Annotated in this window: 50 protein-coding genes and 3 pseudogenes; 18 read left to right on the forward strand and 35 right to left on the reverse strand. The window is 58.7% G+C overall.

Features of this window, described 5'->3' with window-relative positions:
- Positions 1-53: 53 nt before the first annotated feature.
- On the reverse strand, positions 54-257 hold the full coding sequence (locus BF12_RS0114765; RefSeq protein WP_024952939.1) for a bacterioferritin-associated ferredoxin: 204 nt from the start codon (positions 255-257) through the stop codon (positions 54-56).
- Between the two features lie 728 nt (positions 258-985).
- On the opposite strand from BF12_RS0114765, the gene BF12_RS0114775 reads away from it, so the two are divergent.
- Together BF12_RS0114775 and BF12_RS0114780 are read left to right on the forward strand one after the other, a co-directional pair.
- Complete coding sequence (locus BF12_RS0114775; protein ID WP_024952940.1) at positions 986-1177, forward strand: hypothetical protein; 192 nt, start codon at positions 986-988, stop codon at positions 1175-1177.
- On the forward strand, positions 1177-1809 hold the full coding sequence (locus tag BF12_RS0114780) for a hypothetical protein (RefSeq protein WP_024952941.1): 633 nt from the start codon (positions 1177-1179) through the stop codon (positions 1807-1809). Before BF12_RS0114775 ends, BF12_RS0114780 begins: the two co-directional genes overlap by 1 nt.
- A gap of 119 nt (positions 1810-1928) precedes the next feature.
- Here BF12_RS0114780 and BF12_RS0114785 read toward each other — a convergent pair whose 3' ends face one another.
- From BF12_RS0114785 to lptF, 3 genes are read right to left on the reverse strand one after another with little or no spacing between them, the layout of a single operon-like run.
- A complete protein-coding gene (locus tag BF12_RS0114785) occupies positions 1929-2396 on the reverse strand; it encodes an RDD family protein (RefSeq protein WP_024952942.1) in 468 nt (155 codons plus the stop codon).
- Positions 2389-3471 (reverse strand): LPS export ABC transporter permease LptG, encoded by a 1083-nt coding sequence (gene lptG, locus BF12_RS0114790; RefSeq protein WP_024952943.1) that lies wholly within the window; start codon positions 3469-3471, stop codon positions 2389-2391. The genes BF12_RS0114785 and lptG overlap by 8 nt, the downstream gene beginning before the upstream one ends.
- Positions 3471-4565, reverse strand: a complete 1095-nt coding sequence (gene lptF, locus BF12_RS0114795; protein ID WP_024952944.1) for an LPS export ABC transporter permease LptF — start codon at positions 4563-4565, stop codon at positions 3471-3473. Before lptF ends, lptG begins: the two co-directional genes overlap by 1 nt.
- A gap of 388 nt (positions 4566-4953) precedes the next feature.
- Between lptF and BF12_RS0114800 the strand changes: the two genes are divergently transcribed.
- The 3 genes from BF12_RS0114800 to BF12_RS0114810 all read left to right on the forward strand — a co-directional run bounded on the left by BF12_RS0114800 (position 4954) and on the right by BF12_RS0114810 (position 8378).
- Entirely contained in the window at positions 4954-6477 is a 1524-nt protein-coding gene (locus BF12_RS0114800; protein ID WP_024952945.1) for a leucyl aminopeptidase, read from the forward strand.
- 144 nt (positions 6478-6621) lie between these two features.
- Positions 6622-7716, forward strand: a complete 1095-nt coding sequence (locus BF12_RS0114805; protein ID WP_024952946.1) for a branched-chain amino acid aminotransferase — start codon at positions 6622-6624, stop codon at positions 7714-7716.
- Positions 7717-7907: 191 nt separating this feature from the next.
- Positions 7908-8378, forward strand: coding sequence for a DNA polymerase III subunit chi (locus BF12_RS0114810; RefSeq protein WP_024952947.1), 471 nt, complete (start codon positions 7908-7910; stop codon positions 8376-8378).
- A gap of 5 nt (positions 8379-8383) precedes the next feature.
- On the opposite strand, the gene BF12_RS0114815 is transcribed toward BF12_RS0114810, so the two are convergent.
- Positions 8384-11326 (reverse strand): sensor histidine kinase, encoded by a 2943-nt coding sequence (locus BF12_RS0114815; protein ID WP_024952948.1) that lies wholly within the window; start codon positions 11324-11326, stop codon positions 8384-8386.
- A gap of 280 nt (positions 11327-11606) precedes the next feature.
- Between BF12_RS0114815 and BF12_RS0114820 the strand changes: the two genes are divergently transcribed.
- Positions 11607-14450 carry a valine--tRNA ligase gene (locus tag BF12_RS0114820; RefSeq protein WP_024952949.1) on the forward strand — a complete coding sequence of 948 codons (2844 nt, stop codon included), beginning with the start codon at positions 11607-11609 and terminating at the stop codon, positions 14448-14450.
- Positions 14451-14570: 120 nt separating this feature from the next.
- On the opposite strand, the gene BF12_RS0114825 is transcribed toward BF12_RS0114820, so the two are convergent.
- Positions 14571-15095 (reverse strand): META domain-containing protein, encoded by a 525-nt coding sequence (locus tag BF12_RS0114825; RefSeq protein ID WP_024952950.1) that lies wholly within the window; start codon positions 15093-15095, stop codon positions 14571-14573.
- Positions 15096-15429: 334 nt separating this feature from the next.
- Between BF12_RS0114825 and BF12_RS0114830 the strand changes: the two genes are divergently transcribed.
- Positions 15430-16140, forward strand: coding sequence for a phosphatase PAP2 family protein (locus BF12_RS0114830; protein WP_024952951.1), 711 nt, complete (start codon positions 15430-15432; stop codon positions 16138-16140).
- A 60-nt stretch (positions 16141-16200) separates the two neighbouring features.
- Here BF12_RS0114830 and BF12_RS21290 read toward each other — a convergent pair whose 3' ends face one another.
- The 5 genes from BF12_RS21290 to BF12_RS0114855 all read right to left on the reverse strand — a co-directional run bounded on the left by BF12_RS21290 (position 16201) and on the right by BF12_RS0114855 (position 21823).
- Complete coding sequence (locus BF12_RS21290; protein ID WP_024952952.1) at positions 16201-17391, reverse strand: GGDEF domain-containing protein; 1191 nt, start codon at positions 17389-17391, stop codon at positions 16201-16203.
- Positions 17392-17622: 231 nt separating this feature from the next.
- Positions 17623-18063 (reverse strand): VOC family protein, encoded by a 441-nt coding sequence (locus tag BF12_RS0114840; RefSeq protein WP_024952953.1) that lies wholly within the window; start codon positions 18061-18063, stop codon positions 17623-17625.
- A 173-nt stretch (positions 18064-18236) separates the two neighbouring features.
- Positions 18237-20630 carry an FdhF/YdeP family oxidoreductase gene (locus BF12_RS0114845; protein ID WP_084488148.1) on the reverse strand — a complete coding sequence of 798 codons (2394 nt, stop codon included), beginning with the start codon at positions 20628-20630 and terminating at the stop codon, positions 18237-18239.
- A 53-nt stretch (positions 20631-20683) separates the two neighbouring features.
- Complete coding sequence (locus tag BF12_RS0114850; protein ID WP_024952955.1) at positions 20684-21523, reverse strand: formate dehydrogenase accessory sulfurtransferase FdhD; 840 nt, start codon at positions 21521-21523, stop codon at positions 20684-20686.
- Positions 21524-21562: 39 nt separating this feature from the next.
- Positions 21563-21823, reverse strand: coding sequence for a hypothetical protein (locus BF12_RS0114855; protein WP_141103643.1), 261 nt, complete (start codon positions 21821-21823; stop codon positions 21563-21565).
- Between the two features lie 45 nt (positions 21824-21868).
- On the opposite strand from BF12_RS0114855, the gene trhO reads away from it, so the two are divergent.
- Positions 21869-22930, forward strand: a complete 1062-nt coding sequence (gene trhO, locus BF12_RS0114860) for an oxygen-dependent tRNA uridine(34) hydroxylase TrhO (protein ID WP_084488143.1) — start codon at positions 21869-21871, stop codon at positions 22928-22930.
- Positions 22931-23056: 126 nt separating this feature from the next.
- Here trhO and BF12_RS0114865 read toward each other — a convergent pair whose 3' ends face one another.
- The 8 genes and pseudogenes from BF12_RS0114865 to BF12_RS0114900 form a co-directional block, all read right to left on the reverse strand.
- Positions 23057-23914 (reverse strand): LysR family transcriptional regulator, encoded by an 858-nt coding sequence (locus BF12_RS0114865; RefSeq protein ID WP_024952958.1) that lies wholly within the window; start codon positions 23912-23914, stop codon positions 23057-23059.
- A gap of 146 nt (positions 23915-24060) precedes the next feature.
- Positions 24061-24192: an entericidin A/B family lipoprotein gene (locus tag BF12_RS0114870; RefSeq protein WP_024952959.1), complete on the reverse strand. Its 132-nt coding sequence runs from the start codon at positions 24190-24192 to the stop codon at positions 24061-24063.
- A 232-nt stretch (positions 24193-24424) separates the two neighbouring features.
- A complete protein-coding gene (locus BF12_RS21795) occupies positions 24425-24556 on the reverse strand; it encodes an entericidin A/B family lipoprotein (protein WP_084488144.1) in 132 nt (43 codons plus the stop codon).
- 45 nt (positions 24557-24601) lie between these two features.
- Complete coding sequence (locus BF12_RS21800; protein ID WP_084488145.1) at positions 24602-24736, reverse strand: entericidin A/B family lipoprotein; 135 nt, start codon at positions 24734-24736, stop codon at positions 24602-24604.
- 62 nt (positions 24737-24798) lie between these two features.
- Positions 24799-25794 (reverse strand): zinc-dependent alcohol dehydrogenase family protein, encoded by a 996-nt coding sequence (locus tag BF12_RS0114885; RefSeq protein ID WP_024952960.1) that lies wholly within the window; start codon positions 25792-25794, stop codon positions 24799-24801.
- A 164-nt stretch (positions 25795-25958) separates the two neighbouring features.
- Positions 25959-26738, reverse strand: coding sequence for a sulfite exporter TauE/SafE family protein (locus tag BF12_RS0114890; protein WP_051511051.1), 780 nt, complete (start codon positions 26736-26738; stop codon positions 25959-25961).
- 141 nt (positions 26739-26879) lie between these two features.
- Positions 26880-28951 (reverse strand): annotated as a pseudogene (locus BF12_RS20415) (TRAP transporter permease).
- 420 nt (positions 28952-29371) lie between these two features.
- Positions 29372-30379, reverse strand: coding sequence for a TAXI family TRAP transporter solute-binding subunit (locus tag BF12_RS0114900; RefSeq protein ID WP_024952962.1), 1008 nt, complete (start codon positions 30377-30379; stop codon positions 29372-29374).
- 414 nt (positions 30380-30793) lie between these two features.
- On the opposite strand from BF12_RS0114900, the gene BF12_RS0114905 reads away from it, so the two are divergent.
- Positions 30794-31222 carry an HIT domain-containing protein gene (locus BF12_RS0114905; RefSeq protein WP_024952963.1) on the forward strand — a complete coding sequence of 143 codons (429 nt, stop codon included), beginning with the start codon at positions 30794-30796 and terminating at the stop codon, positions 31220-31222.
- Positions 31223-31321: 99 nt separating this feature from the next.
- On the opposite strand, the gene BF12_RS20420 is transcribed toward BF12_RS0114905, so the two are convergent.
- The 6 genes from BF12_RS20420 to BF12_RS0114935 all read right to left on the reverse strand — a co-directional run bounded on the left by BF12_RS20420 (position 31322) and on the right by BF12_RS0114935 (position 37849).
- Complete coding sequence (locus BF12_RS20420) at positions 31322-32593, reverse strand: nickel/cobalt transporter (RefSeq protein ID WP_024952964.1); 1272 nt, start codon at positions 32591-32593, stop codon at positions 31322-31324.
- Positions 32590-33294: a DUF1007 family protein gene (locus BF12_RS0114915; protein WP_024952965.1), complete on the reverse strand. Its 705-nt coding sequence runs from the start codon at positions 33292-33294 to the stop codon at positions 32590-32592. The genes BF12_RS20420 and BF12_RS0114915 overlap by 4 nt, the downstream gene beginning before the upstream one ends.
- 134 nt (positions 33295-33428) lie before the next feature.
- Positions 33429-34883, reverse strand: coding sequence for a sigma-54-dependent transcriptional regulator (locus BF12_RS0114920; RefSeq protein ID WP_024952966.1), 1455 nt, complete (start codon positions 34881-34883; stop codon positions 33429-33431).
- A complete protein-coding gene (locus BF12_RS0114925; protein WP_024952967.1) occupies positions 34880-36844 on the reverse strand; it encodes a sensor histidine kinase in 1965 nt (654 codons plus the stop codon). Before BF12_RS0114925 ends, BF12_RS0114920 begins: the two co-directional genes overlap by 4 nt.
- Positions 36845-36884: 40 nt before the next feature.
- Positions 36885-37301: a hypothetical protein gene (locus BF12_RS0114930; RefSeq protein WP_024952968.1), complete on the reverse strand. Its 417-nt coding sequence runs from the start codon at positions 37299-37301 to the stop codon at positions 36885-36887.
- A complete protein-coding gene (locus BF12_RS0114935) occupies positions 37301-37849 on the reverse strand; it encodes a hypothetical protein (RefSeq protein ID WP_024952969.1) in 549 nt (182 codons plus the stop codon). The genes BF12_RS0114930 and BF12_RS0114935 overlap by 1 nt, the downstream gene beginning before the upstream one ends.
- Positions 37850-38266: 417 nt before the next feature.
- On the opposite strand from BF12_RS0114935, the gene betT reads away from it, so the two are divergent.
- The 3 genes from betT (at position 38267) to BF12_RS0114950 (ending at position 42478) form a co-directional block, all read left to right on the forward strand.
- Positions 38267-40264 carry a choline BCCT transporter BetT gene (betT, locus tag BF12_RS0114940; RefSeq protein ID WP_024952970.1) on the forward strand — a complete coding sequence of 666 codons (1998 nt, stop codon included), beginning with the start codon at positions 38267-38269 and terminating at the stop codon, positions 40262-40264.
- A 386-nt stretch (positions 40265-40650) separates the two neighbouring features.
- A complete protein-coding gene (locus BF12_RS0114945; protein ID WP_024952971.1) occupies positions 40651-41127 on the forward strand; it encodes a Dps family protein in 477 nt (158 codons plus the stop codon).
- 238 nt (positions 41128-41365) lie between these two features.
- Complete coding sequence (locus tag BF12_RS0114950) at positions 41366-42478, forward strand: App1 family protein phosphatidate phosphatase (RefSeq protein ID WP_024952972.1); 1113 nt, start codon at positions 41366-41368, stop codon at positions 42476-42478.
- Positions 42479-42578: 100 nt separating this feature from the next.
- Here BF12_RS0114950 and BF12_RS22985 read toward each other — a convergent pair whose 3' ends face one another.
- The 6 genes from BF12_RS22985 to BF12_RS0114975 all read right to left on the reverse strand — a co-directional run bounded on the left by BF12_RS22985 (position 42579) and on the right by BF12_RS0114975 (position 47465).
- On the reverse strand, positions 42579-42818 hold the full coding sequence (locus BF12_RS22985) for a DoxX family protein (RefSeq protein WP_248623732.1): 240 nt from the start codon (positions 42816-42818) through the stop codon (positions 42579-42581).
- Complete coding sequence (locus BF12_RS22990) at positions 42758-43060, reverse strand: hypothetical protein (protein ID WP_248623733.1); 303 nt, start codon at positions 43058-43060, stop codon at positions 42758-42760. The genes BF12_RS22985 and BF12_RS22990 overlap by 61 nt, the downstream gene beginning before the upstream one ends.
- A gap of 133 nt (positions 43061-43193) precedes the next feature.
- Positions 43194-43994, reverse strand: coding sequence for an HvfC/BufC N-terminal domain-containing protein (locus BF12_RS0114960; RefSeq protein WP_024952973.1), 801 nt, complete (start codon positions 43992-43994; stop codon positions 43194-43196).
- Positions 43991-44917, reverse strand: coding sequence for an MNIO family bufferin maturase (gene bufB, locus BF12_RS0114965; RefSeq protein WP_024952974.1), 927 nt, complete (start codon positions 44915-44917; stop codon positions 43991-43993). Before bufB ends, BF12_RS0114960 begins: the two co-directional genes overlap by 4 nt.
- Before the next feature lie 94 nt (positions 44918-45011).
- Positions 45012-45311 carry a BufA1 family periplasmic bufferin-type metallophore gene (locus BF12_RS0114970; protein ID WP_024952975.1) on the reverse strand — a complete coding sequence of 100 codons (300 nt, stop codon included), beginning with the start codon at positions 45309-45311 and terminating at the stop codon, positions 45012-45014.
- Between the two features lie 423 nt (positions 45312-45734).
- Positions 45735-47465: a DNA recombination protein RmuC gene (locus BF12_RS0114975; RefSeq protein ID WP_024952976.1), complete on the reverse strand. Its 1731-nt coding sequence runs from the start codon at positions 47463-47465 to the stop codon at positions 45735-45737.
- Between the two features lie 186 nt (positions 47466-47651).
- Here BF12_RS0114975 and BF12_RS0114980 point away from each other — a divergent pair, with 186 nt between their 5' ends.
- A complete protein-coding gene (locus BF12_RS0114980) occupies positions 47652-48215 on the forward strand; it encodes a type 1 glutamine amidotransferase domain-containing protein (RefSeq protein ID WP_024952977.1) in 564 nt (187 codons plus the stop codon).
- A gap of 329 nt (positions 48216-48544) precedes the next feature.
- Positions 48545-48892: a hypothetical protein gene (locus BF12_RS0114985; protein ID WP_024952978.1), complete on the forward strand. Its 348-nt coding sequence runs from the start codon at positions 48545-48547 to the stop codon at positions 48890-48892.
- Between the two features lie 173 nt (positions 48893-49065).
- Here the strand turns inward: BF12_RS0114985 and BF12_RS0114990 are convergent, their stop codons facing one another.
- The 4 genes and pseudogenes from BF12_RS0114990 to BF12_RS20430 all read right to left on the reverse strand — a co-directional run.
- The gene (locus BF12_RS0114990) at positions 49066-50529 is read right to left on the reverse strand and encodes an aminoacyl-histidine dipeptidase (protein WP_024952979.1); all 1464 of its coding nucleotides are present in this window, start codon (positions 50527-50529) and stop codon (positions 49066-49068) included.
- A 356-nt stretch (positions 50530-50885) separates the two neighbouring features.
- Positions 50886-51413 (reverse strand): tRNA(Met) cytidine acetyltransferase TmcA, encoded by a 528-nt coding sequence (locus BF12_RS22250; RefSeq protein ID WP_051511053.1) that lies wholly within the window; start codon positions 51411-51413, stop codon positions 50886-50888.
- A gap of 30 nt (positions 51414-51443) precedes the next feature.
- A pseudogene (locus tag BF12_RS23590) lies at positions 51444-51545 on the reverse strand (GNAT family N-acetyltransferase); the annotation flags it as partial.
- A gap of 530 nt (positions 51546-52075) precedes the next feature.
- Positions 52076-53275, reverse strand: a pseudogene (locus tag BF12_RS20430) (tRNA(Met) cytidine acetyltransferase TmcA domain-containing protein); the annotation flags it as partial.
- Positions 53276-53466: 191 nt separating this feature from the next.
- Here BF12_RS20430 and BF12_RS0115005 point away from each other — a divergent pair.
- The 4 genes from BF12_RS0115005 to BF12_RS20435 form a co-directional block, all read left to right on the forward strand.
- On the forward strand, positions 53467-54027 hold the full coding sequence (locus tag BF12_RS0115005) for an iron transporter (protein ID WP_035160284.1): 561 nt from the start codon (positions 53467-53469) through the stop codon (positions 54025-54027).
- Positions 54028-54150: 123 nt separating this feature from the next.
- Entirely contained in the window at positions 54151-54513 is a 363-nt protein-coding gene (locus BF12_RS0115010) for a cupredoxin domain-containing protein (protein WP_051511057.1), read from the forward strand.
- 174 nt (positions 54514-54687) lie between these two features.
- Complete coding sequence (locus BF12_RS0115015; RefSeq protein ID WP_024952982.1) at positions 54688-55548, forward strand: FTR1 family iron permease; 861 nt, start codon at positions 54688-54690, stop codon at positions 55546-55548.
- A gap of 71 nt (positions 55549-55619) precedes the next feature.
- Positions 55620-56360: 4Fe-4S binding protein (locus tag BF12_RS20435; protein WP_156941191.1), on the forward strand; the 741-nt coding region annotated here is incomplete at its 3' end.

Below are 56360 nucleotides of genomic sequence, written 5' to 3' on the forward strand. Positions count from 1 at the left end.
ACTTGGCCGCGGGCGTTTTAATAAAGACTTCGATGATAAGGACGAACGATGAATCAGACAGCGTAGGCGAGATCTTCCAACGGCATCATTTCGCGAGTCACTGCCTCGCGCGTGATGGTCTTGGCCATGCAGGCACACTTGCCACACTGGGTCGCGCATCCGGTCTGCTCACGGACTTCACGGAAGCTACGTGCTCCCTGCTGCACGACTTCGCGTATTTTATGGTCTGACACACCCTTGCACAGACAGACGTACATGGCTCACCTCATCGCTCCGAGTGAGACAAATGTAAATGATTCGCAGAAAGATGCGCAATACCTAGCTGCAAAAAATTCTCATTTACATGAAAAGTCAGTCACTTACACGACCACCATTTACCATGAATCCTTCTTTCCTCTCCTGCGGCGCTTGATACACCTCCCAAGAAAGCGTACTCAACGAAGTTTCCTGACAACCAAAACGCGCAAAATGCCGCAGCACACGTCAAAACTCGTTGCATCACGGAAATAGGTCGCCGTATAAATGAGCATGGCATCAAGCGCTGAGCCACACGGATGACAGGCCATGCGCTCAGCCAAAAAGCGGTGGTGATATGCCGCAACACCGTGTAAATCCATGAATCAGGGTTGCGATTTTGGGCAGTATCGCTAATATGTATAACGCTCGATTATACATTGAGCCGCAACAAGGCAACAAAACATAATAAATTGCCACCTACTGGCAATTCCGGTTGGCCATCCGACAATCGCATCAATATGCGTCACACGTCGTTGAGGCAAATGACTGCCACGGCCAGCCAGGCAATCAGGAAAAGCATATGAACAGGACACAACAAGAGATTCCGTCGACGCACACCAGTACGGCCATCCTCACCATCGGCATGCCGATGATGGGCGCCATGCTGACGCCGTGACCGGCCTGAATCTGTCTACTGTTTCTGTTTTGCCAATCCTCGCTTTGCCAATCTGTAAGGAGCTTTAATCTGATGTCTTCACTACTCGCTACTGCCGATCATCATGCTACCTCTCATCTACCCTTGAACCTGGATGCTGTCCGGGATGCAGGTATCTGCTTCGGCGATCATCACCGTCTGCCGCTCAACCCGCTATTGCGCAACCTGTACCGTGAAGCGCGCCGCGAAGGCTGGTGGATGAGAGCTGCAATGCTCGTGAGTTGATGAACCATATCGCTCTGCCGCAGGATCATGTCGTCACTCAGGAAATTTCCGATCGCGTGTGGCGCTATAACGTCGGCTACTCCAATACCGGTGCCAGTGCTGACCAAGGTGACCTGAACGGCGCACTGGACTCTCTCAGTGATCGCACACTGGATGAGCCACTGCCGGGCGCCCTGCAACGTTTGACCGAAGCATGGCTGTACCTGCCCGGCGAGCTGGAAAGCCCGCGCCAGGCGAGTGCCGACGTACTGTGGCTCGATAAGCAGGGCCGCGCCCGCTATCGCCTTGATCAAGCGCGTCACTGGTTCGCCACCCTGCGTGATGAAGCACTGGTCGTGGACGACTGGCTGGCATGGCGCTTGACCCACCTGCCGCTGACCAGCGCTCCTGTCTTCGATACCGTCAGTGCATTCACTCGCTTGGCACGTCTCGACCACGACGGCCAGCGCCCGATCGGTCAGCTGTCCTTCGTACGTTATCGTGATGGCGTGCGATTCGAAGGCATGGGTACCGCAGTGATCGACCTGCCGCGCGAACTGCCGGAAACCGCAATACAGGAAGATAGCCTGGTGGTATCACGGGCGAGCGTCGAACGCATCATCACTCGCCTCGACGGTCTCTTGGGTGTCTAAGTGATACTCATTTCGGGTCTCTGATCAGCTTGAGATATACATGCAGCACACAAAAAACGCCCCGCCAGTCATCGACTGGCGGGCGTTTTTTGTGTGCTGCATGACAAGACTCGTACCAATCAGCCGCGCTTACCGCGCGCTGGTATCACAACAACCCGAGTTCCGGAGACAATGTCCTGCCAGCTGCGCTGCTCGTGATCCAATAGTTGCCAGACATACCCCAAGCCGCAACAGGCCAGTGAAAGCCCAGCGATCAGAAAACGAATCAGGCACTGCGTCAGTGTAGGAGCACAGCCCTCTGGAGTCTGTATCCGGATCCGCCAAGCCTGCATGCCCAACGTCATACCACTGCGGCTCCAGAAGTAGGCAAAGAAGGCATACATGGCAACCAGCAGCAACGAACGGAACAGCGGGGACTGATTAGCCTCACCATCGTTGGCCGCCACGCCGACAAAGCTGAGCACGATCAGCAGCGCCAGCACGAGGAAGGTATCGTAGATCACCCCTCCCAGCCGGCGCGCCAAGCCTGCAGGCGCTACGCTCTCCTGCGCAAAACACCGCCGTCCTGCGCGGTTTGAATCAGCCACTGCGACGTATCAGCAGCAGACCGATCACATAACAGGCAAGCGTAGGCGCCAGCACTGCCCAGATAGGTGCAAAACCAAACACTACCGAGGCGGGCGCCAGCAGGTCCTGCAGATACTTGAAAAGCAGGCCCACGATGATGCCGTAGAACACCCGCGTACCTGCTGCCACCGTGCGCAAAGGGCCAAACACGAAGGAGGCGGCGACCAGCACCAACGCTGCCAGTGTCAGGGGTTGTAGAATCTTCTGCCAGAAATAGAGCAATGGCTGATTGGCAGAGAGTCCTTGCTCCTTCAGGTAACTGGCGTAGCGCCACAGGTCAGAGGCTGATTGCTGCTTTGGCTCAGTGATCACCAGCTTGAGCAGGTCCGGCGTGAGACTCGTGTCCCACTGACGTGAATCCTGCTGCGCCACCTTGGTGGCTACCGCTTCGCCATCGCGGCTCTCGAAGGTAGTGGTCTCCACACCTTCCAGCGTCCATTCGTCCCCTTCCCACACACCACGCTTGGCATATAGCGCTTGATTCAGGTGCTGCTCATCGTCAAAGCGATAACGGGTGACATTGAGTACCACATCATCGCTTCTGATCGAACCGAAGCGATAATAGTCATTGCCTTCACGCTGCCAGCCCCCTCCCTCGGCATACACTGCGCCAGCGCCCTGTTGCTTCTCGGCACGCCAGGCATCTGCATGTAACTCAGTGACCGGCGCGACATACTCGCCGATTGCCATGGTGATCGCGATGACCAGCCCCAGCGGCTTCATCACCCCCCAGAGAATGCGCGTCAACGAACGCCCCGCAGCACGCATGATGGTCAACTCATTACTGGAAGCCATGCTGCCCAGACCAATCAATGCTCCTAGCAACACACCCACAGGCACGAATTCGTAAAAGCGCGATGGTAGCCGCATCAGCAAATAGATAAGTACCTGCAGGGCACCATAACCGCCCTCCACGTCGCCCAGGTCATTGATATAGGTAATCATCAGGTCAAGCCCGAGAATCAATACCTGCACCACCAGCATGGCCACCAGCACATTACGCGCGATGTAACGGTCGAGACGATCAAGCAGCATCAGCGGCCACCTCCGCGGTTGTCGCGCCAGCTCAGCCAGATGCCGAGCGCCAGATAGACGCCGTGAATGGGCCATAGGCCAATAGAGGCCGGGTATTTGCCGGAAGCCACGGCGTTCTGTGCCGCGATCAGCAAACTCAAATAGGTAATGTGAACAAAGATGGCCGGCAATAAGCGTGCAAAGCGCCCCTGACGCGGGTTAACGCGCGCAAGCGGCAAGCCGATCAGCATCAAGATAGGCACCATCAGTGGCAGCGAAATACGCCACTGCAGCTGGGCCTTGGCCTCCGGCGTGTCAGTGGCGATCAGCTCAGCAGTCGTCGCAAGCTCGATATCGTCCTTCAAACTCGCCGCGTCCTGCCCCTCGGTAACGCGTACACCGTAACGATCAAAACCCAATCGCTGAGCAACCGCCTTGCCCGGCTCCACGGCATAGCGGGTACCGTTACCGAGCACCAGATAGCGACTGCCCGTCTCGGGACTAACCTCCTGGAAGGCACGCTGGGCACGAATGACCGACTGACGCGGCTCGCTATCAGCAGTGTTGGCAGCTTTCTTGTCGTCACGTTCGGCAATGAAGACGTTCTTCAGCTCACTGTTGTCACCACTCATGCTCTCGGCATACACGGTACGCGTGCCGATATCCTGAAAACGCCCTGCACCTAATACCGAGAAATCAGTTTTCTGCTTCTGCAGCTCCAATATCAACTCGTTCTTGAGCGCACCGGCCGGCGTCAGATAGAGACTACACGCCGCCACCATCGCCGTGACCAGCAGAGCCGGCAGCAGAGCGACGCGCAGCAGGCGCTCCGGCCCGACACCACACGCCACCAGCACGGTAATTTCACTGTTCATGTACAACTGCCCGAACGCCAGCAACACTGCGAGGAAGAACGACAGCGGCAGTAGTAGCTCGAAGAAACCGGGCAGGTGATAGAGCATCAGGCTACCGAGAATCGACGCCGGAAAGTCCCCCTCCGCTGCATCACTGAAATAGCGGATGAATCGGCTGCCCATGATGACAAGCATCAGCACCCCAGCCACAGCAGCCATGGTGGTGAGAATCTCGCGAGTCAGGTAGCGGAAGATGATCAAGTAGAACTCCTGTTTCCCGCCCGTAACCGAGCGTGTTGACCTGAACGATGATAGCCGGTGAATGAACGGTGCGGATCACATAAAGGCATCATCGCCCTCATGCATGGCGAGCGGCCTTTGCGTACACTGGCACAACGGTACTGAATGGAGCCAGACACCCAGCAATGCATGTGAATGCATTATCCAGAAAGCATACCGGCTTGTCGCGGCTACTCCATTGCAATGATCTTTCTTGTTCAGCGTAATGGGACAGCTGACACAAGCGCTTGTCATTGCACGTTTGCGCCCCCATCCAGACAATGACCCTCGGATACCGCAGCCTGCCTGATCCGATCGGCCTGCCGGTGTCTCTCACTTTTGTATCCCTATCCGCGCGCGTGGAGTTGCCATGGAATTTCCTGTAGTCATTGCCAATCCGGCCCAGCTTGAAACCGCCTGCGTGGTGGTACCTGTTCTAGAGGGCGACCTCTCCGGTGCCGCTGCACGTCTGGACGATGCCAGCGAGAAGCTGATTTCCCAGCTGATCGAGCGCGGCGACTTCAAGCCCGAGCTGGGCAACACCCTGCTAGTGCCTTTCGCACCGGGCCTTGGCGCTCAGCGCTTGCTGCTGGTCGGCTTCGGCAACGAAGACAAGCTCGACGAGAGCCGCTTCAAGCGGGGCCTCGATGCCGCCATGATCGCACTGCTCAAGCTGCCGATTGAAGACGCCGCCTTTGCCGGCGTCAACGAGCTGAGCATCGAGCTGCGCGACGCCGACTGGAAGGCGCGCATGCTCGCTGAGAGCGCATTGCGTAACGCCTACCGTTTCACCGAAATGAAGAGCAAGCCAGGCGAGCCTGTCAGTCTGACTCGCCTGAGCGTGGTTAGTGCCGATAAAGGCCAGCGAGCCGAGCTGGAAGCTGGTCTGCATATCGGTGCTGCCATTGGTGAAGGTGTCAGCGAAGCACGTACGCTGGGCAACCTGCCGGGCAACGTCTGCACGCCGCGCTATCTGGGTGAACGCGCTGAGCAGCTGGGCCAAGCCTCCGCAGGCGCTCTCAAGGTCACCGTACTGGGGGAAGAAGAGCTGGAAGCGCTAGGCGCACTGTCGCTGCTTTCGGTCGGACGCGGCAGTGAAGAGCCGAGCCGCCTGATCGTGATGGAATATCGTGGTGCAGAAGACGAAAACGAAGCCCCGCACGTGCTTGTCGGCAAAGGGATCACCTTCGATACCGGCGGTATCTCTCTGAAGCCGGGTGCTGGCATGGACGAGATGAAGTACGACATGGGCGGCGCAGCAAGCGTCTTCGGCACCATGCGCACCGTGCTGGCACTCAAGCCCAAGCTCAACATCATCGGTATCGTGGCCAGCGCCGAGAACATGCCGGACGGTCGTGCCACCAAGCCGGGCGACATCATCAAGACGCTCAAGGGCCTGACGGTCGAAGTCCTCAACACCGATGCCGAAGGCCGTCTGGTGTTGTGTGATGCCCTGACCTACGCCGAGCGCTTCGAGCCAGCCAGTGTCGTCGACATCGCCACGCTGACAGGTGCCTGCGTCATCGCGCTGGGCAATCACGCCACTGGCCTGATCTCCAACGATGATGATCTGGCACTCGACCTGCTGGACGCCGGTGAAGAGGCCTGGGACCGCGCATGGCACATGCCGCTGTGGGATGAGTATCAGAGCCAGCTGGATTCCAACTTTGCGGACATCGCCAACATCGGCGGTCGCGAAGCGGGCATGATCACTGCGGGCTGCTTCCTGTCCCGTTTCGCGGATACCTTCCCGTGGGCGCATCTGGATATCGCCGGAACGGCCTGGATGTCCGGCAAGCAGAAAGGCGCCAGCGGTCGTCCCGTCGGCCTGCTGACCCAATATCTGCTGGATCGCGAGGCGGAACTCAATACCCCGCAGGAAGAGACTGTCTGAGGCTTCGCATGCTCTCTAGAGCGTGCTAGCGTTGAGGCATGCGGATCAGAGACTCCCTCGGGCGCCTCTGATCCGACTAGCCTATAAAAATGATCGACCCCCAGCGTCTTGCGCTGGGGGTCTCGCTGCTACGGAGACACTCACGTGACCAAAGGCTTCGACGTCCGCGCGTCCACACAACCGGCGGATGCTGCCGTTCGTGACACCATTCTTGCCAATCCCGGTTTCGGCCGTCACTTCAGCGACCACATGGCTCATGTACGCTGGACCGTCGATGGTGGCTGGCATGGCCATGAAGTACGCCCTTATGGCCCGCTGATGCTTGATCCTGCTGCCTCTGTGCTGCACTACGCACAGGAAATCTTCGAGGGCATCAAGGCGTATCGTCACGCAGACGGCTCGGTATGGACCTTCCGTCCCGAGAAGAATGCTGCGCGCTTCCGTAACTCCGCGCGTCGTCTGGCGCTGCCGGAGCTCAGCGACGAAGACTTCATCGGTTCGCTCAAGGTCCTGCTCGCTCAAGACAGTGCTTGGGTGCCGACACCAGCCAGCGCCAGCGATGAATGCAGCCTCTATCTGCGTCCATTCATGATCGCCAGCGAAGCTTTCCTTGGCGTGCGCCCATCGCGTGAAGTCGATTACTACGTGATCGCCTCACCGGTCGCGGCCTACTTCAAGGGCGGCATCAAGCCAGTCTCCATCTGGCTATCCTCGCACTACAACCGCGCTGCCGCTGGCGGAACGGGATTTGCCAAGTGTGGCGGTAACTACGCCGGTTCCTTGGCCGCACAGAGCGAAGCTACAGCCAACGGCTGTGATCAGGTCGTCTTCCTCGATGCAGCAGAGAACAAGTGGGTGGAAGAGCTCGGCGGCATGAACCTGTTCTTCGTCTACAAGGATGACCGTCTGGTCACGCCGCGCCTGACCGGCACCATTCTGGAAGGCGTCACGCGTGACTCCATCCTGACCATGGCGACCGATCTCGGCCTGACGCCGGAAGAGCGCCCGATCAGCATCGACGAATGGCGCGAAGGCATTGCCTCCGGTGAGATCACCGAAGTCTTTGCTTGTGGCACTGCGGCCGTCATCACGCCCGTCGGTGAATTGGCCAGCGAAGATGGCCGTCTCGACCTGACCGCCAATGCCGGCGATGTTGCCATGCGTCTGCGCAGCCAGCTGCTCGATTTGCAGTATGGTCGCGCAGAAGACACTCGTGGCTGGATGACTCGCCTGGCGTGATCATGGTGTTCGCCAGATAACGTCTGCGTGCAAGCTCCCTGTGCAGCCATCCATACGAAGCCGCCTCTCTCGAGGCGGGCCTTCGTGTTTCATACCAGCGTGCTTTTTATCAGTATGTTTAGCGTCGAAGGCATGCCACGAGTGCGGTATCCTGCGTGTCTGATCGTGACCTTTCTGCTCAGCGGTGCCCCATGACCCAGATCGACTTTTATATTCTGCCCGACACCACGCTTGAAGCACGGCTGGAATTCGCCTGCCGACTGGCGGAGACCATCCATGCCAAGGGCTTTCGCCTGCACGTGCATGTCGAGGATGAGGCCATGGCGCGCCAGTTCGATGAACATCTGTGGCAATTCCGCCCTGAAAGCTTCGTGCCGCATGCACTGGATATCGATCTCGACACTGCCGCACGTGAGGCCGAGCACGCCGATGACGTACCGCGCCCGCCTGTCACTATTGGCTGGCAGGAAGCGCCTGCACCAGGCATCGAAGCACTGCTCAACCTGCATCCTGAGATTCCCGAATGGTTCTCACGCTTCGATCGCGTCGCAGAAATCATCAATCAGCATCAGGATGTGCTGGTGACCAAGCGTGAATGCTGGCGCACCTACAAGTCGCGCGGTTACGCAGTGCGCTCGCACCAGCTCAAGGGCGTTAGCTGAGCCGCTTATCTCTGCGCCTGAAAATTCCTCACCAGCCAGTCAAGCCAGCGCTCTATATCAGGAATGGTCGGCGGACTCTCTCCTGTATCGAAGAAAGCCTTCGGCAATCCAAGCTGCTCCTCTCCAATGTCACGTGGCCCCAAGCGCACCGCCCATAGCGGCTGATCGCGCGGCATACGCTGAATTTCTGCAAAGAGCGCTAACACGCTCATGTCGGGGACATGGCCAAATAGCACCAGACATGGACTGATGTCACGCACCAATCGTAATGCCTGAGCCGCGCTACCGGCCGCAATGATCTCCAGATTATCGATATGACTGCCGATGACTTCGAGACGCAGCCTATCTTCCGATCGGGTACTGATCACTAGCCAACGGCACGGCACTGGCAGCACACGATCAGCCGACCATGCTGCCTGCACGATATGCTCATGTGCGCTGACATCCGCCAGCGGCAGCCACACGCGGAAGCAAGCACCGTCACCCAAGACACTCTCTGCCGTGATATCGCCGTCCATGCGACGTGCCAGCTCGCGTGACAGGGCCAACCCCAGCCCAGTGCCTTCAATACCGGAATCTTCCCGTCCAAGTCGCGAGAATGGTTGGAATAGCTGATCAGATTGCATCGGATCAAAACCGAAACCACCGTCAGCCACCTCAACCCACCCCATCTCGCGGCCATCTGCATTGGGCCCTTGGCCAATGGCAATACGGATCCAGCCACCCGTGCGGTTATACTTGATGGCATTTCCCATCAGGTTACCCATGATTTGATCGAGCCTACGCCTGTCAGCATTCAGCCATGTCGTCGACTCCTCCAGTGCAAGCGTCAGCACCAGTCCTGCCTGCATGAGGCGCGATTGATATTGTCCGATGACACGGGGTAGGTGCTGGCCTACCGACATCGGCTGGCAGTCGAGAGGCAGTTCACCTGCTTCCAGGCTCGACATCTGCAGCACATCCTCGATCAAGGCTGATAGCTGCTCGGCAGCATGGCTCGCCTCTTCCACATAACGGCGTTGTTCACGCGTCAATGCGGATTCTTCAGATAGCAGGTCGGTAAAGCCCATGATGGCGTTGAGCGGCGTACGGATTTCGTGACTGAAGCTCGAGAAAAAACGCGACTTGGACTGACTGGCCTCGGTAGCACTGTCACGTGCGGCCTCGAGTAACTGCAGCGATTGCTTGTGACGCTGAATATCCAGCGCAAGCCCGGTACCGCGCAAGGGGCGTCCATCCGAATCACGCCGTGTCACCTGTCCACGCACCTGTACCCACACCCAGTGACCTTGCGCGTGTCGATAGCGCACGTCTCGCGCCTCAGCCCAGCTATCGCCGTGCATGACTCGCCAGCGGGCTTCCAGCAGGCCCGCCAGATCTTCCGGATGCGTCATGGCATCCAGATCCGCCAGATGCATGCTGCCGCGCATCGGCAGCCCCAGCATCAGGAAGAAGTTTTCGTGAAAGTAGAGGTCATCGCGCTCGAAGTCATAGCGCCAGGTGGCATCGCCCGAGGCTGCCATGACCATTTCGACATGACGAGCGCCTTCTGCGCGCTCCAATTCAATCTGATCACGCCGCAGTGCCGCCTCACGCAATGACTCCCCCGCCTGATCCAGCTCCTCGAGCAGAAAGCGCTCTCGAACCACCGGCTGGCCTCGTCCAATACGCAGTGCCATTTCACTGAGGCGTGCCAGTGACTCCGACAGCGTGGCGGCCATCGCTTCGGCCCGCCAGCGCATCATCACCAGCAATGCGAGAAAGAAGACAATCAAGCCTACCAGCATCACGTAGCCCAACTGGTTAAAGCGTACGTTCCAGACATCAGTACCACTGTCTATCTGTTGCGCATCGACGACGGCCAGTAGCTGCCAGTCGGTCCCTGCTACCGAGTGCCATCCCACCAGACGCTCGCCTGATAGTAATGGCATGCGCTGAACGCCCTGAGGCTGATCAGAGATACTGCGCAACAGGTGCGCCATCTGAGGAGAGCGCCCCTGATCATGAGCCGTATCGAGAAAGCGATCACGTGGCAACGGCAATGGCTCTATTCGAGGTGCGGGATAAGCGCCGAAATCCTGTTCACCACTCCGCGGCATGGCTAGCACGCCGTCGCCGCTAACCAGCACGAGATAAGCCCCCCAGGGGAGATCAGCGCTTTCTAGACGCTCTACCAGCGCATCTAGCGTGACATCAAGACCGACAACACCTTCCAGAAAATCGCCGCGATGCACTGGCATCAGCGTCGAGACCAGCCAACCGCTGCCGACAGGGTCTTGGTAAGCCGGCGTCACCACAGCGCCCCGCCTGGGATTGTTGCGATCATCGGCCAGGTAATAGAAGCCATAGCTGGTGAGATCGACACCTGGCGTAAAGTTAGTGTGCGTATCATTCCACGGCTCTACCCGAAAGTAGCCGTCATAGCTGGAAAACCAGATCTGGCGTAGCTCAGGGCGCGTCTCGAGCATGTCGTCCATCAGAAAATCCATCGTTGCCAGCCGCACGACCTTGTCATGGTCTTGCAGATAACTGGGTACCAACGATGAATAATAGGAGCCTGCACCGCCATCATTGTCCGGCGCATAAAGCGTGCCATCCTTGCTGCGTTTATGCCGTTTGAGTTCTCGCTCACGCTGAGCCGCATCAACGGAAGAATCCAGATACCGCAAGGTGCCCCGTGCCAGTTGATGTGCTTCTGTGCGCCAGTCATTGACGACCAGATTGACGTGCTCTGCCTCGTACTGAACCAACTGCTCCATCTGGGTGTTGATCAGCTCATTGCGTGCCGCTTCCTGTTGCCCGGACACTAGCCAGTGCAGTACCAGATAGCACCCCAGCAGTGCCACTTCCAATACCAGCAGCGGCACCAGTGCATGACGCAGCAATTCATGCCACACCCAGCGACGGGTCGGACGAGGTGACGCATCCGATGAGGATGGCTTGAGCATTACGACTCCACGACGAAAAAACGAACGAAATTGACAAGTAACAGTACATCACCGGCACCTTAGTCCCCGGAAGACGACAGGATACGGCATCGCTGCGTGGATATTGCCTACTTTAATATGCAGTGAGTCACGTCAGACAGACAGCAAGTTGCCGATGCCTCTGCATCACGAATGACGCCTGACATCAGCGGCGCTATAATCGAGCCCATTTTCTGCCTGCGCTGCCCCGCTCACTGAGCCGGCGCGGGACGTCCCGCCCAACCGGATCATTTGCAGACCCATGGACAAGACCTACCAACCGAACGCCATCGAGACGCGCTGGTACGAGCGCTGGGAATCCGAGAATCGCTTTGCGCCGTCAGGCCAGGGCGAGAGCTTCTCACTGGTCATCCCGCCGCCCAATGTCACCGGCTCCCTGCACATGGGCCACGCCTTCCAGGACTCCATCATGGACACCTTGGTACGTTGGCGTCGCATGCAGGGGCGCAACACCCTGTGGCAGGTAGGCACCGACCACGCCGGCATCGCTACCCAGATGCTAGTCGAGCGCAAGCTCGCCGCCGAGGAAGGCAAGACACGTCACGATCTCGGACGTGAAGCCTTTACCGACAAGATCTGGGAATGGAAGGAAGAGTCCGGCGGCAACATCACCCGTCAGCTGCGTCGCATGGGCACCAGCATCGATTGGAAGCGTGAACGCTTCACCATGGATGACGGCTTCTACAAGGCCGTTCAGGAAGTCTTCGTGCGTCTGCACAAAGAAGACCTGATCTATCGTGGCAAGCGTCTGGTCAACTGGGACCCGACACTGCACACCGCCATCTCCGATCTTGAGGTCGAGAATCGCGAGCAACAGGGTAGTTTCTGGCACTTCCGCTATCCGCTGGCCGATGGCGTCAAGACTGACGACGGCAAGGATTACCTCGTTGTCGCCACCACCCGGCCAGAAACCCTGCTGGGAGACACCGGCGTCGCCGTCAATCCGAAGGATGAACGCTACGCAAGTCTGATAGGCAAGTTCATCGAACTGCCGCTGGTCGGCCGTCGCATTCCCATCGTTGCCGACGAACATGCCGAGATCGAGAAGGGCTCGGGGTGCGTCAAGATCACTCCGGCACACGACTTCAATGACTATGAAGTCGGCAAGCGTCAGGGCCACCTGTTGATCAGCGTGATGAGCCAGGATGCCACCATCTTGGAACGCGCCGAGATCTTCGATTTACAGGGCCGTCCGCAACCGGATGAAGACGCCAGTCTGCCGGCCGCCTACGCCGGACTGGACCGTTTCGTCGCGCGCGAAAAGCTGGTCGCTGACATGGATGCTCTGGGTCTGCTGGTGCAAGTCGAAGCCGTCAACAATACCCTGCCTCATGGCGATCGCTCCGGCGATGTCATCGAGCCACTACTGACCGACCAATGGTTCGTCGCCGTCGAAGAGCTGGCACGTCCGGCCATCGAGGCCGTCGAGAATGGCGATATCGAGTTCGTGCCGAAAAACTACGAGAACATGTACTTCTCCTGGATGCGTGGCCTCCAGGATTGGTGTATCTCGCGTCAGCTGTGGTGGGGACACCGTATTCCAGCGTGGTATGACAACGACGGCAATATCTATGTTGGCCGTAACGAGGAAGAAGTCCGCGCTGAGAATAACCTCGGTGCTGATATCGCCCTGCGTCAGGACGAAGATGTTCTCGATACCTGGTTCAGTTCGGCCCTGTGGACCTTCGGCACCCTCGGTTGGCCAGAAGATACCGAGGAACTGAAGACCTTCCACTCCACCGATGTGCTGGTCACCGGCTTCGACATCATCTTCTTCTGGGTGGCTCGGATGATCATGTTCACCTTGAAGTTCAAAGGTGAAGTGCCGTTCCGCAAGGTCTACGTGCATGGTCTGGTGCGCGATAGCCTCGGACAGAAGATGTCCAAGTCCAAGGGCAACGTGCTCGACCCCATCGACCTGATCGACGGTATCGAGCTCGACGCGCTGGTCGAGAAGCGCACCGGTAACATGATGCAGCCGAAGAAGGCCAAGGCAATCGCCAAGGCCACGCGCAACGAGTTCCCGGAAGGCATCGAGCCACACGGCACCGATGCGCTGCGCTACACCCTGCTGTCGCTGGCCTCCACTGGGCGTGACGTGAAGTTCGACATGGGTCGCCTCGACGGCTATCGCAACTTCTGCAACAAGCTGTGGAATGCGGCGCGCTACGTGCTGATGAATGCCGAAGACCAGGATTGCGGCGTCAACGGCGAAGCCGTCGAGCTGTCACTGGCCGATCGCTGGATCATCGCGCGCCTGCAGCAGACCGAGCAGCAGGTCACCCGCGCGCTGGAAGAGTTCCGCTTCGACCACGCCTCCCAAGCACTGTATGAGTTCATCTGGAACGAGTACTGCGACTGGTATCTGGAGCTGTCCAAGCCGGTACTGTGGGACGAGAATGCCAGCGCGGAAGCCAAGCGCGGCACACGTCGCACTCTGGTGCGCGCACTGGAGACCATCCTGCGCCTGATTCACCCGATGATGCCGTTCATCTCCGAAGAGATCTGGCAGCGCATCGCGCCTTACGCCGGCAAGTCGGTCGAAGGTGAGAGCATCATGAGCCAGCCATGGCCACAGGCCGAGGCAGACCGCATCGATGAGCAGGCCATTCTTGATATCGAGTGGCTCAAGGGCGTCATCATCGCTGTGCGTAACATCCGCAACGAGCTGAACCTGTCTCCAGGCAAGCCGCTGGATGTCTTCCTGAAAAACGGTGCGGCCGGTGACGATGAGCGCCTTGAAGCCAATCGTCGTTTCCTCTCCAAGCTGGCACGCCTGGAGAGCATCACCTTCCTCGCCGCGGGCGATGAAGCGCCGATGTCCGCCATTCAGCGCGTCGGTGAGCTGGAAGTGCTGGTGCCGATGGCAGGTCTGATCGACAAGGAAGCCGAGCTCAAGCGCATCGACAAGGAACACGAGAAGCAGCAGAAGATCATCACCGGCCTCGAGAACAAGCTCGGCAACGAGAAGTTCGTCGGCCGCGCGCCAGCTGATGTCGTCGAGAAGGAACGCGCCAAGCTAGCCGATGCGCAAGCAGAATTGGCTCTGCTGGAAAGTCAGCGCACCAAGATCGAAACGCTCTAGCACTGGCAACAGGTGCTGGGTAGTCACAGCACTGAGCAATAACAAAAGCCCCCGCACCTTCCGGTGCGGGGGCTTTTCTGTCAGTGGCAGTCAACCACCCATCTCACATAGCACAGTGGCCTACTCGGCTATCGCCTCAACCGCCAGGAAGGTCGCCAGTAACTGACCGGAGGTATCCATGATCTGCAAGCGGGCACTATCACCGCTGCCATTCACCTGATAGCTGGCCGCCTCTTCCAGCATGCGATTGAAAGCACTGGACTGCTCAGCATTGCGACACATCTTCATGGTCGAGGCCAGCGGGCCAATGTCCAGAGTCTGACGTGACTCGTCCAACGTGACAGGCCCCATCAGACGATTACAGCCATTGCTGCCCACCAGTCGCAGGCGATCATCCTCTTCATCCGCCCGCTGCTCCTGAGTCGGGGGTTGCAACAGGAAATTCGGTGCCTCTTCATCCGAAGAGGTAGCAGAGAAACTCCAATGCGTACCGACCACTGTAGGCACCTGACTCGGCGCAAGCCCGCTGCGACTATCACTTCCCGTGGACATGGCAGCGCAACCTCCCAGCAAAGATATGCTGAGCAGCAGAGATGTGCCGATCACTCGAGACATGGGCAATAAACGACGGGCGGGGATAGTCATGAACAAATTCCTCGTGGGGCTTGGCAAACAGATACCGAGGCAGGCAAGGAGGCCTTGGTAGAGGGCAGTCGTGCGCAGCGGACCTCATGATAGAAACATTACCATCGGCCACCCTTGCTGGCCTCTTCCGCTGGTATTCGAAAATAACGTAGCGCACCCACAGGTCGCGGAAGGCGCGTTGAGTGCAACATTATGTCACACCGCAAGAGATGCAAAACAGTGTTTCTTAAGAGAGTCTTAACCTAGAATTCACCTCTAATCAGAGAGGCTATTCGCGCCATTGCCTGTGCCTCCTCATCTTGTCGCGCAAAATCACTATCAAGGAGATGATGGCATGCACTTTCGACGCCTGCTTGTCTTGAACGCCGTCGGCCTCGTGTTACTGACCTGCTGGTGGGTACCGACGCTAGACTTCTGGGCCATACTGGACAGCGATATCTTCTGGGGATTCAACCTGTTGATCTCTCCCCTCAATCCGCACTGGGATACGTTGCTGGGACTGCTCAATACGCGTGCCTTCGATGCCTGTTCCTTTCTGATGATGGGCGCACTCTTCACTTGGGCAATGTTGTCCGATGAGCGTCCGTATCGTTATCGTCACTGGCTGAGCATTGGCATCACCATGCTACTGACCGCTGGACTGATTTCATTGTTCGTCTTGCGTGTCATCAGCTATGAACACGCAAGTCCGACGCGGATGTTCGCCCATGCGCAGCACCTCTCCGAACTGGTGTCATTCAAGACCAAAGATTCGGCGTCCAACAGTTTCCCCGGAGACCATGGCCTGATGCTGATGGTATTTGCGAGCTTCATGCTCGTCTTCGCTCCACGTCGCATAGCGCTATGGAGTCTGGCATTTGTCGTGCTGCTGAGTGCTCCGCGCATCATGGTGGGCGCGCATTGGTTCAGTGATGTTTATCTGGGCTCGCTCAGCATTGCACTGATCGCCCTACCTTGGGTGCTCTGCACACCACTTGCGCGTACAGCCGCCTCTCGTATGGAGCGGTGTCTTGCAAGAGTCAACCAGTACCGTCCGCAAGCCTGAGCTTTACGTTGCACTGAAGCTGAGCATAAGTCTGAACCGCTGTATGCCGCGCCCGACATGTCAGCCCGCGACTGAGCCGCCCGAGAAGCCGTCCAGTGCGTGATGACGACTGGACGGTGCGGCGAGATTGGCTTGGGGTGTTTCGCCGGGATGCTCCTTGCTACCAGGCTCTGCAAGATTATCTTGCGAGGCGCCTTCTTCACGCTCTCCACCTGCGACGACACGATCACGTCCGGTACGCTTGGCGTGATAAAGGCGTCGGTCAGCCAGCAACAGCAGGTCATCAAGACTGTCGCTTTCATGACTGACGGCAACACCAATCGAGACTGTAATCGGGATGGGCCGCTCTGCAAACATCGGAGGTGAACTGGCCAGCAATGAACGCATGCGGCCCGCAATAGACACGGCCTCGGCACGCCCACTTCGCGGCAGCAGTATCAGAAACTCTTCCCCACCAACGCGCCCAACGCAATCGCCCTGGCGTGACGTGGCGTTCAGCAGCCGTCCCAAGTGCCGCAGCACCTCATCACCGACGGCATGGCCGTGGCGATCATTGACCAACTTGAAGTGATCGGCATCCAGCATCAATGCCGAACACGGTACTGCATCCCGCCACCAGCGCTCGGCCTGCCGCAGTACCTGACGTCGATTCAATAGCCCCGTCAGCTCATCGCGACTGGCATCTTGACGATACTGACGCTCGAAATGCTCCGTCAGGGCCAGCATCCGCCACAAGAAGGTCACCATCAGCAAGAAGACCACAAACAGATTGGTCGATTGCATCAGCCAGACGGCGATATAGCCATCACTGGCATGCAATGGAGAAACCCACAGTGCTGATACCGCCGCAATGAACAACACCAGTGTCGCCAGCACACGCACCTTGCCGGGCAACGGTGCGAGGTGAATGCCGGCCATCACGATGAAGAAGTAGTATTCATAGCCTGCTGAGTGGCCAAAGCAATAGACCGATAGCCATGTCATCAACGTCAGGGCGCTTAGCATCAATGACAGTGCGAGGGTCAATTGATGGTAGCGATGCAGCAGTATGCCGAGTACCGCCAGTAGCACCATGATGCCACTGACAAACGCAAGGCGAGGCTCCTGGAGCATGCTGAAAAAGGGCAGCCAGAGGGCAAAGAGCCCAAACAGCATCAGGTAGATCCATAGATAGCCGTGATAGAAACGACGGTGCTCCACAGCGAGCAAACGTGGTTCATGGCGTAACCAGGCACGAATGACACTCAGCATCAGGCAATCCTTGCCAGCAGAACACTATCCGCGCAGAAATCCATCTACGCAACACAGCGAAAATATGGGGAATTTCGACAGCCGATACATGAAATGTCAGGTTTTTATGCATCGGGACTTATTATTCTCACTACATCATAAGCGCTCATTGGGGATGCGCCAGCAGCCCTTATTCAAACGCGTCCTTTTTATGCGACGCTTACCAACACGTCAACATTCGTCATAAGTGAATTACCAGCTACCAGTATTGGTCATGGAGGCCCATGGCTCCTGCGGCTCCAGTGCATCGCCTTTCTGCAGCAACTCAAGCGAGATGCCGTCGGGGCTTTTGACAAAGGCCATGTGGCCGTCACGCGGCGGACGATGAATGGTCACGCCATTGTCCATCAGGTGCTGGCAGGTCACGTAGATATCATCGACCCGATACGCCAGGTGACCGAAGTTGCGCCCGCCGCTGTATGCCTCAGGATCCCAGTTATGCGTGAGCTCCAAGAGCGGTGCCTGTGTTTCACGTGCTTGCTTGGCATCACTCGCGGCAGCAAGGAAAATCAGCGTGAAACGCCCTTTCTCGGAATCCTTGCGCGAAATTTCCTCAAAGCCCAGCAGCTCGCAGAAAAAATGCAGTGAAGCATCGACATCGGTGATACGTAGCATGGTGTGCAGATATTGCATGGATAACTCTCTTGAGCAGTAGTGTCAGGTAGCGGTGATCAGTGACGGCTGGCGCCCCGCAATGATCAATCGGCGCTGGCAACATTCTAGGCACACGAACGCCGTGCCGCGAGTCATCTCACGGCACGGCAGTGTTGCATCATCGAAAACTTATATTGGTAGCTTGCGGACTATCAAGCAATACGCGCGCTGCGTTCCAGTCGGACGGGGACAGCCTTGGAGGACGGCGTACCGGTGTCGCTGCCATGACTCTCCAGCGCGATCAGTACATTGGTTTCCGGATAATAGGCCCCAATACAGCCGGCGGGAATATCGTACTCCACCAATCGGAACTGAGGCGCGCGGCGCTCGTGACCATCTGGGCGCGGCTCGCCCAGCATATCAACCCAATCGCCGTCCGCCAGCCCAAGGCGTGTCAGGTCCTGCGCATTGATGAAGATCACCCGGCGCTGGCCAGATACGCCGCGATAGCGGTCGTTGTAGCCATACACCGTTGTATTGTACTGATCATGGCTACGCATGGTCTGCAAGGTCAGCCAGCCATCGCGGCGCGACTGTTGCTGGTGAATCACGGCTGCAGGCAATGCAGCGTACGAGAATTCGGCCTGACCACTGACGGTCGGGAATTCGAGTGCACGCACCGGATTCGCGAGATGAAAGCCACGTTTATGTGCGAGGCGGTCATTGAAGTCGTCAAAGCCAGGAATGACAGCGGCAATTTCATCACGGATCAGGTCATAATCTTCCGTCAGTGCCGCCCAGTCGACTGGGTCACTCACGCCACGTGCAGGCAATGTCCGCGACAACGTCTCGCGGGCGATGGCCGCAATGATGGCAGGTTCAGAGCGCAGTGCATCGCTGGCAGGCGCCTTGATGCCAGCGCTTGAGTGCACCATCGACATCGAATCTTCGACACTGATGTGCTGTGAGGCAACAGATGCCGAGCGATCAATCTCACTGCGCCCGAGGCACGGCAGAATCAGCGCCTCTGTCTGCTTGCCCACCACCAGATGGCTGCGATTGAGCTTGGTGCTGATCTGCACATTGAGCGTGAGTTGACGCATGGCCGCTTCGGTGCGCTCGCTATCCGGTGTCGCACGCGTGAAGTTGCCGCCCAGCGCGATGAAAGTCTTCACTCGCCCTTGCTCCAGGGCCGCAAGACTCTCGACGGTATTGAAGCCGGCGGCACGCGGCATCGTCACGCCATAGCGCGCTTCCAGCGCATCAATCAGCGCCGTCGGTGCATTCTCATCGATCCCCATCGTGCGATCCCCCTGCACGTTGGAGTGACCTCTTACCGGACAGGCGCCAGCCCCTGGGCGCCCGAAATTCCCCCCCAGCAGTAGCAGGTTGATGATCTCGCGCACGCTATCGACGGCATGCAGGTGCTGGGTAATCCCCATCGCCCAGGTACAGATGACATTGCCGGCGCCCGCATAGAGTCTGGCCGCTTCTTCCAGCTCCTCACGCGTGAGCCCTGACTGGTCTTCGATAGCCGCCCACGAGGTGGACTCCACCGCTGCCTGCCAAGCTTCGACGCCCAGGGTATATGCTTCGATGAAGCCCTGTGCACGCGTGAATTCGCCTTGCTGTTCCAGCACAAACAGTGCCTTGGCCATGCCACGTACCGCGGCCATGTCACCCCCCATGCGTGGCTGGTAGTAACGCGAGCTGATGGTCTGACTGGACAGCGTAATCATTTCCAGCGGTGATTGCGGGTCTGCAAAGCGCTCAAGCCCACGCTCACGTAGCGGATTGAAGCTGACGATACGCGCACCACGCCGCGAGGCACGCCGCAGATCCCCTAGCATGCGCGGGTGATTGGTGCCGGGGTTCTGACCGAACACGAAGATGGCATCAGCGTGTTCGAAATCTTCCAGCAACACCGTGCCCTTGCCGACGCCGAGACTGGCCTTCATGCCGACGCCACTCGCCTCGTGACACATGTTGGAGCAGTCAGGGAAATTATTGGTCCCGAAGAGTCTCACGAACAGTTGATATAGGTAGGCGGCTTCATTGCTGGCTCGCCCCGAGGTATAGAAAAGCGCCTCATCCGGCGATTTCAACGCACTCAAGTGCTCGGCGATGAGTGTAAAAGCCTCTTCCCAGCCGATGGGCAGATAGCGATCACTCGCAGCGTCATAACGCATCGGCTCTGTCAGGCGGCCCTGATCTTCCAGCATGAAGTCATCCCAGCCCAGCAACTCACTGACGGTATGCTGAGCAAAGAAGCGCTGCGTCACACGCTTGGCGGTCACTTCCCAGGCGACGGCCTTGGCACCGTTCTCACAGAATTCAAATGACGAGCCATGCTCCGGGTCGCCCCACGCACAGCCAGGACAATCGAATCCCTTGTCCTGATTGGCCTTGAGCAATGAGCGCACACTCTTCCACGGCGCCCTCGAGTGAGTGACGTGTCGTCCCACGCTTTTGAGCGCTCCCCAGCCACCCGCCGGGCCACCATAAGGTACGATTTGAGGATGGCGTGTCTGCTGCGCATCCTCACGCGGCAGGTTCGCCGACACACTGGCAGGCGCAACGATTTCGGGGGCGGAAGATTCAGTCATTTCAATGTCCACTGGGAGTAAGTGAGGTAGCGGTGAAACACGCAGAGAATCCGTCAGCGCGGCTGGCAAGCTCCTTGGACGAGGGGATGGCCACCTGCATGACCGCTCAATAGCTCCAGCCGTTGGCCACGATGCGCGCAGACCAGATTAAGATCACAGGCGCGTGCGGTTTCTACCGCGAGACGCGACGGCACCGCCAGTGTCACCAGAGTGGGGATGTGCGCACGAATGGTCTTCTGCACCAGTTCCAGACTGCAGCGACTGGACACCAGCAACGCTTCTGGCCAGACACCGCTATCGAGACTCATGCCGATCACGCGGTCCAACGCGTTATGGCGGCCGATATCGGCACCCTGCGCCGTCAGCGCGCCGTCAGCGGCTAGGCCAAGCGCCAGATGCATGCCACGGCGTGATGCACGCTCCAGTCTATCGAGACCTCGCATCAGCGCAGCCGGTGATAGTGCCGCACGTGGCGGTAAACGCGTCAGGCCTGCCATCAGTTCAGCTTCATCCTGAACGCCGCACGCGCCGCAACTGGAGACGGAGCTCTCGCGCCGCTGATGCCGCTCGGCAGAGCGTGCCAGTGATTCACTGACCTCCAGACGAACGGCGAGGCCATGGCGCAAGCGCGACAGTCGAATCGCCGTTACATCGTCGCGACGCGTGATCCAGCCGGCCGTAAAGGCATGGCCAAGCGCGAGCGGCTCCAGCGCTTCAGGGCTGGCCAATAGCGTTCCCATCGGCGTGTCATTGAGCGCCAGACTCACCGGCAATTCTGCAGGGCCTTCCAGCTCACGCAGCGGTATATCACGAGCATCCTGATAGCTCGCTTGCGGCGGCTGAGCCGCGCTCACAAGGCCGCTCATCGCTTTTTGATAGAGTGAATCACTCATTAAAGTACTCCGTAGCGAAACGCTTTACTGTGGAATACGTCAGTCACACGCCACACTAATGAGGCATATCCTAACCTCATGCATCAACTGCGACCAATTGAGCTTGACCGCCACTTGATAGACGACACCAATGAAGGTGACATGCAGATAGCGCATCTTAGATTTATCGATAACAGTACCGAAAACGACGCCAAGAGCAGTGTCGAGAAGCTGCCAAGAGGCGCGGTTGAACGCACATGTGATCGCGCGCAGGAAATTCCCGTGCAAGTTGCGTAAAATGCGTCGCCAGACATTCATCATCTTGCTCCGGATTTACGATTCGGCCCGCACGAGGACAGCATTCGCATGATCGACACTACTGTTAGCTCTTCTCCAGCACCCGCTGCCGCGCGGCCCAGCCCGCTGGCACCGGCCCACGTGGTCTGTGCGCTATACAAGTTCGTTGCGCTGGAGGACTTCGAGGCACTACGCGACCCGCTTTTGGCTGTCATGGATGAACACAACATCCGCGGCACCCTGCTGTTGGCACGCGAAGGCATCAACGGCACGGTTTCCGGTTCACGCGCTGGCATCGATGCCCTGCTCACCTGGCTGACTTCCGACCCACGATTGGCGGAGCTCGACACCAAGCAGTCACTCGCCGAGCAGGCGCCCTTCCTGCGTGCCAAGGTCAAGCTCAAGCGCGAGATCGTGACCATGGGTGTCGAGGGGATCGACCCGCGCCACACCGTCGGTACCTATGTCGAGCCGAAGGACTGGAACGCACTGATCTCCGACCCGGAAGTGCTGTTGATCGATACGCGTAACGACTACGAAGTGGAAGTGGGGACATTCGCTGGTGCCATCAACCCGAATACCACCGCTTTCCGCGACTTTCCCGAGTATGTCTCGCGTGAGCTGGACCCGCAGAAGCACCGTAAGGTAGCGATGTTCTGCACCGGGGGTATTCGCTGCGAGAAATCGACGGCCTACCTCAAGGAACAGGGCTTCGATGAGGTCTATCACCTCAAGGGCGGCATCCTGAAATACCTGGAAGACGTGCCGGAAGAAGACACCCTGTGGCAGGGCGAGTGTTTCGTCTTCGATGAGCGCGTCACTGTTGATCATCAATTGCGCCCCGGCCAGTACGACCAATGCCACGCCTGTCGTCTGCCAATCACCGCTGAGGATCAGCAAAGCGAGCTATATCAGAAAGGTGTCAGCTGTCCGCGCTGTTATCACACACAGAGTGACGCGCAGAAGAAACGCTTCGCTGAGCGCGAGAACCAGATTCAGCTAGCACGCGAGCGCGGCGAAGCGCATCTGGGGATGGATGCCGTCGCTCAGATGCAGGCCCGCCGTGAAACGAAACAACAGCAACGTGATGCTGCACGCCTTGCTGCGCAAAAGGGCAACAAGAAGGTCTGAAGCGCCGCTTGTCATACCATATGACACCAGACAATATCGGGCGGCACTGAACGCTTATCCAAACAAATCACCCCAACTTCATGGGGTGATTTTCATTGTGGCCCGATGTCTGGTGACAGCCAACGGTTAGCGCAGCAATTCAAGCACAGCCGACAGACGCCGACTGCGCTGCTGACCGGCACGCCACAAGAGCCCTACCGTCTCGCCTTCTCCTGGCAACCGCTGCGCTACCAGATTCTTGCCCAGTCGTGAATCAGCCAATCCTTCCGCCAGTATGCTGACGCCTAATCCAGCCTCCAGCATCACGCCTAGCGCCGCAATCGAATTGGCCTCCAGCAATGGCGACGGGCTCAGGCCCAATCGCTCAAACTGCTGATTGAGTCGACGCCGCTGTTGCATCTCCGGGGTCAGCAATACCAGCGGATAGTCGCGCAGACAGCCCCATTCGGGCGCAGATGGCAGGCTGAAGTGCTCTCGACTGGCAATCAGTGCCGAATGCTCCTGATACAGAGGGCGGCAGGCGAAGCCACTCATCGCAGGCGCGGCAGGATAGCCTACGGCAAGGTCCAGCTCTCCATCCTCCAGTCCCTGCGCCAGTGATGAGGTCGATAGCTCGCGTAGACGCAGCGACAGCTGAGGGTGAGTCTCGCGCAGGCGTGGCAAGAAATCACCCACCGCAGCGAGCGCCGACGGCACCACGCCCAACGTCAGTCGCCCGGTCAGCACGGCATCTGGCGCCAGGTCTCCCTTGAGCTCATCCAGCTCGGCCAAGATACGGCGCGCATGTGTCAGTACCCGTTCCCCTTCCGGCGTGAAGCTCTCGAAGCGATGTCCGCGAATGATCAGTGCCGTCCCCAGCTCTTCCTCAAGCTGCTTGAGCCGTGCCGACAGCGTCGGCTGCGTGACATGGCAAACCCGCGCAGCCCGTCCGAAATGGCGCTCACTGGCCAGGGCGACCAGAAAGCTTAGCTGACGATGATCCATGAGGAACGACCTTTCATTGCAGAGCAGATGGGGCGAATGGGTATTCAGACACAAAAACGCCCAGCTAAATAGCTGAGCGTTTTCATCGTAGCCTCACCCTAGCGTGCCTAGCGGCCAACTTGGATGATGCGGTAACGCAGCTGTCGTTATTGGGCAGCGTCCTGAACCGCTTCACCGGCTCGCTCGACATCCTGCCCAGCGCCATCAACGGTGTTGCAGCCAGACAACGCTGCCAGAGTGAAGAAAGACGCGAAAATAAGTGCGATGGTGCGAGTCATGGCCATGCTCCTTTGCGTGAGCATCGAGGGCGATATTCGCCACCAATGCCCTGTCGTGATGAATCTCATGAATGCTATTTCTCGACACACCATAGCGCGTGTCAGTGATAGATACCTTGGGTCAAGCCGTTGGCTTTCAAGGGGTCTAATTCATGTTTTATTCATCTCGAAGGAGATATCCCACTCGGCATCATCAGAATGCTTTCATCGTCTTGCTTCAGGCCCAGACTCATCAACTGGCGGAGTCTTCGATCGAGCCACCCAGATGTTCAAGATCTTCCCCGAAGCCTTCCACGGTATTGCAGCCACCCAGAAAAAGGCTAAGCAGAAGCGCGGAACCGGTCATCATCATGAATCGTCGCATGGGTCTTCCTCTGTTCAACAGATGTGTCGAGACATGGTACTGGACTCAGCTGGCAGCGTTATCAATCTTGCCACCCAGATGCTCGAGATCCTTGCCGAAGCCGGACACTGTATTGCAGCCCGCCAAGGCCACACTCGCCACCAGAAAGGCAGCAATCATCAAGCGAGTCACGCGCATCATGCTAGTTCCTGATCAATGTTCAACGCTGTTATGACAGCCTGATGGCCCAAAGGTGCCAGACCTCAGCGATTCACCAGCAGAATCTTGCCCAGAGCATCGCCAGACTCTATCAGTGCATGTGCCTTGGCGACATCACGGAAGCTGAACTGATGCTCATCGAGCAGCGGACGCACTGCGCCAGCTTCCAGCATCTCGCTCAGAGCGTTGAGAAGCTCAGGCTGGTCGTCCATGCCAATACCCGTCAGCAGCGGTACGGAACGGAAGATGACATGCAACGACAGATTCTTGGCATGCAGCTGGGTCAGGTCATGCGTCGAACGCGTATTGATGGAGCATAAGCGGCCAGACGTCGCGGTTGCCTCGATGGAGCGATCAAGATTATCACCACCCACCGTATCGAAAACCAGATCAAAACCACGACCTGAGGTCAGGCGCGCGACATACTCGCTGACGGCTTCTTCGCGATAGTTGATCACTTCATCGGCGCCGAGCTGGCCCGCCAGCTCGGCCTTTTCATCACTGGAAACCGTGGTGGCGACCTTCGCGCCCAGATACTTGGCAATCTGGATCGCTACATGACCCACACCGCCAGTACCCGCGTGAATCAGTACGTGTTCGCCTTCCTTGATCTGGCCGCGCGAAACCAATGCCGTCCATGCCGTCAGGAAGACGAGTGGCAATGCTGCGCACTCCTCAAGCGTCAATGCGGCAAGGCTCGGACGCTTCACGATCACACGCGTATCGGCAATCATGAAATCAGCCAGCGCACCTTGCCAGCCTTTCACGCCGCCGGCGCAGCCCAACACCTCATCACCGACCGAGAAGTCGCTCACACCATCGCCTATCGCATCGATCACGCCAGCCACATCGCCATTAAGGATAGCGGGGAAGTCCGGGTGCGACTTGACCAGCCCGCTACGCAGCTTGGTCTCGATAGGATTGATGCTGGAGGCCACGACCTTGATGCGCACCTGCCCACGCCCCGGAGCGGGGGTATCCAGCTCGCGCTCGACAAACACCTCAGGACCACCGTACTGCTCAATGACCATGGCTTGCATGAGTGAAAACTCCTGAAAAATGAAAAATAGGGACGCCGTCATCACTGAAGGCGTCGTCATAAACTGTTATTTGCGTGCTACTACCGACATGTCGTGGGAGTGCTGAACGTACAAATACTGCGAGCTTACTCCGACTCGCGCACAAGGTCAGTAGGCGGCGCGGATCAGGTGAGCAACAGCCGCAGCACGATGATGAAGATCACGACGACCGTTAGCCACTTGACCCAGCGTGCACCTGCCGGGCTCATGTTGACCCGTGCGCCAAGGAAGGCGCCGCTCATGTTACCGATCGCCAACACCAGCCCGAAGGCCCACCTTACCTGTCCGTCAAACACGAATACTGCCAGTGCCGGCAAGGTGTACATCAATACGATAAAGACCTTGAAGACATTCACCTGTGTCAGGTCAATTCGCAGCAGTCGATAAAGCACCACGATGAACAGCACTCCGACGCCTACCTGAATGAAGCCACCATAGATGCCGATGCCAAACATCGCCACCAGCACCGTCGGTGTGATGCGTTCTTTTGTCAGTTCGCGAGTATCGAGTGTCGGGGTCGGCAATAGCATCAATACCGAGCACACCACCATCACCACGATCAGTACACTCTCAAAGGCCTCGGCACTGATGCGCGTCGCCATCCAGGCCCCCAGCATGGCCCCTACCACTGCCGGCAATGCCAGCCGCCAGGCCACGCCCATATTATGCGCACCAGCACGCAAGAAGGTGCTGGTTGCCGTAGCACTTTGCAGTACGATCGCGACCCGATTGGTGGCGTTGGCCTGCCCCGGTGGCAGCCCCAGGAACATCAACAGCGGCAGCGTCAGCATCGAGCCGCCCGCCGATAGCACATTGATGAAACCGGCCACACCGCCTAGCGCGATCAATGCCAACACACTGCCGACATCCAACCCTGCCGCCAGCTCTGCAACTCCAGACGTCATGCAGACCTTCCTTGTCCAAACGTGAGATAAAAACTTGCCAATGGTACGCCGAGCGCACGATGCCCGGCCCACTGCCCCAACGAGGGGAAAGTGATGCCGGGCATCGTTCATACCGTATCGATCATTGCCATTTGCGCTTGATCAGTGTGCTAACGCTTCCTGACGACTGCTCTGGCGAACACTATACGTCAGCACCAGCAGAAAGACGGCCAATCCGCCCAGATCCACTGCCAGCATGCCATGCGGCCACAGCATCAGCGCACCCAGCGGGAACATGGCCAGACGCAGCCACCACGGTAGCTCGTGCTCAAGATAGCCTTCCATGCCCGCCACGATAGCGTAGATACCGAACAGCGCGAACACGAAGACCGTCAGCATCTCACCGATGTCTCCTGAAATCAGCGGGCTCCAGGCGAACAACAGCGGCACGATATACAGCCCCTTGGCGATCTTCCAGGCGGTCAGCCCCGTCTTCATCGGTGGCGTCCCGGCAATGGCGGCAGCAGCGAAGGCGGTCAAACATACCGGCGGCGTTACGTTGGAATCCTGCGACAGCCAGAAGATGATCATGTGGGCACTCACCAGCGCCATGGTCAGCGCATGCGGCGACAACGCCTGCTCATACAGCTGGCTCTGGAAGGTATCCGGCACCAGTGCCAACAGCTCGCGGGCAGCATCCATGCTCATCGGTGCGCCCAACAGATCCAGCTTGTCAGGGGCTGCCAGCATGAAGATGGCCTTGGCCTGCTCCGGCAGATTCCCCGCCGCCAGCAAATCCACCAGCTGAGAGTGAGCAATCAGATTATAGAGTGCCGGTGCAGACAAGGTGCCCAGTACGATGTACGAGGCCGTTACCGGCAGACCCATACCTAGAATCAGCGAGGCTAGCGCGACCAGCGCGATGGTAATCAACAGGCTACCACCTGCCCAATCAGTGATCATCAATGAGAAGGTGTTGCCGATACCAGTGGTTGAAACGACATTGACGATCAGTCCGACCGTGATCAATAGAATCGCCGTGGTGGTCATGTTGCGCACCCCCGACAGCATGGCTTCCACAATATCCCCAAGCTTCATCGGATTCTTCGACAACCACGACGCGGCGATGACGGAGAGAATCGCGATACCAGCGGCATAGGTCGGCGTGAAGCCGTAGATCAGCGCACCGACCAATACGATCAGCGGTGCCAGATAGTGCCAGCCATCCTTGAGCACGTCCTTGAGACGCGGGCCCTGCGGGTCATCCAGCGCCGTCGCATCGGAGCGCTTGGCTTCGATACGCACGAACATGGCGACTGACAGGAAGTAGAGCAGTGCCGGCAGTGCAGCCACACCAACGATAGTCAGGTATGGCACTTGAGTGTAGGACGCATGATGAAGGCACCTGCGCCCATTACCGGCGGCATCAACTGGCCACCGGTCGAGGCCGCAGCCTCTACCCCCGCCGCAAAGCGTGCAGGGAAGCCAGCACGCCGCATCAGCGGGATCGTGATCACGCCAGTGGAAACGGTATTGGCCACACTGGAGCCAGACACCGACCCCATCAGGCCGGAGGCGAACACGGCCACAAAGCCCGGCCCACCCTTGAAGCGGCCAGCAGCACAGCGCGCCAGATCAATGATGAAGTCGCCCGCTCCTGATTTGACGAGGAAGGCACCGAACAGAATGAACATGAATACGTAGGACCAGGAGATGCGCGCAATCGAGCCCAGCATCCCTTCGCCGCCGATGAAGCTTCTGAACAGCACCGTTTCCCAGGTCAGGCCCGGGAAGTTGAACACGCCACCGACATACTTGCCCCACCACGCCACGTAGGTCAGCGCGATCAGGCACAGCACCGGAATGAACCATCCCGTGGTACGGCGCGCAAACTCAAGAATCAGCCCCACTGCAGCAATGGAGACCACCCAATCCGCAGTGGAGAACACTACACCGCGATCATAGAGCGCATCTTCAAAGCCGATCAGATACAGCCCACACCCCAATGCCGCCAGCCCGAGCATGATATCCACACCCAGTACCCAGCGCTTGGCACCGTCACTGGCCGGCGTGATCATCGGGATGGTCAATGCGCACAGCAGACCAAACAGGCCGAAGTGCAGCGCACTCACCCATAGTTCCGACAGGGTCGAGAGCGTATTGAAATACAGGTGTGCGAAGCAGATGACGATGGAGAGTACGAAGACGGCACGCCCTAACCAGGGCAAATCCATACGCCACGGGGCGGCTTCAGCGGATTCGTCACGCACATCGGAGAGATCCGGTGTGTCGGACGTGGTGTCAGAAGGGTGGGAAGGCTCTGGCGAGCGAGAATCATGCATGGCGGTGCCTCGGGACAGGGTCAGGCAGCGAAGGCGTAAGTATCGATACAACGACGTACGCACAGGCTTGCGAAGGTAGAGCGGGTCTAGATGCTGATGCTTGAGCCTGGGCATCAGACTCGAATGCATTGCTCTGGCCTCAGGCCGGCAATGATTTATTGGAAAGCACTTATGCGAGGCAAGTGACGTATTGCCATCAATGCATGACGCCACTTGCCGGAATTCGAAGGGTCACTGCTCAGCCTCCATCGCAAATTCCAAGAACAGACGATGAAGGCAGGCCTTGAAGATAAAACAGACGTTACGCGAGACTTATTCGGCGATCAGACGTTCCGGAATCTCGATGCCCTGCTCCTTGAAGTAACGTACAGCCCCCGGGTGCAGCGGCAGCGGCAGACCCGCGATGGCCTTGTCGATGGCCATGGCCTTGGTGGCCGGGTGGATGTTGTTCAGGAATGGCAGATTCTCGTACATCGTTTTGGTGATCTGATAAACATCTTCTTCAGAGACATCATCACGCACCACCAGGATATTCGGCTGGGCAATGGTGTTGATTGCCTTGGTCTGGCCCGGATAGGTGTCGGCAGCTATTTCGTAAGGTGTCCACAGCTCGAACTGAGAGTTGACCTTGGCCAGCTGCTCAGTAGTGAAGTCCAGCGTGGTGATTTCATCACCAAGATTGGCATAAGCGCGCGTCACGGCAGAGGCCGGTGCACCCGCGGGGATGTTCATGCCATCGATGTTGCCGTTCTGCATGGCATCGGCGCTCGGGCCATAGCCCATGTAGGCCAGATTCATCTTGTCGGCATCGATTCCCAGCTGATCGAGAATGAAGCGGCCAGAACCCTCGGTACCGGAGTTTTTCTTGCCGATGGAGAAGCTCTTGCCATAGAAGTTGGTCATGTCATCGATCGTGCCGGACTTGGCCTCGTCGTTACGCACCACGAAGTGCTCGACGTTCTGCCATAGCATCGAGATGCTGCGCAGATGCTTGTGGGCCTTGTTGACTGGCGGAGTGCCATTCCATGCCCAGGCGCCGTAAAGGCCCTGAATGATGCCGAACTGAGCCTGATCTTCTTCCATCAGCTTGAGGTTCTCGCCGGAGCCGGCAGATGAGATCGCGGACACGGAAATGCCAGCGGTCGGCTCAAGCTTGACCTTGATCAACGTGGACAGTGCCACCCCGACTGGATAGAAAGTACCGCCGGTCGTGGCAGTACCCATGATGTACTGGCCTTCCGCTTGAGCCATGGCACTGAGACCAAGAGAGGCTGCGATGGCGAGACCGAGACCGGCCTTGAGGAACTGGCGCTTTTGCATGGAATGACTCCTTGGCGAACCTGCCGGGACGCAGGTTTAGCATTTATTGTTGGAAGTTATGGTGCGAAATCGTTCTTGGAATACAGGACGGAGGCGGGCACCAGACTGAGCAAGTCTTCTGAGGTATCGGAATCGCGTGGTCACTCACGACAGCAACAATGGCGACAACTGCGAGATGGCGCTGCGGCAATGACTGTCGAACGCTGCGAGGCGTGTGCTCCGTCTCGATTGAAGACTAGCAAGTCATGGGCAAGTGCGGTATGTGGCGATGGGGGCATTGCGTCAGCGCTGAGCCGACGGAAGGGAATCATCAAAGTGGCAGGATTCTGCCGATCTGGTCACACTGGGGTCATTCGGGCACACCGCCTGCCGTTCGCCATACTGGCGCATTTATCATGCTTGCAAGGAGAGATGATGAGCGATTTTCACCTGCACACGCAGCTTGAGGCTGACACCCACTTCGTGGCCGATCTCGCCTTGTGTAGCGTGCGCCTGATGGACGATGCCCGCTATCCGTGGCTGATTCTGGTGCCGCGACGCGCCAATATCCGTGAGGTTTATGAGCTCGACAACTCCTCACAACATCAGCTGTGGCATGAAACTACCTTGCTGGGCGAGTTGTTGATGCTGGTCAGTGGCAGCGAAAAGCTCAACATCGGCACGCTGGGTAATGTCGTGTCGCAACTGCATGTGCACGTGATTGCCCGCAATAGCGACGACGCCACCTGGCCTGGGCCCGTGTGGGGTGTGGGCCGTGCCGAGACTTACGAAAGCGAAACACTCACCGTGCTGATCGACACGCTACGCATGAAGATTGCCGAGCTACCCAGCTACTCATTCTAGCCACTGGCCATTTATTGCTGCTAGCCAACAGACACGGGGCCCATATGAGCCCCGTGTCTGTTGGTGAGAGTACCGCCTTCCTCTACCATCACTGCAGCATCACTGGCTTGGTGACCGTGGCGGAGTCTCTTCCGAGAATGGCGAGCGCGCCTCTGGCACAGCGCCAGGGGCGAGTGACTGCGGGGCACTGGGAGCCGATGCACTCGGGGCCGGACGCCCAAACGGTGAGGCACCACGGCCGGTCGGCGACTCCATGGCCTTGAGACTGCTGGCCACCAGCAAGGCGCCAAATACGCTGATGATGATGCCGCCGACCAACCCGATCAGCGCCGCCCAAGGCCAGTGACGCACGGAAACACGGCGGTTACTGCCCTCTTTGCCCAGGCGTGCGCCAGCCGCTACCAGCCGTCCGCTGGCCTTCATGAGCAGCGTTGCCATCGCGACGCTGCCCACCGTGAGCGCCGTACCCAGTGACATCGCCAGCACTGCCAGCACTCCACTGCCGACCATGCCCAGTGCCAGCGCTGCCAGCAGCACCAGAATCGCGCCGGAACACGGTCGCAGACCGATAGCCAGCACCGCCATTCCCATGGTGCGCCAGTCACCGTTGGCCTGCTCTGCCGTCACGCCATGCGCATGCCCACAACCGCAGTCGTGATCATGGTCGTGGTCGTGGTCGTGGTCGTGCGAGTGGTGATGTGAGTGTTCGTGTGAATGGTCCTGTGAGTATTCATTCAAATGGTCGTGGCCATGCGCTGCTCCCTGCACAGATATCCGAGCGGCTCGCCATAATCCTCGTGCAGCACGCAGAATCAGCAATAGCCCCAGCAGCAATACGCCGACATGGCTGAGCAACGTGACCTTCTCGACCTGCCCGAGCACCTCACGTCCCGCCCAATCGAGCAAACCGGCTCCCAGCCCGACCAGCACCAACGCGCTGACGCCCTGCAACAATGCCGCCAACAACGATAGCCATAGCGCGCGACGGCGAGCCACCGGCTGACTGGCCAGCAACGTACTGATGACGACCTTGCCATGCCCTGGACCCGCGGCATGCAGCACACCATAGGTGAAGGAGAGGCCGATCAATGCCCAGGGCGTGCCCGGGTGGGCAGCCAGCTCACTCATGGCGCGGCCAAGCGCGCGCTGGAAGCGAGATTGCTCGGCAAAGATCCACCCCAGTGCCTCCCCCCAGCCCTGCACCAGACTCGGCCATACCAGCATGCCCAGTACGACCAGACCACACCCGATGGCCAGGACGCCCGCCCATTGACGGCCACGAGCAGAGGCAGGCTTCATGAGGCTGTCGCGCATGCCCTTGAGACTTTTGACATCCTGCAGTCCACTGGAATCTTCTTGCTCACGACTCATTGAGCGGCCTCACAGCGCACGCTGCCGATTTCGGCGAAGTATTGACCCAGATCCATCGGTGCCGTGGCATTGATGTCCAGCATCGATGCCTCGGCGACCTTTTCGGGGTCAGGGTCCGCGGGCTGGATACCCGGCGTGCAGCTCAATGGCGAGGTCTGCGATTCCAGCCCACTGACGACCAACCCCTCTTTGACGGCAATGGCATCCGGGTCGTGCAGAATCTCGATGTAATAAGTGGGGTCGTAGATACGATAGCTGAGCGTATGCCCTGCCATGGGGACCGGCTTGGCCAGCGGCAACTCCATCTGGAAGGCGACCCGCTCGCCCTTGAGCCAGGTGGTCTGGTTCTTCGCCTTACCCAACGCGACCGGTGCGTCATCCAGAGTGACATGGGTGTAATACTCAAATTGCGAGAGATTGGCGAGAATCTCGTTGCCCAGGGCATCGAGACGCTGCTCCATGCTGCTGTCGTCCTCAAGCGCCGCCAGCTCCTGACGCAACGTCAGGCTATAGAAGGGATCAAGCAACCAGTACTGACGCAGTGCGACTGCTCGCCCTTGGTCATCGAGACGCAAGGTGACGCGTAAATCGACCCAGCCATGAGGGTGCGCAGCCGCCGGCTGACTCACACTCAGCAGAGACATCGTCAACAAGGGCAATAACAACGCCATGCAGGCGTTGCGATAAGCGGCAACAGACATCGAAAGACTCCGAACAAGGCGGATGAAAGGATTCAGGCAAGATGAATGGGCGAAAAGATGTCACACCCGACGATAATGGCTTGCAAAAACTGATGACTCGCACAAAACGTTACCTTATAACACCAGCAGATGCATCACTCTCCAGACTCGTCACCGCCCTGGCGGAAGCTGTCACGACGCAGCCCATACTTGTGCATCTTGAGGTTCAGCGTGCGACGCGGCAGCGCCAACTCATCAAGCACTCGTGCAATATTGCCGCGCGCACGCTGCAGAGACGCGCGAATGAGAGTTGCCTCGAAGAGCGCCACCTGCGCTGCAAGCCCTGTAGAGTGATTGCCCTCGTCCTGCTTCCCTTCACCGTCCACCGGGGCCGGTTCAGTCTCTCCCAGCACGACTCTCTGACTAGCCAGTTGACGTAACTGCCATAGATTACCGGGCCAATCGGCCGCCATCAGCGCCGCAAGCTCACCGGTGCCAAATGATACCTCTGCCACCTGATGCACCTCCGCCGCCTGGCGGCTGAAGTGCGCCATCAATAACGGGATATCTTCTCGGCGCTCACGTAACGCAGGGGTGCTCAGTTCTATCTCGGCCAAGGCATGACCCAGCGTCAGGCTCAGTGCGCCGCCGGCTATCAGCTCATGCGGGCTTTTCATCGCGCTGCACACTAACCGTGGTGATTGACGCCCTGCATGTGACTGGCTCACCAACCAACCGTCTAACCACTGCCATTGTTCGGCGCTCAGGCCACTCACTTCATGCAACAGCAATGTCGTCGCGCCAGGCGCTGCCGCCAGTGCATCAGCCATAGCTTCGGCCAATGCGCCCGCTCCGCGCGCATCACCGGTCAACGGACGGCACTCGACTCTCGCCAATAGTGCATGTGCTGCCATCACTGCATCGCTACGCGCAGATGCTGTCTGTGGTGCAGCATGCTCAGCAAGGGCGAGCGCAGTTGCGGTACGCCCACTGCCCGGCTCACCCGTGATCCAGAGGCGTGCCGGATGTCCGCGTAATTCCAATAGCTGTTCACGTAGCTGACGTACCTTCGGACTTTCGCCGCGCAACAAACCGCTTAGGCCACGTACGCTCAGTCGGCGGCGCAAACGCTGGTTCTCATCACTCAGTCGCCGACCGGCCAATGCTTGACGCAGTTTCAGTTCAAGCGCCTCCGGGTCGAATGGCTTCTCGATGAAATCACGGGCACCACCCTGCATCGCCGCGACTGCCGTGGCGACATCGCCATGGCCCGTCATCATCAGCACCGGCAATTCCGGAGCGGCGAGCGCAAGCCGAGCCAGTAGCGTCATGCCATCCATGCCTGGCATGCGAATATCGCTGATCACCACGCTGACGGGTTCTCCGCTGGCTAGTGCTTCCAACAGTGCTTCGCCACGACTGAAGCAACGCAACGTCAGCTCAGCCAACTCGAGCCACTGAGCCAGCGACTCGCGGACGGCAGGGTCATCATCGACCAACCAGATTGGCGCCTCACGTGTCAGTTCCCGGTCATGCGTCAGACGTTGCTCTGCTACAGAAAGGTGTTCGATAAGCAGTCCGTCCGCAGAGTCGTCAGAGAGGTCATTCATACTTGAGGCGCCTGTGAAGATGTCTGATCAACATCATCCCTCCGGGCCTGATTACGCGATGCAAGGTCTGGCGTCAGTAGCCATAACTCAAAGACGGCACCGCCCAATGACAACGGCGATGATGCGGCATCGTCGGCCAGTCGCAGAGCCCCACCGAGATCTCGCGCCATGCCGTAGCTTAGAAACAGTCCCATGCCCATACCTTCACCGATGCCACGTGTCGTGATGAAAGGATCAAACAGCGTGGCACGCAACTGCGGATCAATACCGGGGCCATTGTCTTCGATACGCAGGCAACCGCCTGCCTGCCCCTCAAGGCAGGTAACATGCGGCCATGCCTGCCAGCGCAGGCGTAACCGGGGTGCTTCGCCCGTCGCACCCTCTGCCTGTTGACCATCCAGTGCATCCAGCGCATTGCGGATAAGATTGGTCAGTAGTTGTTCAAGACGTACCTGCTCACCGATCACCTCGAGCGTATCGATGAGCCCCTCACGCTCGACCGTGATACCGAGCCGCGATAGCCGCTCTTCGAGTAGCTCCAGCACGAAGTCCACACGCGGCGTCAGCGCCAGCGGCGCGGGAGGCTGCTGACTAGCCGGACGCACGAACACGCGCAACTGACGAATCATGTCACCCAGCCGCTCGGCCAGCTCGCCAATGCGTGTGAAGTTACTGCCTGCCATCACGGCAGTACGGGAGGCTTTCTCTGGCCGGGCAGCACCACGCGCCAGCAGTTTGCTACCGCTGGCCGCATAGGTGCGAATGCCCACCAGGGGCTGATTGAGCTCATGGGCGATACCGGCGGCCATCGTGCCGAGTGCCGCCAGCTTGCCAGTTTGCACTAGCTCATCGCGCGTGGCTTCCAACTCACGGGAGCGCTCGGCGACCCGCACTTCGAGTCGCTCATTGATCTCTCGCATGACGCTGGCTTCGCGCCGAATCAGGCGTAAACGAGCCTGACGCTCACGCATCCAGAGCGCCAGCAGGCCAAGGCTAAATAAAGCAGCAAGACCCACGAGGACGGCATTGCGCGCCTGTGCGTAAAGCGGGCGCATTGGCATCAAAAAATGCAGCTGCCACTTAAGCGGCCCACTGGCCAGTGACTCATCCAGGTAACGTTGCCCGACGGCAGCCGAGGACAGAAACACAGCATCGCCGGCCCCGAGCACCAGACTGCCGTCCTCCAGAGAGCGTGCCAGCGGGGAAAGTGGCGCGCCACGGAACTGCTGCTGAGCGCGGATATTGGTCATCGCAACGGGCGTCAGCGCGGCAAGCGCACGATATTTCCAACTACGCCGAGCGGCCAACAGCACAATGCGATTGGCATCGGCGAGCAGCACCGTCTCGCCTGCCTGCCGCCAGGTGTCTTCAAGCGCCTCCAGCGAGACCTTGACCACCAACACACCTAGTGGCTGATCATCCGGCCCCATTACTGGTGCAGAAACAAAGTAGCCGGGCCGACCGGTGGTATTGCCCACCGCGAAAAACTCTCCGCGCCCACCAGCAATGGCATCAATGAAGTAGGGCCGATAGGCATAGCGATGGCCGACAAAGCTCCCTTCTTCATCGAAGTTACTCGCTGCGAGCGTCAGTCCCTGACTATCGGTCAAGAAGATGGCGGCGGCACCGGACTCCTGCGCGACACGCTGAAGATGCCAATCCAGACTATTGCGGTTGCGACTGTCATCTGATGCTTGAGGGGTAGAAGCAGTCTCGTCGAAAGCGGCACGCACGCGCGGCTGCCGTGCCAAAAGGCCCGGCAGCCACTGAAAGCGCGATAATTCCGCATTGAGAGTGCTGGCATAGAAGTGCAACCGCGTGGCAGCGTGCTGACGGGCATCCCGCTCACCGCGCGAAAACTCCCAATGCCAGAGGGCAAACAGCGCCATGAGCCCCGCTAGCAGACTGGCGGTCAGCGCCAGCCACACCAAGCGGCGGCGACGCAATGCACTTAGTCGCATGTGCTGCACTGCCTATCGCACCGAATCATCATGCTTCTCGTCACGGGACGCCAATCACCGGTACGGTGCGGGCGTTGAGTGCTATCGCCACATCCACCAGTAGATTATCGAGACGGCCCGGCGCGATATCAGCACCATTGCTGTCACCGGTCACGCTGAGACGAATCTGGCCATTGACCTCGCTGACCCACGCCTCGAGCATCAACGGCGGACGAGCCGCAAAGCTGGCATCGAGACGTTCCAGATCAGGGTCCGCGCGGTCAATGATGAAGCCGCGTTCAGCAAGCGTCGTCAGCAATGTGACGAATACCCGCTGTGACGTCAGTGCACCGCTGTCCGGGACAATGACAGCGGTACGTGAATCCGGCGCGTGGGTGGGCTGCGTCATGCAACCGCCCAATGCCAGCAAACCAAGGCACGCCATCAAGCGCAGGAATGTTGGAATACGGTATTTCATCAGCGAACCTCCCGAGGATCACGACCCGCCAGTGCGGCATCAAGCTGGCGTGCGATCTGCCGGCAGCTATCGCTGTCATTCTGTGGGCGGGCATCAATCACATAGCCACCTTGATTGATGACCTGTTCATCGCGGATCACCCGTACACGCTCATCCGGTGCGACCAGCGAGATACGCTCAAAGCTGATCGGGTCATCACGGTAGACATCATTGCCGACACCCACGCCTACACCGCGGCCGGCTGCCACGCCATAGCCGACAGAGAAGCCAATACGAGAACCAAAGGGACCGCTGATGGCGCCCAGTCCTGGCTGATCTACCTTGCGCTCCCCTGTCACGACACCGAGTGTCTGCTCGCTCTCGCGCACTTTATAGCCGCGCGCTTCGACTACCTGAGTCGCTGCCTGCAGCCATTGATGAGCATCGCCTTGGCGCGGAAAGATGCATGCTTCAGGCAGGCCAGTACTTTCTTGAGCCGCTAGTGGGTCCTGCGGAGCGAATACAGAACAGCCGCTCAGCAACAGCAAGCTGACAGCGGTCAATGCCATGCGTGGTCCTTGCCAACAAGAGCGGCGGGATAGATAGCGGAGTGCAATAAGTCGATGGGGCATGCGGACATCTCCTATCAGCCCATAAGCACAGAGATATCTCACGATTCTTCGGCGAGACACGTCAAAGGCGCTAGACTGACACATAAGTCTTGTATGGTTCCTGCACAACTTTAGTGTCAGACACTTGGTTGGCAGGTGGTCTCATCTTAGCGCTCAGCCGAGACAGCGCCTACCTTACTAGCCCTGTGATACCGCCTTCTTGCGCGCCAATCAACCACGAGAGAGTGACACCTCGGGGAAGAAGAATCGATCCATCAATGGCGCCCGCGTAGTACATACGCGCGGACAACTCACGACGCGGCTGGTTCAATAAGTTACCATTATCAACGGATAGGCAATCAGGGAGATTAATTTATGTCAGAAAACGCTGACCAACCTACGGTCGCGAAGATCAATCCGCCGGTATTCTTCGGCTCTGCCATCGTGATTCTGGCCTTTGTGCTCTTCACGGTACTGAAGCCAGAGCTTGCTAATACGGTCTTTGGTCACGTTCAGACTTGGATCATCGATACCGTCGGCTGGTTCTACCTGCTGGCAATGGGGCTGTTCGTAATCTTTACGCTGGGTCTCGCCTTCTCACGGTATGGCGATATCAAGCTGGGACCAGATCATTCAGAGCCGGATTTCAGCTATAAATCCTGGTTCGCCATGCTGTTCTCCGCAGGCATGGGCATCGGCTTGATGTTCTATGGCGTCGCCGAGCCAGTGATGCACTTCACCTCACCGCCTGTCGGTGATGCTGGTACTGTGGAAGCTGCTCGCGAAGCGATGAAGACCACCTTCTTCCACTGGGGTCTACATGCTTGGGGCGTCTACGCCGTCGTCGCACTGGCACTGGCTTATTTCAGCTTCCGTCATGGGCTTCCGCTGCGTATCAGCTCTGCACTTTACCCAATCATCGGTAAGCGTATTCATGGCCCTATCGGCCATGCGGTCGACATTTTCGCCGTCTTCGGCACCATGTTTGGCGTAGCAACCTCACTTGGCCTTGGTGTGCTACAGGTCAATTCGGGGCTGCATTATCTGTTTGGTATCGAAAATGGTCTGACGACTCAGATCATTCTGATCGCCATCATTACCGGGCTTGCTACCATGTCTGTGGTAATGGGTCTGGATGGTGGCATCCGCCGCCTCTCCGAGCTTAACCTTGGCTTGGCTCTGGCACTGATGCTATTCGTGCTGTGTGTCGGCCCGACCATCTTCCTGCTGCAGTCGCTGATCCAGAACATCGGTGGCTATTTCAGTGAGGTAGTGGACAAGACCTTCAACATGTACGCCTACATCCCCGATGACGGCCCGTCCAAATGGCTGGGTGGCTGGACACTGTTCTATTGGGGCTGGTGGATTGCATGGTCTCCGTTTGTCGGCATGTTCATCGCACGTGTCTCGCGCGGCCGCACCATCCGTGAATTCGTCTACGGCGTGCTCTTCGTGCCGATGGGCTTTACCTTCCTGTGGCTGACCTTCTTCGGCGACAGCGCGCTACACCTGTTGATGACTGATGCTGCAGGCGGCCTGGCTGACGCGGTATCCAACGATGCTTCGGTGGCACTGTTCAAGTTCCTTGAACTCTTCCCGTTCAGCAGCGTGACCTCGTTGCTGGCGACATTGTTGGTGGTAACTTTCTTCGTTACCTCCTCTGACTCCGGCTCGCTGGTCATTGACATGCTGACCTCAAAGGAAGGCGATGAATCTCCGGTATGGCAGCGTATTTTCTGGGCCGTTTCGGAAGGCTTCGTAGCCGTTGCCCTGCTTGCGGCCGGTGGCCTGGGTGCCCTGCAGACCGCCTCGCTGGCCTCGGCACTGCCCTTCGCCATCATTTTGATGTTCGTGGCTTATGGCCTGCTCAAGGCACTGCGGCTCGAGGGCGTCAAACAGCGTTCCATGCAGCACTTGAGCAATACACCGGGCCACACGGCTGGCGGTGCTCGCAGCTGGCAGAAGCGGGTTCAGACACTGGTTGAAACTCCGCGCCAGAAGAATGTCGAGCAGTTCGTCATTGATGTGGTGACGCCGGCACTGGCAGATGTCGCGAAGGAATTCGAGGCTCAAGGCCTGGATACGCGCATCAACGACGAAGAAGACCGCAGCTATCTGCAGGTCAGCCATGGTGATGAAATTGACTTCGTCTATGGTGTGCGAGTCCGCGAATATGCTGCTCCGGCCTTCGCGCTGCGCAACGTCAAGCGCAAGGGCACCAGCAACGTCGAGCATCAGTACCGTGCGGAAGTTTTCCTGCGTGAAGGTGGCCAGACCTACGATGTGATGGGCTATAGCAAAGACCAGATCATCGGCGACGTGCTGGATCAGTACGAGAAGCACATGCACTTCCTGCATCTGGCTCGTAACTGAGCAAGCGATCACTGACAGTATGCCGTTCGATACCCATGTGTTCGGCAGCACTGTGAGAAACGGTACTCTGATACAAGTATCGTGATCGACAGCCGATGCTTTGGCTGTCGCAAAGACCCCGCCTCGTGCGGGGTCTTTGCGTTTGCAGGCCTGCCATCATCACGGCGATATGGTTCACCTACCTTGAAAAGGCCAACCACATGCCGCATCTAAGTAGGAAGCGCCGTGATAGCAATCAATAATGAGGGCAATGCAGCAAATTCGTTACCCTCCTTGCAACGGCACGCTCTACACTGGTCTCATCGACGCATCGTGGGCTCATCCCCTGCGTCGCCGGCCTACCTCACAGCGCCGGTTAATTTCATATTCCATAGGGAGAGTCATTCATGTCCACCGATACCAATGCCATTGGCCTGCACACGTCCACCGCCACTCAGCTGGCCGAACACCTCAACATCCTGCTCGCCAATTACCAGACCTTCTACATGAACGCGCGTGGCTATCACTGGAACGTGAAGGGTAATCAATTCTTCGAGCTGCACGTGAAGTTTGAAGAAACCTACACCGACCTGCTGACCAAGGTTGACGAGGTTGCCGAGCGCATCCTGACCCTGGGCCACGAGCCGATGCACGCCTACAGTGATTACGCACGCGTGGCGACCATCAAGGAAGACACCCATGTCAGCGACGGCACCACCTGCGTCAAGGGTCTTCTGGCAGGCTACAAGTCACTGATCGAGCTGCAGCGTGAGATTCTCTCCGTGGCGTCTGATGCCGACGATGAAGGTACTGCCTCGCTAGTGGGCGACTACATCCGTGAGCAGGAAAAAACTGTCTGGATGCTGTCTGCCTACCTCGGCTGATATTGTTTGGCCAGGATCGCCTCGGCTGTGCAGCGCTGATATTCGACTCTGACATTCAGTCAGGATATCTGACGCGACATAGCTAAGCTCCACCGCCAAGCATCGTCTGAGCAAGCGCCGCCTTCTTCCCCCGTATTCTCGCGGATGGTAGAAGGCGGCGTTGTAGTTATGACGCAGAAAGTAGAGGGATGACCTGTATCCAGAGCGGATCATCTGGTCGATATTCAAGGAGGAATGCATGTCATTGCCACTGACACGTCTGTTACGCAAGCTGCTGCATGTGGCTGCCAAACCCATCCGTCACTCACAAGGAAAAGACGGCTGCGTCATTCATGCCTACCGTGGCTATGGCTCTCGCAGTGAAGCTTTTCTGATGGGCCGTATCTTCCAGCAGCCCGGTTCACGCAGCCAACTCGCACCGGGCGCTGGCCGTGACCTGATGGATGTTGCGCGTCGCATGTTGCGCTGGGGAAAGGGCGGCGTGGAGGTAGACGTCAGTCTCGGTGATAACTGCACGACCGTGACCACTGATCGTGATGGCTACTTCAGCGTACACCTTCCTCTCACCTCCCCCCTCGTGCATGAAGGCCAGTGGCAGACGGCCCAATTGATCGCGCGCCCGCCGAAACAGGCTGCGGTGGAGGGCGAGGCACAAATCTACCTGCCTCCTGCCAGCACCAGACTGGGCGTGATCAGCGATATCGATGACACCGTGATGCATACCGGTGTCGCCAACAAGCTGAAGATGCTTTATCGCCTCTTTATCGAATCTGCCGAACGACGCATGGCTTTCCCCGGTGTCGCAGCGCTTTATCAGGCACTGCATGAAGGGCCTGATGGCCAACAGCAACGCCCCCTACTCTACGTCTCCCGCGGACCGTGGAGCATCTACGAAATGCTCGAGATCTTCTTTCAGCACAACCGAATTCCGGTAGGACCCATTCTCTTCCTGCGCGAGTGGGGACTGACGCTGCAGCGTCCATTGCCCAAACGCTCTGAAGACCACAAGCAGGCACTGATCGAGAAGATGCTCGATCTCTACGATGAGATGCAGTTTCTGCTTATCGGTGACAGCGGTCAGCATGACCCTGAAGTCTATGCCGATGTCGTACGCCGCTACCCGGGGCGTATCTGTGCCATCTATATCCGCCAGATCGGCGATTCCGACTCGCGCAAGGCCGAGCTAGCCACATTGAGCGAAGAGCTGTCAGTGCTCGGCTGCGACATGCTGCTCAGCACTGACAGTCTCGACATGGCGCGTCATGCATACGCCAATGACTACATCGATGCCGCAAGTGTCGAGATGGTACGCGCCGAGATTGAGCATCAGTACTCAGACGTTGCTGCTTGAGCGATACCCGCCTAGAGAGGCATGAGACTTATCCACCAGACAGCAAAACGGAGACCCATGGGTCTCCGTTTTGCTGTCTGGCGAATGACTGCTCGGCAAATCAGCCCTGACGTGCACGGATCAGATGATCCAGCGATAGGCGCCCCGGCCCCTGCAATACAAGTACCAGCAAGCTGGACATCCACAGGCCATGAGTGACCCAGGCGTCTGGATAGACGAATAGCTGGATGGTCAGTGTCATGACGGCGAGTCCCAGCGCGGCAAAGCGCGACCCCAAGCCTAACCACAACATGAGCGGGAAGAAGTGCTCAGCGAACGTTGCCAGATACGCGGCCAACACCGGCGAGACCAGCGGTAACGCGTACTCATGCTCAAACAGGAAGAAGGTGCTTTCCTTGAGGGCGAAGCGTCGACCTTGGTTTGTGCCGACATGAAGAACACGGCGCCAATGACGATGCGCATCAGAATCAGCACGGCATCCATGCGCAGATTTTCCAGCCAGACAAAGACACTCAATAGCTTGCCGGCGATACCGGAGCGAGAAGAGGATATTGATGACGCGGATGATGATTCAAGGCTCATGAGTGAGGCCTCCTCGAGAATGCGCTGATGCGCGGGGCGTTACCGGGAGTCACCCGCATAACAGGGCATGAGTCGTAATCGAAGACACAGTACGGCTTACGCAGGTGTGCTCTGATCATTAGTGCTCTGATCGTCAGTGTTCTGAATCCAGGGCGATAAACACGCCACTGCTCAACAGTGGGGCTAACAGCAAACCGAGATCTTCCTCGGGATAATGCTCCGCCAGCGTCGCAGCAGCGTCGCCCAGGGCCTCACCCGCAATAAGCTCCTCGAGCAACCGCGCACCTGCCACCGACAGCGGTAGTACTTGAACGTCGAAAGCCGGCCGCGTCACCAGAAGCGTCTGTGGCTGATTGATGTCCAGCCCTACGAGCGTGGCCTGCGGCTGTTGATGACGCTGCCATATGTCCAACACGCAATACTCGAGATGCAGCAAGCGGGCTGCCGGGTGCGAGGCAAAGCGCAACGCCATGACCTCTTCCGGCGCCAGTTGAGAGAGCTGCGTCGGTACCAATGCCCGGGCATCAGCAGCGTGATACGCCTCTCGTCGTGCGACCTCGAGCTGCGCTAGATCCACTGCATAGAAGGGCAGACGATCACGAGTCGCCCGGCCACTCTCGGCAAGTGTTGTCAGCGTCACCTGCAAGGTGTCGGCGAGCCCGTGACCGTAATCCATCATCAGTGGTGAATCCGGCAAATGCTGGCGCGCATGGTCATGTGCCAAGGCAGCGAAAAATCGCTCACCCAGTACCTGACGCGTCACGGGATAAGCCTCTTCCAGCGCGGCGATGAGACTGGCCCAAACATTATTGCGGTATACATCGAGTCGTTGCTGATGGCCTGACTCGATACCAGGCAAATGAGTATCCGGCTCGGCCAGCGCCGCAACGAAGGCTTGCTGCCAATGAGACAGATCCTGCGCCGAAGATGTCATCGAGCACTCTCCGCCTTGAGGTGAGAGGCTGTATGAACACGGCTTTCCTGCATCAGCGCCTCAGCGCGTGATGCCTGCCCCAACAACACTTCAAGGGCAGGCACCTGAGTATCCCATTCGATCAATGTCGGCCGCGAACCGATACGATTGATGAAGTCGGCATAGAGTGCCCAGACATCATCACTGACAGGAGCGCCGTGATTGTCGATCAACAGGCTCTCCCGCTCGTCCGCGATATGGCCTGCCAGATGGATCTCACCGACGGCTGACGCGGGAATCGCCTCCAGCCAAGCAGCAGGATCAATGCCAATGTTATGTGCAGAGACGAAGACATTGTTGACGTCGACAAGCAGACCGCAACCACTACGCTCGATCAATTCATTGAGAAATAGCGTCTCTGGTATCAGCTCGGCTCCCAATTCATGCGCATCAAAGCGCAGATAGTGAGCCGGATTTTCAATCAATACCTGACGGCCCAGGGTGTCCTGCAGCTGCGCCAGATTATCAGCAACCCGTGCCAGCATCGCCTTGGTCAGCGGTACTGGCAGCAGGTCGTTATAGAAGTGGCCACTATGGCCGGCCCACGCCAGATGCTCAGACACACTGGCGGGAGTATGACGCTCGCAGAGCGTCTTGAGACGGGCAAGATGCGCACGATCCAATGGACGATCTGACGCCAACGACAGGCCGACTCCATGAATGGAGAGTGGGTAGCCCTGAAGTGCATCCAGTCGTGCGTGAGGTGATCCTCCGGCGCCCATGTAGTTCTCGGCATGAATCTCGAGAAATCCCAGTGCCGGACGCGATGACATCAACTCACGCACATGTTGTGCCTTGAGGCTGATGCCAGCGGCCATATCAGGCAGTGCGGGCTGAACTCTACCGGAGGTTGAACGACCGGCTGTCTGCAATTGATCGCGCATGAAGGCCCCTTGAATATGCTGACGTCCGGTGGACGACTATTGAGAGTGTTACCACCGGACGTCGGTCGCGGATCTAGTACCCGAAACGCAGTGCTTAGCCTTCGATCACTTCAAGGCTGCCGTGGCCATTCGGTGTCTCGATGGAAGCGCAGGTACCTTCCGGAACGAGCTTCCAAGCGTTGCCCTGATAATCGGAAGTGGAAGTACCAGCACAGGAAGTACCCGGGCCAGCGGCACAGTCATTTTCACCTGCCAGTGAAACGCCGTAGCACTTTTCCATGCCGGCAGCATGTGCAGGGATAGAGACGACGGCAGTAGACAAGGCAACGGCAGTACCGAGGGCGGACATCAGGGCGAAGGCAGTCTTGGCAGATTTATTGGACTTGGTAGACATGGGTACATCTCCTGAGAAAAAGCTCTTTAATGAGCCAAACGTTGTTTATCTATCATTTTCGCCCCTTCACTGCGGGCTCAATCCAACTTACGCGGAGGCCATGGATACGGATGCAGACAGAAACCAACTTTTTGCAGCAATACCTGGATATTCTGCCAACGCCACGCATCCCCTCCTTTCCAGCCCTATAACGATAACGTGTCCTTACGTTGGTCATCTTGACGCTGACAGAGACATGGCGAGGCAGGGAAATGACGACGATAGCTGGTCTGTACAGACGGCTGGGCGCCGAAAAGGCGCCGTGGAGGAGGTGTACTGCTGAAAAGTAATGGCTGCGATAAATAGCGGAAATGAGGAGCTGAAGCAGAGAATGAAGCGGAGATTGAAATAACAGCAATGGCAGCAAAAAAGAAGGAAGAGATGTCAGGAAGGATCGCCCTGCCACTTGCGCTCCAGATTTTCCCAGCGCGATAACGGCGGTGCTACTCGCGGCTTATCGTCTTTCGCTGCCGTCTCATGATCAGTGTCAGCGCCCTGCTGATGAGATAGCTCCTCTTGAATCTGACCATCTTGAAATAGCCCTTCCTGAGGCGGACTTTCCTGAGGCGGACTTTCCTGCGGCTGACTTTCGCGTGATTGGCGCACCAGTGTCTCCGGCAACGGCTTTTTCATGCGCGCACCCAGCGCCTGCAATTCTTCAGCCCGGCTGATCAGATTACCGCGCCCACTGGCCAATCGCTTCATGGCTGTCTCATGAGCCTCGCGGGTACGTCCGAGCTGACTCCCCAGCTCTTCCAGTGACTCGGCCAACCCGCGGAACTTGTCGAGCAGCGCTCCTGCCCGCTCGCCAATCACTCGCGCATTGTCATTCTGGCGCTCAAGGCTCCACAGGCTGGCCACGGTACGCAGACTTGCCAGCAGCGTAGTCGGCGTCACCATCACGACACCCTGCGTGAAGGCATCCTGAAACAGGCTGTCATCGTGCTCAAAGGCCAGTGCAAAGGCCGGCTCCATCGGCAAGAACAGGAACACGAAGTCCGGTGAGGCCAACCCATCGATAGCCGGATAGTTACGTCGCGCCAGACCTGTGACGTGCCCACGAACCGAGGTCAGATGCGCGCGCAGCGCACGGCTGCGATTGATCTCATCATCGGCATTCACGTAGTCGGTATAGGCCTTGAGCGAGACCTTGGCGTCGATGATCAGATGCTTGTTATCGGGCAAATAGACGATGGCATCCGGCCGCTGGCGACCACCCTCGCCATTGAAGGACACCTCGCGCTTGAACTCGATGCCATCACGCAGTCCGGAGCGCTCCAGTACTGTCTCGAGAATCATCTCGCCCCAGTTGCCCTGCATCTTGCTGTCGCCCTTGAGTGCGCGCGACAGATTGGCGGCTTCTTCGGTGATCTGACGATTCAGACCCGCCAGTTGATCGAGCTGACTCTTGAGGCTGGTGCGCTCACGCACTTCCTCGCCATGCAATTGTTCAAGACGCTGACGAAAATCACCGACCTGCTCCCGAAACGGCTTGAGTAGCTGTTCGAGTTGAGCGCCACTGGACGCCGTAAAGCGCTGCTGGCGCTCCTCGAAGATCTTGCCCGCCAATTGCTCGAATTCCTGACTCAGCCGCGTGCGGGCATCGTTGAGCAGTGTCAGTTGCTCGGTGTGGTGACCCGCCTCCTGCCGCTGTCGGGTCACGAGTGCCGCGTGGGTTTCACGTAGCTCAGTGTAGCGCTCGCTCAGTGACTCCAGACGCTCTTCGCGCTCTAACAGCTGTGCCTCCAGCACCTCTTGCTGACGCGTCAGGCCACGCGCCAGTGTCTGCTGCTCACTCAGGGCACGCGATTGCTGATCCAATCGTATCTGGAGAGCCTCACGCTGCTCCACCAGTTCATAGCGTGCCTGACGCGCCTCTTGCAGTGCCTCACCGAGATGACGTTGCTGCTGTTCGGCCAGCGCTTCACGCTGGGCTGCCTGGTGATGTGCCTCGCGCGTCTGCTCGAGTGCATCCTGTGCCTCGTCCACACGCGCTTCAAGTGCATGAACATTCTCACGCGCACGCCGCCAACCCAGCCCGATCATCAATGCAAGCATCAACAGAATGCCAATCAACAGCCATAGCAACGCAGAAGGTTCAGAAAGCAACGACATCGGGCACTCCAGAGCCAATGAAAGAACACGAGGGCTCACCCCCCCTTGAAAGTCAGTATCGCGCATCCATGTCTTGAGTGTCAGGGCGCAACTCGGGTGAGCCCCCGACCTCACATGGTGCGGGACTGCTCACTGCCAGCTCGTCCCTCTCGCTCGCAAGACCCGCATGAATGGAAGGAGATACGTATGGCTCAGCAACTGCAAGGCAAGCGCGTCGCTATTCTCGCCACCCATGGCTTCGAAGAATCAGAATTGGCAGTCCCCCGCGCTGCACTCCAGCAGGCAGGCGTGGAGGTTCACATCGTCTCTCCACAGAAAGACGGCATCCGTGCCTGGGCAGAGACCGACTGGGGCGACACTTACCAAGTCGACAAACTGCTCAGTGAAGCCAGCGAGCACGACTATCATGGCCTGGTGCTGCCAGGCGGTTTGTTCAATCCTGACACCCTGCGCCAGGATGGGACTGCACTGAACTTCGTGCGCGCCTTCTTCCAGGCTCATAAACCGGTCGCGGCCATTTGCCACGCACCGTGGGTACTGATCAATGCTGGTGTCGTTGAAGGCCGCCGCATGACCTCTTACCCTTCCGTCGCCGAAGACCTCAAGAATGCCGGCGCCCAATGGGAAGATAGTGCCGTCGTCTGCGACAGTGCATTGATTACCAGCCGTACTCCAGAAGATCTGGATGCCTTCAATGCCAAGCTGATCGAAGAACTGGCCGAAGGCAAGCATCAGCACCAGCACGCTTGATCCACCCAGATAAACGCTGATGAAGCATCTGACGCGCCCTTGCCGCTCTGGCAAGGCGCGTTGTCGTTCAGTGATTCATTACGCTCCGCACTTTCGCGCACTTCATTAATGCCACTAGGGACCCGATGGCATCAAACCTTCAAAAAATCATTTTGCAAGCAGTCACTTACGCCACAGACACCGAATGACGCCAATCAACGACACCAGAGCAAGTCCTCAGCAAGTGCATGTCATATTAGGAAACGCCTTTCGTAAAACACCGGACAACCCGATATCCTGATAGCAGGGATCAATAAGGGTGACTATCCGACAACACGGGAGACCGCCCCATGCACACCACTATATTGGCGCCACTGCTGCTGGGTCTGGGACTTATGCTGGCCGTCGCCGCACCCGCCGCCGCTGACGACCGCCAGCGCCACGGCAATCATGCACGTGGCAACGACCATAGCGTACGACACAGCACTCCCAGCAGCCGCCACGAGGCCATCAAACGCCGCCATCTGAGAATGTTTGACAAGCCACGCGTGGTGGAGCGCCGCTACTCTGAACGCCGCGACTATGAGCACGATCGCTATCAACCGCGTCCTCGCTATTACGAATCACGCCATGCTACGCGCCGCATCGTTACGAGTACCGTGGTTATCAACAACGACGCCATCAGAGCGGCGTGGTGATCGGGATACCGGCGATTCGCATCAATATCAATTGAGGCGACCGAGCTACGCAAGTACATATATTGATGGCAGAGACGACAACGCCCCGCTGGGTTAACTGGCGGGGCGTTGCTGTTTTGCGTGACATCTTCTGTGCTGCACGTCGTCAAATGCTGTCACTCAAGCGTCGTTACTCAAACGCTGGCGGGCGCTGCCAACTCAGTAATCAAGCCCTTGAGTACCTGCCAGAATTCACCAACAGACTCGACTTCGACCCGTTCGCTGGGCGAGTGTGCGCCACGAATCAGTGGCCCGAAGGAAATCATCTCAAGCGCCGGATACTTGGCACCCAGAATGCCGCACTCAAGCCCGGCATGGATGACCTTTATCTCTGGTGCACGACCGGTGACGGTCTCATGCAACGAGCAGAAGCGCGCCAACAGCGCCGCCTCAGGCACCGGCTTCCAGCCAGGGTACGCATTCTCGGCTACCGTGGTGGCACCAATCAGTGCGAACAGACCACGAATGCGCTGCTCCATCATGATCACCGCATCATCACGTAGCGAGCGAACCAGCGCACAGAGATGGAAGCGGCCTTCACGCAACTGCACCACGCCAAGGTTATTGGAGGTCTCGACCACCCCTTCCACCGCTGCGCTCATACGCTCCACGCCATAAGGGGCAGCATCCAGCACGGCAATCAGTTGTCGACTGTCAGTGACTGACAAGGCACTTTCGGCGTTGCTGCGACCCAGCGTCAGCGTCACGTCAGGATCGGTATCGCGTAGCTCGTCACGAATCTGTGCTTCGAAGGCGGCCAGGCGCTGACGCGCGATGGAAACGTGCTCATCGAACAGTACCAGGCTCGCCTGCGCTTCCCGTGGCAGTGCATTGCGCAGCGTACCCCCCGACCAGCTGACCAGACGCGGCGAGAACTCGGCCAGCTCTACCAGCGCCCGCGACATCAGGCGATTGGCATTGCCACGCCCACGATGAATATCAAGCCCTGAGTGACCGCCAATCAAGCCTCCGATGGTCAGCTCCAGCGCGGCCTCGTCCTCACGCAGCGAGGAGGTCGCGAATGCAGCGGAGACATTGATATCCGCGCCACCCGCACAGCCGATATAGACCTGTCCGCGGTCTTCTGAATCCAGGTTGAGCAGATAACGCCCTTCAAGCCAGCCTTCAGCCAGGTTCAGCGCGCCGCCCATCGAGGTTTCTTCCTCGAGGGTGAACAGTGCTTCAAGCGGACCATGGACCAGCTCATCATCCTCAAGCACGGCCAACGCCGCGGCCACGCCAAGTCCATTGTCAGCGCCAAGCGTAGTACCGCGTGCCTTCAACCAACCGTCTTCCAGATAGGTATCCAGCGAATCACGTGTGAAGTCATGTGCCGACCCACTGGCCGCTTGAGCCACCATGTCCAGATGGCCTTGCAATACGATGCCGGGCGCCTGCTCGTGGCCGACAGTGGCCGGCTTGCGCAAACGCAGGTTGCCAAAGTTATCGCGATCATGACTCAGCCCCCGCGATTCGGCCCAGGCGATGAGATGGGCGACAAGTGCCGCCTCGTGCCCGGAAGGACGCGGGATATTGCAGAGAGTGCGAAAATGACGCCAGAGAATGGCGGGTTCCAGCGTATCAATATGTTCATTCATGGCGAAGATTCCTGTTCTTGTCGCCTTTGAGCATACGGAACACCGGATGGGCATGGCTAGTCATTGGCAACAGCTGTCGATCAGCGAGTGCGAATATGCAAGGATGGCAATATCGATCCCTCGCCACGGGAGGCGACGCTGCTGCTTCATGCGCTCGCCCCTACGCGACCCTTGCGCTTTGGAGCCTTTATGCCACGCCGTCTGTTATTGCTATCCGTGATCTCCACCATTGCTGGCCTATTGATGCTAAGTGGCTGCTCGCCCATTCCTGACCTGCCCGGCCCGATCGGCATCCCGGGTCTGTAAGTCCAGCGGCTCTGGCTAGCCTTTCGGCAGCGAGCCCTCCACTAGCTGACCTACTGCACTAGCTGACCTACTGCTGCGCGACACCAGCGATCGCGCGCCTTTCGACCATCCAGTCCATGGGTGGCCGCCCAGCGCATGAAGGTCGGTGCATCCTGCCCATCCAACGCCAGTGTCAGCCCCTCTCGCACTTCATCGCTCAGGCGGGAGGCACTTGCCGTATCACTGAGCGCTGCCACCAGCCATGGCCGCAGCAATGCCAGTCCGCCACCGCCACGTCGATACCAGTCGAGTCGGTGGCGCGTCTGTTGTTCGTCATATCCAAGTGATGCCTCATCGCCAAGCAATGCCCCGTAATGCTGACTCAGCGACTGGCGGAGAATGTCGGGCAGGATGGATAGCTCGTGTGCCAACAGCGAAGGCAGCAGGTACTGAAAATCAGCCTGCATGGCCTCAAGCAGCGGCATCGCATCAGGCGCGAGCGCCTTGCCCATCATCACGGCATGTTCACCGCTGGCGGCATCTCGCTTAAGCCCTAGTCGCAGCGGTGCGAACCCCTGCGCCTGCCAGAACGCCAGCAACCCGACCTCCGCACCAAAGCTGGTGCCAAGCCGGGCGATGCCCTGCAACAAAGCGTGCTGCTCCACCGCTTGCAGCAGCCGCGTGCCCTGACCACACCGCCACAGCGCCGGATGTACGGCAATGCGTAGCACGCGCCACCAGCGCGCTTCAGCGGCCGCCTGATGCCCGGCATGTGCCGCCAGCGACTGCGCCAACAGGTGCCCGCGCGGCGACGCTGACCGCTCCAGATTTCTGCTGCGAGCGGTGCTGGAAAACCGCCTTCCTCGACCACCGCCACCACACCCAGCCAACGTTCGCCTTGCGATTCCTCTCCAGCCTCGTCGAGGGACTCACACGCTGTCACGTCTTTGGCCACCGACGTGCAATGGCGAATGCCCATCAGCGTGAGGCCAGGGGTATCGAGCAGCTGGCGCAGGTCTGACGGCGTGGTGCGGTAGTGTGCCTGCACCAACAGGCCAAACAGCTGTGTCAGCGCCGCCTCGTCCTGCGCCAGCCGTTCGCGGTCCAGCACGACCACCTGTGTTTCCGCCAGCCACGCGCGAAACTGATCGGCCGCATTCCCCGTCGCCGCAAGTACCTCAACCTCACACGGCTCAGCGGTCAGTAGCAGCACGTCACTCGTCAATTGTTCCAGCGGATCATGCGCGGCCCAGCGAACGGGCGCCGTCATCTCGCGTGCCTGCCAGCCGGGGCACTGTCGGTCGAGATGCGCACGAAATCGCAACTGGAAGCCACGTCCCGTCCCTTCATAGCCATGCACGGTGGTGGCAAAGGCAATACGCGGAAAGTGCGCCAGATAGTCCTTCAGCAACGGGGTGGGAATCGCCGCCGCTTCATCGACATAAAGCCGCGGTAGCGCAGCGGACGTTTCTGCGGGCAGGCCTTCAAGCGCATCGCCTAGCGCATCAGGCGCGATGAACCTCAGCACTGCCGCAGTCTGCTCGCCTTGTGCGGGCATCCGGAAGACATTGCCCTCGCGGCACCCATCCGGCACCAGCGCGGCCAGTCGCGCAAAGATGGCCACCACCGCCGCAGGACGCGGCGCCGTCAGCCACACATCTTCACCGCCTCTCAGACAGCGGGCAGCGGCGATACCCAGAGCGGCACTCTTGCCGCGTCCACGGTCAGCACTGATCACCAGCGGCCGATGCGGTGCCAGTGCCGCTAGCGCTGCAACGACTGCACACTGATCATCCGTCAGGCAGTCAGGATCGTGGGAGCTGTCGCCACTACTCACGACCGGCCCAGCGTCAGACGGTGATGGAGAATCAACGGCGGTAGCAGTAAACGCCAGCGGCAACGTCACCGTTTCAGGCCACTGCATGATCTGTTGATCACGCTGAAGGCAGCGCGCCAAGCGTGTCAGGTAACGCGCTGCAAGCTGCTCACGCGCGACCGGCCAATGCGCCAGCCGGGCATAATCGGCGTCGGGCACCGCCACGGGGTCAGCCTGCGCCCACTCGGCTGGCGTCAGTAGCACCAGCAAGCCCCCCGCTTTCAGAGTGCCGGACACCGCCCCGAACGCATCAGGATCAAAGCCGCTATCACCGCTTGCCGCATCAAAGATGACCAACGACTGCTCTCCTCCGAGCTGTGTCGCGGCCTTGGCCATCGCCAGATGACGTACTGAAGCGCCATCCACAGCTACACTGCCTCCCAACCACAGTGGCGCGCCTGCGGCGTCTGGCCAGGCAGCACACAACGCCAGGGCGCGTGCCTGCACAAGCGTCCTTGGCCCGCTGATCCACAGGCAGCCACGATGCCGGCAGGCCAGCAGGCGTGTCTGTAGCCGTTGGCTGCCGCGCTGCAGGGCGGGAAGGTCTAGCGCTGTCTCAAGAGAAGTCGTCATGACGCGCAGCATGCCGCATGACGGCGCATCAGGCCAGATCGCTCAGCATCAGCGAAAAACCCGCATTAATTGAGCACTAGCGCATATTGGAAAACGCCCGGTTGCAAGATAGGCAACGCACGCGGCGCGTCAATGAGAATGGTTATATTTATGCTTATCAGGATAATGAGACAACATTTCCCCAATCATGCGAGCTCCTACTGATGCCACAACGTCACATTGTCACCACCACACTGTCTCGTGCGCTCAAGCCTGCCTTGCTCGCCATGAGCCTGGTAGCACCGTTTGTGGCAGGTCAGGCATTGGCACTGGAATACCCCATCGGTACGCCGGCCAAGGAAGGGGGCATGGAAATTGCTGCCGTCTACCTGCAGCCAGTCGTCATGGCACCCGCGGGCAAGCTGCCGGCCAATAAAGCCGATGTTCATCTGGAAGCCGATATCCATGCGCTGATGGAGAATGACAACGGCTTCGCACCGGGCGACTGGATTCCCTATCTCGGTATCCACTACACCCTGACCAAGAATGGCAGCGAGACGCCGATCGAGGGTGACCTGGTACCGATGATCGCCAACGATGGCACGCACTACGGCAAGAACGTCAAGCTGGACGGACCAGGAAAATACCACCTGACCTTCGTCATCCAGCATCCGGATATGCCGCGTCATATCGACAAGGAAACAGGCGTCGCCGAATGGCCGGACACCATCACGACCGACTATGATTTCGTCTATGCAGGCATTGGCAAGAAAGGCGGCTACTAAACCGTAGCGCGTCTGCTATTGTCCACGCTCAATGGCTGCCCTCGTGGCGGCCATTGGTCGCTTTGCCGCCCCGCTTTTCTGATGGACGGCACCTGCTCCTCACTCCCTGACATGGAGCTCACCATGCGTCTGTCCCGTCGCCTGTACGCCCTGTTATCTCCTGTTCTGCTGCTTGTGTTGTCCGCTGTCCTGCTTCCTAACACGGCACTCGCCACCGACATGCCCTCCTACGACCTGACCCTGAAGAATGGCACTCTCACTCCCAAGGTGCTGAAAGTGAAGGCCGGTGAGAAATTCATCATCCAGCTGCACAACGCGGGCAATACTCCTGCCGAATTCGAGAGTAATTCCCTACGCAAGGAGAAAGTGCTGGCTCCGGGCGTGAAGTCATTCGTGGTCATTCACCCGCTACGTGCTGGCAGCTACGACTACTTCGATGATTTCCATCTACCGGATGCGCGTGGTCAGGTAGTGGCTGCCGAGTGATGTGCCCTTCTGTTTCAAGTACATCAGTTTCAAGTACATCAGTCTCAAGTGCTTCTGTCTCAAGTGCTGTCTTGGTCAGCACTGATGTCATGTGTACTGATCTTATGAGTACGGATGTCATGAGCACTGCCCTCACGTCATTCTTTCTTGCCTGCTGTTGCCGAGAGTCCCGCCATGTTTGATCAGGTTCTGTTTATCGTCTGGCGCGAAAGCGTCGAAGCCATTCTTGTCGTCGGCATCATGCATGCCTGGCTGGTGCAGTCCGGCACCCGCGCCGGCTTGCGCTATCTATGGGGCGGTGTCGTCGCGGGTCTCGTGCTGGCAGGCCTGATGGGTGCTGCCCTGATGGGGGCCAATACCTGGCTGACGGGTACCTCACAGGAAGTCTTCCAGGCAGCATTGGTACTGATCGCCTGTCTGTTGATCACTCAGATGGTGCTGTGGATGCGCACCAAGGGACGCACGCTCAAAGCAGAACTCGAAAGCGGAATGGCCAATGCCGTGTCTTCCGGCAGCTACTGGGGCGTGGCGATTCTGGTCGCCATTGCCGTGGCGCGTGAAGGTGCCGAAACCGTCGTCTTCCTCTATGGCATGGGCGCCGCCAGCCTGCAATCCGGTGGCATTGGCAGCTTCTCCCTCGCCGCCGGCATCGGCTTCGCGTTGGCCGTCGCCACTTTCATGGCGCTGCAGCTGGGTTCGCGCCTGTTCTCCTGGAAGCTGTTCTTCCGCGTCACCGAGATACTGTTGCTGCTGTTGGCTGCCTCGCTGCTGATGTCGGGTCTTGAGCAGTTGATTGGCCTCGGCTATCTGCCAGCAGGCATGGACCCGCTATGGGATTCCAGCTGGCTGCTGGATGACGGCAGTGGCCTGGGTGGCCTGCTGGCAACCTTCGCCGGCTACCGCGCCTGGCCTGCCGCGACCATGGTGGGTGGCTACGTCCTCTACTGGGTGGTGGTGATCAGCATGATGAAGAATCAGCGCAAGAATGAACGCAGTGACCAGCGCAGCCAGCTGGCCGCGCGGGCGCGTAGCTAATTCGCTAGGCAGCCAATTCCGAGGAGAAAGCGTCCATGGCCAACTGTGGCATTCAATCAGCGGATGACTCCATGACATCACGCCCGAATCGCATTGCGCGCTTCGGGCAGGCGATGCAGCAGCGTCGTGGGCTAATCCAGTTGATTCAGTGGGTGGTGGTCGGTCTCTACGCCTTCCTGCTGGTAGTGCCCGCCCTGCTACCACTGCCGGACTATCAGGCGCATATCCTGACCAGCCTGACGGTGTTCGCCGAATTCGTTTTCTGGGGGCTGTGGTGGCCCTTCGTGCTGATTAGCATGGTGCTGATGGGCCGTGTCTGGTGCGGCGTCTTCTGTCCGGAAGGCACGCTGACCGAGGCCGCCAGCCGCATTGGTCTCGGCCGGCCGATTCCTGACTGGATGCGTTGGGGCGGCTGGCCCTTCGTGGCCTTTCTCGGCACTACGCTCTACGGCCAGCTGGCCAGTGTCTATCAGTATCCGCTCGGCGCACTGGTGGTACTGGGGGGCTCAACCGTGGCGGCGATCATCGTTGGCCTGATCTACGGCAAGGGCACGCGCGTCTGGTGTCGTCAGCTGTGCCCGGTCAATGGCGTGTTCAATCTGTTGGCACGCCTGTCACCAACCCACTTCCGTACTGATCAAGCGCAGTGGGCCGCACACAATCAAGCCGTGAGAAACGGTGATGCAGTACGCATGTCGGCACCGGACTGCGCGCCGCTGATTCCGCTCAAGCAGCTCGACAGTGCCGGTGACTGTCATGCCTGCGGACGTGCAGCGGCTACAAGGACGCCATGCAACTGGAATGGCGCGCGC

Origin of the sequence: Cobetia crustatorum (genome assembly GCF_000591415.1) — a bacterium.
Lineage (GTDB): Bacteria > Pseudomonadota > Gammaproteobacteria > Pseudomonadales > Halomonadaceae > Cobetia > Cobetia crustatorum.

Coding starts and splice junctions, on each gene's coding strand:
- BF12_RS0114765 (WP_024952939.1), bottom strand. CDS start 257: ATGTACGTCTGTCTGTGCAAGGGTGTGTCAGACCATAAAATACGCGAA.
- BF12_RS0114775 (WP_024952940.1), top strand. CDS start 986: ATGTCTTCACTACTCGCTACTGCCGATCATCATGCTACCTCTCATCTA.
- BF12_RS0114780 (WP_024952941.1), top strand. CDS start 1,177: ATGAACCATATCGCTCTGCCGCAGGATCATGTCGTCACTCAGGAAATT.
- lptG (WP_024952943.1), bottom strand. CDS start 3,471: ATGCTGCTTGATCGTCTCGACCGTTACATCGCGCGTAATGTGCTGGTG.
- BF12_RS0114800 (WP_024952945.1), top strand. CDS start 4,954: ATGGAATTTCCTGTAGTCATTGCCAATCCGGCCCAGCTTGAAACCGCC.
- BF12_RS0114810 (WP_024952947.1), top strand. CDS start 7,908: ATGACCCAGATCGACTTTTATATTCTGCCCGACACCACGCTTGAAGCA.
- BF12_RS0114815 (WP_024952948.1), bottom strand. CDS start 11,326: ATGCTCAAGCCATCCTCATCGGATGCGTCACCTCGTCCGACCCGTCGC.
- BF12_RS0114820 (WP_024952949.1), top strand. CDS start 11,607: ATGGACAAGACCTACCAACCGAACGCCATCGAGACGCGCTGGTACGAG.
- BF12_RS0114825 (WP_024952950.1), bottom strand. CDS start 15,095: ATGACTATCCCCGCCCGTCGTTTATTGCCCATGTCTCGAGTGATCGGC.
- BF12_RS0114830 (WP_024952951.1), top strand. CDS start 15,430: ATGCACTTTCGACGCCTGCTTGTCTTGAACGCCGTCGGCCTCGTGTTA.
- BF12_RS21290 (WP_024952952.1), bottom strand. CDS start 17,391: ATGCTGAGTGTCATTCGTGCCTGGTTACGCCATGAACCACGTTTGCTC.
- BF12_RS0114840 (WP_024952953.1), bottom strand. CDS start 18,063: ATGCAATATCTGCACACCATGCTACGTATCACCGATGTCGATGCTTCA.
- BF12_RS0114845 (WP_084488148.1), bottom strand. CDS start 20,630: ATGACTGAATCTTCCGCCCCCGAAATCGTTGCGCCTGCCAGTGTGTCG.
- BF12_RS0114850 (WP_024952955.1), bottom strand. CDS start 21,523: ATGAGTGATTCACTCTATCAAAAAGCGATGAGCGGCCTTGTGAGCGCG.
- BF12_RS0114855 (WP_141103643.1), bottom strand. CDS start 21,823: ATGATGAATGTCTGGCGACGCATTTTACGCAACTTGCACGGGAATTTC.
- trhO (WP_084488143.1), top strand. CDS start 21,869: ATGATCGACACTACTGTTAGCTCTTCTCCAGCACCCGCTGCCGCGCGG.
- BF12_RS0114865 (WP_024952958.1), bottom strand. CDS start 23,914: ATGGATCATCGTCAGCTAAGCTTTCTGGTCGCCCTGGCCAGTGAGCGC.
- BF12_RS0114870 (WP_024952959.1), bottom strand. CDS start 24,192: ATGACTCGCACCATCGCACTTATTTTCGCGTCTTTCTTCACTCTGGCA.
- BF12_RS21795 (WP_084488144.1), bottom strand. CDS start 24,556: ATGCGACGATTCATGATGATGACCGGTTCCGCGCTTCTGCTTAGCCTT.
- BF12_RS21800 (WP_084488145.1), bottom strand. CDS start 24,736: ATGATGCGCGTGACTCGCTTGATGATTGCTGCCTTTCTGGTGGCGAGT.
- BF12_RS0114885 (WP_024952960.1), bottom strand. CDS start 25,794: ATGCAAGCCATGGTCATTGAGCAGTACGGTGGTCCTGAGGTGTTTGTC.
- BF12_RS0114890 (WP_051511051.1), bottom strand. CDS start 26,738: ATGACGTCTGGAGTTGCAGAGCTGGCGGCAGGGTTGGATGTCGGCAGT.
- BF12_RS0114900 (WP_024952962.1), bottom strand. CDS start 30,379: ATGCAAAAGCGCCAGTTCCTCAAGGCCGGTCTCGGTCTCGCCATCGCA.
- BF12_RS0114905 (WP_024952963.1), top strand. CDS start 30,794: ATGAGCGATTTTCACCTGCACACGCAGCTTGAGGCTGACACCCACTTC.
- BF12_RS20420 (WP_024952964.1), bottom strand. CDS start 32,593: ATGAGTCGTGAGCAAGAAGATTCCAGTGGACTGCAGGATGTCAAAAGT.
- BF12_RS0114915 (WP_024952965.1), bottom strand. CDS start 33,294: ATGTCTGTTGCCGCTTATCGCAACGCCTGCATGGCGTTGTTATTGCCC.
- BF12_RS0114920 (WP_024952966.1), bottom strand. CDS start 34,883: ATGAATGACCTCTCTGACGACTCTGCGGACGGACTGCTTATCGAACAC.
- BF12_RS0114925 (WP_024952967.1), bottom strand. CDS start 36,844: ATGCGACTAAGTGCATTGCGTCGCCGCCGCTTGGTGTGGCTGGCGCTG.
- BF12_RS0114930 (WP_024952968.1), bottom strand. CDS start 37,301: ATGAAATACCGTATTCCAACATTCCTGCGCTTGATGGCGTGCCTTGGT.
- BF12_RS0114935 (WP_024952969.1), bottom strand. CDS start 37,849: ATGGCATTGACCGCTGTCAGCTTGCTGTTGCTGAGCGGCTGTTCTGTA.
- betT (WP_024952970.1), top strand. CDS start 38,267: ATGTCAGAAAACGCTGACCAACCTACGGTCGCGAAGATCAATCCGCCG.
- BF12_RS0114945 (WP_024952971.1), top strand. CDS start 40,651: ATGTCCACCGATACCAATGCCATTGGCCTGCACACGTCCACCGCCACT.
- BF12_RS0114950 (WP_024952972.1), top strand. CDS start 41,366: ATGTCATTGCCACTGACACGTCTGTTACGCAAGCTGCTGCATGTGGCT.
- BF12_RS22990 (WP_248623733.1), bottom strand. CDS start 43,060: ATGAGCCTTGAATCATCATCCGCGTCATCAATATCCTCTTCTCGCTCC.
- BF12_RS0114960 (WP_024952973.1), bottom strand. CDS start 43,994: ATGACATCTTCGGCGCAGGATCTGTCTCATTGGCAGCAAGCCTTCGTT.
- bufB (WP_024952974.1), bottom strand. CDS start 44,917: ATGCGCGATCAATTGCAGACAGCCGGTCGTTCAACCTCCGGTAGAGTT.
- BF12_RS0114970 (WP_024952975.1), bottom strand. CDS start 45,311: ATGTCTACCAAGTCCAATAAATCTGCCAAGACTGCCTTCGCCCTGATG.
- BF12_RS0114975 (WP_024952976.1), bottom strand. CDS start 47,465: ATGTCGTTGCTTTCTGAACCTTCTGCGTTGCTATGGCTGTTGATTGGC.
- BF12_RS0114980 (WP_024952977.1), top strand. CDS start 47,652: ATGGCTCAGCAACTGCAAGGCAAGCGCGTCGCTATTCTCGCCACCCAT.
- BF12_RS0114985 (WP_024952978.1), top strand. CDS start 48,545: ATGCACACCACTATATTGGCGCCACTGCTGCTGGGTCTGGGACTTATG.
- BF12_RS0114990 (WP_024952979.1), bottom strand. CDS start 50,529: ATGAATGAACATATTGATACGCTGGAACCCGCCATTCTCTGGCGTCAT.
- BF12_RS0115005 (WP_035160284.1), top strand. CDS start 53,467: ATGCCACAACGTCACATTGTCACCACCACACTGTCTCGTGCGCTCAAG.
- BF12_RS0115010 (WP_051511057.1), top strand. CDS start 54,151: ATGCGTCTGTCCCGTCGCCTGTACGCCCTGTTATCTCCTGTTCTGCTG.
- BF12_RS0115015 (WP_024952982.1), top strand. CDS start 54,688: ATGTTTGATCAGGTTCTGTTTATCGTCTGGCGCGAAAGCGTCGAAGCC.